A 55,582-nucleotide genomic window follows, 5' to 3' on the forward strand; every position below is an offset into this window, starting at 1 on the left:
AGCCCATGTAGATGCGTTCGATCGCGGTGCCTTCCACACGGGCGCGCGCGACCGCCGCGGCGACTGCCGCAGTGCCAAGTTGCGTCGCGCTCAGCCCGGAAAGCGCGCCCTGAAACCCGCCCATGGGCGTGCGTGCATAGCTGGCGATGACAACAGGATCGGTCATGAAGGTTCCTCTCGTATTATTCTCAGTGCGTTCAGCGCATCGCTTCGGCGGCGGCGCTGGCCAGCCGGTCTGCGCGCTCATTATCGGGATGCCCGGCATGGCCCTTCACCCAGCGCCAATCTATCTGGTGCCGCTGCGTCGCTTCCACCAGAGCCTGCCACAGTTCGGCGTTCTTCACCGGCTTGCGGTCGGCCGTCTTCCAGCCGTTCTTTTGCCAGCCGAACACCCATTTGGTGATGCCGTCTTTCACATAATTGCTGTCGGTGGTCAGCACGACATGACAGGGCCGTTTCAGGGCGTTGAGCGCGGCGATCGCCGCCATCAGTTCCATGCGGTTGTTGGTGGTCTGCGCTTCTCCGCCGGACAGTTCCTTTTCATGGGCGCCGGAGCGAATGACCGCGCCCCAGCCGCCGGGACCGGGGTTGCCCTTGCATGCGCCGTCGGTGAAAATCTCGACGCTGGTCGCCGCATCGCTCATCGGCCCAGCAGCTCCGGCAGGGTGGCCTGCGCATAGAAATCGAGACGGCGCAGAAAGGCCAGCGGGTCCTTGCGAGTCACCAGCGCGTCGGGCGGCGTGTTGATCCAGTCATAGGCGCGCGTCAGGAGGAAGCGGAGCGCCGCCCCGCGACACAGCGCTGGAAAGGCAATATGTTCCGCCTCTGACAGGCCGAAGGCAACATCATAGCCCGCCACGAGCGCCGCGCCGCGGTCTGCATGATAGGCGCTCCCGTCATGCGCAAAGCACCACGCGCCATGCGTGACGGCAAGGTCATAGGCGCGGATGTCGGTACAACTGAAATAGAAATCGATCAGGCCGGTCACGCGGTCGCCCAGCATCAGCACATTGTCCGGGAACAGATCGGCATGGATTACCGCGCTGGGCAGGTCGGCGGGCCAGTGCGCATCGAGCCAGAGCAGTTCCTGCCGGACACGTTCACCCAGACCCGGCGCAATCGCATCGAAATCCGCCCCGCATCGGGTGGCAAGATCATGCCAGCCGGCAGGGTCGAGCGCGTTGCGACGTCGCCCCGCGAAGTCAGCCGCCGCCCGGTGCATCTCTCCCAGCGCGATGCCCGCGGCACGGCTTTGCGCAGCGGTCGGCTCGGTTACCGACACGCCGGTGAGAAACTCGATCAGGCAGGCAGGGCGACCGCCGAGTTGCTGGAGCTTGCGGCCCTGCCGGTCGCCGATGAAGCGCGGCACCCGGCATCCGCGCTCGGCCAGATGATCAAGCAGGTCCATGAAGAACGGCAGGTCCGCTTCATCGACGCGCTTTTCATACAGTGTCAGAATGAACCGGTCTTGCGTTGTCTCAAGCAGATAGTTGCTGTTTTCCACGCCTTCGGCAATGCCCTTGGCCGAAACCAGACTGCCGACATCATAGCGCGCGAGAAAACGGTCCATGTCCTCCGCGGGGACATGCGTGTAGACGGCCATGCGGCTTCAGACCGTTTCGAGGCCGCGAGGCAGCTTGAAAGCGATGTTTTCGCGCACGGTTTCGACCTGGCGTTCCTCGATCGCGAAACGCTCGGCCAGCGTGGCGACCACTTCGCGCACCAGCACCTCGGGGGCCGATGCCCCGGCGGTGATGCCCAAAGTGTCCACATTCTCCAGCCAAGCGAAATCGATCTCGCTTGCCCGCTGGATGAGGCGCGCGGGCGTGCCCTGGCGCTCCGCCACTTCGACCAGGCGCAGCGAATTGGAGCTGTTGGGCGCGCCGATTACATAGATGGCGTCGCAGGATGGCGCGATTGCCTTGACCGAATCCTGGCGGTTCGATGTCGCGTAACAGATGTCCTCGCCTTTCGGCCCGACGATCCCGGGGAAGCGCCGCTGGAGGACATCGACGATCGCCGACGTGTCGTCGACCGACAGGGTGGTCTGGGTCAGGAACGCCAGATTGTCAGGATCGGCGGGCGCGAAAGCCTCCGCATCGTCCATCGTCTCGATCAGCGTCATCGTCCCGTCGGGAACCTGGCCGAACGTGCCGATGACTTCGGGATGGCCGCGATGGCCGATGAAAATGATGTGACGCCCGGCCTCCACCTGCTTTTCGGCCTGGCGGTGCACCTTGGACACCAGCGGGCAAGTGGCGTCCAGATAGGACAGGCCGCGAGCCTCGGCATTGGCGGGCACGGCCTTTGGTACGCCATGCGCGGAAAAGACGACCGGCGCGGCATCAGGTACTTCGTCCAGTTCCTCGACGAAAATCGCGCCCTTCGCCTTCAGGCCTTCGACGACGAAACGGTTATGCACGATCTCATGCCGGACATAGACCGGCGCGCCATATTTTTCGAGCGCGCGCTCCACGATCACGATGGCGCGATCCACGCCCGCGCAAAATCCCCGTGGCGCTGCGATCAGGAGCAGCAGGGGGCGCTTGCCGGTGCCCGCGCTGCTGTGGGACGAGACATTGGTCATGACGACAGCCTTTAGGCGAAGCGCGGGCCGGAGGAAAGGCCGTTCGGCGTATCTGTGTTGCGTCCGGGGGGGTGGATGGATAAGAAGCCCGTCAGCCCCTGCGACAGGGGCCTATGCCTTAAGTGATATGGGAATGCCCGTGACCCCCCCGAAAACCGCTTGCCTGAAAACCGCCTGCACCCGAATTGCCCTGGCTGGTCTTGCGCTCGCCGCGCTGGCAGGCTGCTCGCGCAGTGGCGAGATTGATCCGACCGGGGGCATTGTGTCGGTGCGGTCGGCCTGTCCGACGGCGGCGGTCCCCGTTTACACGGGTGACGTCACGCTCTTCAACCCGGCAACCAGCCGGGACGCGTCCGCCATCGATGTGGTGGCGAACATCACCAACCTGCGCGCCACATGCAGCGATGGGACGCAGCTTTACACCGAGGCAACGTTCGACGTGCAGGCCCGGCGCAACGACGCCAGCGCCGCGCGGGATGTGACGCTGCCCTATTTCGCGACCGTGGTGCGCGGCGGCAACGCCGTGATCGCCAAGCGGGTGGGGCAGGTGACCCTGCGCTTTGCCGCGGGCGACTATCGCGCCAGCGCCAGCGCAAAGGCGGCGTCCTATGTCGACAAGGATGTCGCCACGTTGCCGCCCGAAATACAGCAGCGCATAACCCAGAAGCGCAAGGCCGGCGATGCAGACGCCGCGCTCGACCCCTTTTCAGCCCCCGAAGTGAAGGCCGCCTTGCAGCGAACCAGCTTCGAACTGCTTGTCGGGTTCAACCTGACGCAGGCGCAGTTGCAGTATAACGCCACGCGCTGACGCGCGCTGGATGCCCCATTAGTCCCCGTTCGCAGAGCTGCCTGATCCTGCTCGACCCGGACGGGTTGAAAGCCGATCAAGGACCACGCCCGTGACACTTTTCGCTCGCTTCGCGACCTATCTCAACACCGTGCTCGACCAGCTGGAGCAGACAGGTGACCTGCCGCCCGGCCTCGATCGCAAGGGGGTGACGGTGGAGCCGCCGCGCGACCCGGCCCATGGGGATCTGGCTACCAACGCCGCCATGGTGCTCGCCAAACCCGCGGGCACCAATCCGCGCGCGCTGTCGGAAAAGATCGCCGAACGGCTGCGCGCCATTGACGAGGTGGCGGACGTATCGGTCGCCGGTCCCGGTTTCCTCAACATGCGGCTGACCGACGCCACCTGGCGCGCGGAACTGGCGGCGATCCACGCCGAGGGGGCCGATTATGGCCGCTCGGATCAGGGTCAGGGCATTCACGTCAATGTCGAATATGTGTCCGCCAATCCCACAGGGCCGATGCATATGGGGCATTGCCGGGGTGCGGTCGTGGGCGATGCGCTGGCGACCTTGCTGGAATATGCCGGGCATCAGGTGACGCGCGAATATTATATCAACGATGCGGGCGGGCAGGTCGACGTGCTCGCCCGGTCGGCGCATCTGCGTTACCGCGAGGCGCTGGGCGAGGATGTCGGCGCGATCCCCGAAGGCCTCTATCCGGGCGATTATCTCGTGCCCGTCGGGCAGGCGCTGGCGGCCGAATATGGCGACGCGATGATCGCCGCCCCGGAAAGCGCGTGGCTGGCGCCCTTCCGCCAGCGTGCCGTCGCGGCGATGATGGACATGATCCGCGCCGATCTGGCATTGCTCGGCATCCACCACGATCTGTTTTCCTCCGAGGCGGCATTGCAGGCCGCGGGCAAGCCCGAAGCGGCGGAAGCATGGCTGCGCGAACAGGGACTCGTCTACGACGGGGTGCTCGAAGCGCCAAAGGGGGAGACGCCCGACGACTGGGAACCGGTCGAGCTGCCGCTGTTCCGCTCCACGCAATTTGGCGACGACCAGGATCGGCCGATCAAAAAGTCGGATGGAAGCTGGACCTATTTCGGTGCCGATCTCGCCTATCATTACCAGAAAGCGCAGGCGGCCGATCAGTTGATCGATATCTGGGGTGCCGATCACGCGGGCACGGTCAAGCGCATCCAGGCGGCGGTCGCCGCGCTGACCGGCGGCAAGACGCGCTTCGATGTCAAGCTCGTCCAGATGGTTCGCCTGCTGCGTGATGGCGAGCCGGTGAAGATGTCGAAGCGGGCCGGCAATTTCGTGACTCTGGCCGATGTGGTCGAGGAAGTGGGCAAGGATGTCGTCCGGTTCACGATGCTGACGCGCAAGGCCGACGCGCAAATGGATTTCGATTTTGCGAAGGTCGTGGAAGCGTCGAAGGACAATCCCGTATTCTACGTGCAATATGCCCATGCCCGCATCGCGTCGCTCGGGCGGAAGGCGCAGGAAGCCGGGCTGGATCTGCCGATGCCCGACCTGTCCCGGCTTGGGACGGTGGAACTCGACCTTGTGAAGCGCGCGGCGCAGTTCCCCCGCATCGTCGAGGCGGCGGCCCATAACCGTGAACCACATAGAATCGCTTTTTACCTCAATGACTTGGCGGCAGCGTTCCATGGTTGGTGGAATATGGGGAACGATCAGCCGGACCTGCGCGTCATCCTGCCGAACGATCTGGTAACCACATCTGCAAGGCTTTTCTTAAGCCAGGGAATCGGGCAGATTATCCGCAACGGGCTGGCTCTGATGGGGGTCGAGGCGCTTTCGGAGATGCAATGATGGGCGATTATGCGCGTGGCGGCCTTGATCTTGACGACGAAGACCGGCTGCCCTGGCTGGAACCCGCCGATCAGGACAATGGTGACCCGTCGCTGCTCTCGCTCAAACTGATCGGGCTGGCGGTCGCCGCACTTGTTCTGCTGGGTGTCGTTGTCGGTGGTGTGTTCCTGCTCAAGAAGGACGATGCCGCCGGAACGTCCGGCGCGGACGCGCAGCTCATAAAGGCGCCCCCGGGCGAGTATAAGGTGCCCGCCAACGAAGCCGATGCCAAGAAGTTCGCAGGCGAGGGCGACGCCGCCTTTGCCGCGAGCGAAGGTGTGGAGCGCGCGGGGAGGATTGATCCGGGCCGGGTCTCCGAAGTGCCGGTTACCGGCGGGTCGGCACGATCGGCGGCCGATACGCCGAAGCTGGCGGCAGTCAAGCCTGCCGGGAAACTGACCGCGCCGGTCAAGGACGGGACACGCGCGGCGACCGAGGGCAATTTTTCAGGCGGCGGCAGGACGGGCAACGCGCCGATGATCCAGTTGGGTGCCTATGGCAGCCAGTCGAGTGCGCGCGAGGCATGGGCGCGACTGTCGAAGCGGTTCGATTATCTCGCGCCGCTGGGCACATCGGTCGAATCGGTGAAAGTCGGCGAAACGACGCTCTACCGGCTGCGGGCGAGCGCCGGTTCGGCGCGGCAGGCGGGAACCTTGTGCGGCAAGCTGCGCGTGGCGGGCGAAAGCTGCCTGGTCGTAAACTGATCGACGAGTAAACTGATCGGCGTATCGGCGTTCAGCATCGCAAACGACACTTCGACACCGGCCATGCGAGACGCTAGACTGCCCGGCATGCAGTATGAGCATCAGCGATGAAACCGGTCATTTTCGGCCTGTCGGGTCCGGCGATGACAGCCGACGAAGCGGCATTTTTCCGCCAGAGCGATCCGGCGGGCTATATTCTTTTCGGCCGCAATATCGAAGACGCGGTTCAACTGCGCGCGCTGACCGATGCGTTGCGGAGCCTGCACGGGCGGGACGACCTGCTCATCATGATCGATCAGGAAGGCGGACGGGTCGCGCGGATGAAGCCGCCCACATGGCCCGCCTTTCCGCCCGGTGCGGCGTTTGATGCGCTTTACGAGATCGCGCCTGCCACGGCGATCGAGGCGGCACGCGCCAATGCGCAGGCGATCGCCGTCACCTTGCGCGCGTGCGGGATCAGCGTCGATGCCCTGCCGCTGCTGGACGTGCGCCAGCCTGGTGCCAGCGACATCATGGGCGACCGAACGCTTGGCGGAGAGCCGATGCGCGTGGCGGCGCTGGGCCGCGCGGTGATCGAGGGTCTGCGCATGGGCGGCGTCGTCGGCATCGTGAAGCATATGCCTGGCCATGGCCGCGCGCTGGTCGACAGCCACCTCGATCTGCCGCGCGTGGACGCCGATGCGGCGGCGCTGGAAACCGACTTGGAACCGTTCCGAACCCTCAACTGGGCACCGATCGGGATGACGGCGCATATCGTTTACACGGCATGGGACGCCGAACGCCCGGCCAGTCTTTCGCCGACCGTTATCGGTACAGTCATTCGCGAGCATATCGGCTTTGACGGTCTGCTGATGTCCGACGACATCGACATGAAGGCGCTTTCGGGCGATGTACCTTCGCGCGCCGCAGGCGTGGTGGCGGCGGGATGCGATCTCGCGCTGAACTGCTGGGGGCGGATGGACGAGATGATCGGCATTGCCGATGCCCTGCCCGACATGACGACGCGAGGCAGGGAACGGCTGGATGCGGCCATGGCCTATGCGCAGGGGCAGGCGGACGACGCGCCTCTGGACGCATTGCTTGCGAAGCGCGACGCGCTTCTGGCGCTTGCCTGAACGCGGCGGGCGGCGATGGAAGATCTGTTTCTTGCCGCCGAACGGCCAGCCGATCCCGACAGGCTGACCGTCAGTTTCGATGCGTGGGAGGGGCCGCTGGACCTGCTGCTGGCGCTGGCCCGCACCCAGAAAGTCGATCTGCGGGAGATTTCGATCCTGGCGCTGGTCGAGCAATATCTGGACTTCATCGACGGCGCGCGGCAGCTCAAGCTCGAACTGGCGGCGGACTATCTGGTGATGGCGGCGTGGCTCGCCTATCTCAAGTCCGGCCTGCTGCTGCCGCGCGACGAGCAGATCGACCCGTCTCCCGAGGAACTGGCGCTGCGTCTGCAATTGCGGCTCCAGCGGTTGCAGGCAATGCGCGAGGCAGGGGCGCGGCTGATGGCGCGCGATCGGCTGGGGCGCGACGTCTTTCCGCGCGGTGCGCCCGAGGGCCTGCGTATCGGGCGCAAGGCGGCCTGGGATGCGAGCCTCTATGATCTTATCCAGGCCTATGGGCAGGTGCGGGCGCGCACGCAGCCCGCGGTGCATGTGGTGTCGCGCCGCGCGGTGATGACGCTGGACGAGGCCATACAGCGGGTAGAGGCGCTGGTCGGCAGTCGCGTGGAATGGACGCTGCTGGCGCGTTTCCTGCCCGAGGGGATCGACGCGGCGCTTGGGCGGTCGGCGCTGGCGAGCAGCTTTGTCGCGGCGCTCGAACTGGCGCGGCAGGGGAAAGTGGACATTCGCCAGGACGGCATCTTCGCGCCGCTCTATCTGAGGGCGGCGAACGGGCGCGCGGAGGCGCAGACATGAACGCTGAACCCGACGACCTTATGCGTGCGATCGAGGCAACGCTCTTTGCCAGCGATGTGCCGATGAGCGCCGCCGATCTGCGCCTCCATGTGGGGGATGGCGGCGACGTGCCCGCCCTGCTGGCGCGGCTTGCGGCGGACTATGCCGGACGCGGCATCAATCTGGTCGAGCGTGGCGGGCGCTGGCATTTCCAGACGGCCGCCGATCTGGCGCACATATTGCGGCGGGAGAAGGAGGAAAGCCGACGCCTGTCGCGCGCGGCGATGGAAACGCTGGCGATCATCAGCTATCATGAACCGGTGAGCCGCGCGGAGATCGAGGCGATCCGCGGCGTTCAGGTCGGCAAGGGTACGCTCGACGTGCTGATGGAAGCAGGCTGGGTACGCCCCGCCGGACGGCGCGAGGTGCCCGGTCGCCCGCTGACCTATGCGACGACGCCCGCTTTCCTGACGCATTTCGGCCTCGCCAGCCGTCGGGATTTACCGGGGATCGACGATTTGCGCGCGGCCGGACTGCTCGATCCGGTCGATCTGGCGCTGGAAAGTGCGATGGCGGGAAGCCGGAGCGACGCCGACCCCGAAGCGGACGGGGACAATCCTGTCCAATCCGTGGTGGAAATGGACGATGAAGACGCCTAGATAAGCGCACAGGTTAGTGGAGAATTGCCATGGGTTCCTTCTCGTTGATGCATTGGGTCATCGTTCTGCTGGTCGTGATGCTGCTGTTCGGCGGCGGCCGGATTTCCAGCCTGATGGGTGACGTGGCCAAGGGTATCAAAAGTTTCAAGAAAGGCATGGAGGACGATTCGGACGACATGCCTGCCGCGCGCCCGGCATCCAAGATCGAAGGGCAGCGCGCACCCGATCCGGTGGTGACCAAGACCGAAGAGCAGAAGCAGGTTTGATCGCCCCCTACGCGATTGCAACCCGCCAGCTGATGCACGCGCCCGGATAGCGCCATGTTCGACATCGGATCGACCGAACTGCTGCTGATCGTGATCGTGGCCATCCTGGTGATTGGCCCGAAGGATTTGCCGCGCGCCCTGTATAAAGTGGGGCAGATCGTGGGCAAGGCGCGCGGCATGGCCCGCCATTTCCGCACGGGCATCGATGCGATGGTCCGCGAAGTGGAGTTGCAGGAACTGGAAAAGAAATGGGCTGAGCAGAACCGCCGCATCATGCAGGAGCATCCGCCTGAAACGGTGCCGACGATGACCGGCGAAGAGACCATGGCAGTGGGCGATGCCGATGGGGGTGGATGGCACGACAGGAACCAAGGCGACGCATCCGTTTCCCAATCGCCGCCGGACCTGTCCGACATGCCGATGACGCCGTTGTCACAGGCGTCGGCGGACGGTCCGCCCGTGGCGTCCAATAGCCCTGAGGCGCCCGAGACCGAGACTCTTGCGCCAAACACCTCCACGCCCAAGACCGGCGAGGCGGCATGACCGACGATATCGACGACAGCAAGGCACCGCTTCTCGACCATCTGATCGAGTTGCGCGGAAGGCTGCTCAAATGCGTCTATGCGCTCGCGCTGTGCGGCGTCATCTGTTTCTATTTTTCGGACCGGTTGTTTGCCTTCCTCATCCAGCCGCTGCGCGAGGCGTTTGGCGACGGCAACGGGCAACTTGTCTATACCAAGCTGTACGAGGCGTTTTTCGTGCAGGTGAAGATTGCGATCTTCGGCGCGTTTTGCATGTCCTTTCCGATCATCGCCAATCAATTGTGGGCGTTCGTTGCGCCGGGTCTGTACGCGAAGGAAAAGAAGGCGCTGCTGCCGTTCCTCATCGCCACCCCGGTGCTGTTCACCATGGGTGCGTCGCTCGCTTATTACATCGTAATGCCGATGGCATTTCACTTTTTCCTGCAATTCCAGGGCCCCAGCGGTGGCATGAATGTCGAGGCGCTGCCGAGCGTCGATGCCTATCTGTCGCTGGTGATGCAGTTCATCCTGGCGTTCGGCATCAGCTTCCTGATGCCCGTGCTCATCATGCTGCTCAATCGGGCGGGGTTCGTCACCCGCGCGCAGCTTATTGCGGTGCGCCGCTACATGATCGTTGCGGCGGTTGTCGTCGCCGCGATCCTTACGCCCCCCGATGTCGTGTCGCAGCTCATGCTCGCGATTCCGCTCATCCTGCTCTATGAAATCACCATCATCGCAATCTGGTTCACCGATCGTCGGCAGGCGCAGCAGGATTCTGGTGACGAAAAAAAGGCCGGGGCGGACCCGGCCTGATTTTTTCTGTTTGAGGAACAGGCGCGCCGGTGTGCCGCGCCTGTTGCCATCGGCTTAGTCTGCGGCGCGTTCCACGGCCTTGCCGGCGCTCTGCACGTCGCGGCCAGCGCCTTCGACCGTGTTGCAGGCACCGAGCGCAAGCGCGCTGGTCAACAGCATGGCGGCGATGATTTTCTTGCTCATGAGAATCTCCTTTTGCGTGAACGGGCACCATCGGGGGACCGTGCGCCCGAGGGCTGCACAGCGTCAAACCCGTTTGTTGGCAAAGCGTTCCGACAGTCTGCGAGATTTCGGCAGGGATGCCCTGGCGACCGCGCATATGGGCCAGAAACAATGTGGACCCGGAACGCAATCGGGGGGGGAGATGCGTCCGGGTCCATCTGTATGGATAGCAAGAGCGGGGGGGCAAAAGATTTGCTATCCGAAGTACATAACCATCATCGGCAAGAGTGGTTCCCGCGCGAATGATGCCTTGCGCAATTTTTATTTTACAAGAAAATCATACTCCTACCGGAGTGCGGTTGGCGAGGCCGGTCTTGCTTGCGGGATGGGGCGGCCGCTGTTGCGATATTCCTGGCGGACGGTCGATTGTGGCAGGCTCGCGGACGCGCTGATCCCGGCTTGGGAGGCGAGCGGGTCCGTGCCCGGCGCTGGAGTGGCGATCGGCTGAAGGCTGAGGATGGGCGCAATCTGCGGCTGCGCATCCGGCGCTGGGCCAGTGCGCCGCACGGCCGGGCCGGATTGCGATTCAAAGCCGCTGTATCGCGCCGCGAATGCCCGCGGCGTGCCGTTCATCCCCCGCCAGCGATAGAATATATGCGCGCCGATGACGGCAACGGGCGACAGGCTGTCCGCCCATGCGGGGTGGACCGCGAGCGTATGATAATGGGTGGCAAGGCCGACGGACGTGTAGACGGCACCCGCCAGCGCGGCTTCGGCAACGCGCCGCGCACGCAGCCAGCTTGCGCTGTTGGGCATGCGTGCCATGGCCCCGTCGCAACTGAAGGTGAACTGGCAGCGGGCGTCGATGCGTTCCGACCCCTGATAGACGACGCCGCATATGCTGTTGGGCCAGGCGGGATGACGCACCCGGTTCAGCACCACCTGCGCGACGGCGCGCTGGCCGTCGATTGGCTCGTTCCCCGCTTCGTAATAGATGGCGGATGTCAGGCAGTGGAGTGCGCGATAGCGGTCCAGTGCGGTCAGGCCGCGAAAGGGAGTGGCAGGCGCGGCCGGACTGCGCCCCAAAGCGAGGACAGGGCCGGTGGATGCGGCGGTATCCAGATCAGGTGCGGGATCGAACGCGCCTTCGGCATAGAAAAAGGCGGAACCGGGAAAATTGTCGGCGGATAGCTCGGTCGAATCGGGTTCCAGGGCCGACCCGGCCAGAAGATCGAGCGCACCCACTGTGGCGGCGGGCAGCAGATGCGGCAGCACGACGGCCAGCAACGCCAGCGTCAGCCAGAAGGCGCGGGCTTTCACCACGCCGCCGACGGGAATCGAAGATGCGCCCTTGTGCTGCATGCCCCGGCAATAGCGGCAAATCCCTAAAGCTTCTGCCCTTCAATTCGCGATGTTCCGTCATGGGACAATGGCGGCGCAACGGGTTAAATGCGGTTGACCGCTATCCCATTCCAGCAATCCACTGCCCGTTTCCCCGCGGAAGCGGGGGTCCAGGGTCGCGAGGGACCGGGTTTTGCGACCCTGGCCCCCTGCTTTCGCAGGGGAACAAAACCCATCTGCGCGAAAGAGACAATCACGAATGCTATCAGGCTGCGGCCTGCGAAGTTTGCTTTGCAGCACCGATAGCCGCGCTGACTGGCGCGGGCGGCGCGGCTCGGCTATCGGAAGGGCATGACGACATATGACACGACCCTGGCGCTGATCGGCAACACGCCGCTGGTACGCCTGACCGGCCCGTCCGAGGCGAGCGGCTGCGACATTTTCGGCAAATGCGAGTTTGCCAATCCGGGGGCTTCGGTGAAGGACCGCGCGGCGCTGTTCATCGTTCAGGATGCCGAGGAGAGAGGCCTGCTGCAACCCGGCGGCACGATCGTGGAGGGAACCGCAGGCAACACCGGGATCGGTCTCGCCCTCGTCGCCAATGCCAAAGGGTATAAGACCATCATCGTCATGCCCGAGACGCAGAGCCGGGAGAAAATGGACACGCTGCGCGCCTTGGGGGCGGAGCTGGTGACGGTGCCCGCGGCGCCTTATGCCAATCCGGGGCATTTCGTGCACACGTCCCGCCGGATCGCGGAAGAGACGCAAGGCGCGATCTGGGCGAACCAGTTCGACAATATCGCCAACCGCAAGGCGCATATCGTCGGCACGGCCGAGGAAATCTGGGCGCAGATGGACGGGCGCATCGACGGCTTCACCTGCGCGGCGGGCACGGGCGGCACGATTGCGGGCGTCGGCCTTGGCCTGAAAGCGAAGGATGAGGGGGTAACGATCGCGCTCAGTGATCCCCATGGCGCGGCGCTGTTCAATTATTACGCGCATGGCGAATTGAAAGCCGAAGGCACGTCCGTCGCCGAAGGGATCGGCCAGGGGCGCATCACCGCCAATCTTGAAGGCGCGCCGATCGACACCCAGTTCCGTATATCGGACGCGGAAGGCATGGAGTGGGTCCGCCGCCTGCTGAGCGAAGAGGGGCTGTGCCTGGGCCTGTCGTCGGGCATCAATGTCGCGGGTGCGGTGGCGCTCGGCAAGCATCTGGGGCCGGGCCATCGCATCGCCACCATCCTGTGTGACACCGGCTTTCGCTATCTCTCGACGCTGTACAACCGGCAGTGGCTGGAATCGAAGGGGTTGACGGTGTTCCCCTGGTTGGCGCAGAGTTGACGCTCCAGGGCAGATAAAGGGATCGCACCGCCGCCTATGGCTTATTTTCCCATCGTGACAACCGGGGCTTGCGCATGACGGCGTCGCCCCTCCCGCCGGGCGGCAACAAGGTCGCCACCCCCGCCAAGGCGCCGGTGACCGCGAGCCTGGCCCGCAGAAACGATCATCGGCGGATGGACGGCCTGCATCGTGTGCAGATCGGCCTGACCGGTCTGGCCGGTGTCATCCTGATGGTGGGCCTTGCCAATATCGTGATCGACAAGGCCCGGCTGGACGAACAGACGATGCCACCGCCGGTCGTACCGACGGTGAGCGCCGACACCGCCAATGCCGCCGCGACGCCGCGCGAGCCGCTGGCGGAACTGGGTGTGACGCCATCTGCCGAACAGACGGGCCAGGTCGTGCCCGATCTGCAACCCGATCCCGCGCTCGACAAGCCGATGGATCGCGACCCGCAATAGCCCCGGCGTGACGCCCGCGCGCACCAAGGTGCTGGTCGATGCCGTGGTGATGGCGACGGCGATCACCGGCGCAACGATCGGCGGGATGGCCTTCGGCCCGCTGCTGCCGGCCGGAGACGCCGACCCGCGCGCGTTCATCCTGCCTGCACTGGCGGCGGCGATCCTCGTCGGCGGGCTGGCGATGGTGCGGCGAACAGGCATGCGCCGGTGGTTCCTGCCCCTGTGGACGCTGGCGGGCGCAACATTTTCGGTCCTGCTGCTGACGGGTGTTGCTGCCGGACGATGGCCGGTCATGGGTGCGCATGCCCTGCCCGATGCGCCGCGGGTTTCGCTTGCGGTGTTCTCCGCGCTCGATCTGGAGGAGGCGGGGCAGGGGGCCTTGCCCGTACTGCAACAACGCTTCGCCATCCGCAGGCTCGATGTCGTGACCGCAGCGGCGCTGGCCGACCAGCCCCGAGTGCTGCTCGCGCAGCCGCGCCTGATGACGCCGCAGGAACTGGTAGACCTTGATGCGTGGACAAGGCGCGGTGGTGCAATGCTGATTCTCGCCGATCCACTGCTGCTCTGGCCGCCGGACGGCACCGCTGCCGCTCCCATGCCGGGCGATCGAACCGGCCCGCCGCTTACCAGCCTGCTCGATCCGCTGCTGACGCATTGGGGCCTGCGTCTCGAGCCGGCATCGGACGAAGCGATGACCCGGCGGTTCGTTGGGGACTGGCTGCTGCGGCTCGCGGGCGCGTCCCGTTTTGTCATTCAAGCGAGCCCATTTGCGGATTGCGACACCGAAGCCGACGGCCTGATGGCAGTCTGCGCAGTCGGGCGCGGGCATGTGCGCCTGATCGCCGATGCCGATCTGCTCGATGCGCGTTTGTGGCAGGCTGACGACGGCCGCCTGGCGAGCGACGCGATAAGGCTGGTCGATCACTGGCTGCGCGCGCCATCGGCCCCGCCGCCGCCGGGCAACATGCGGATGTGGGTCCGCGGCGAGGCGGATGTGCGCAACGGATTGCGGATGGCGCTGCTCTTCGGGATAGTCTGGGCCATTCTGGGAGCGGCCATGTTATGGCGCCGGGATTATCCGGGAAAGGCCGGGACAGACAATGACGCCAAACAAAGGACATGATTCCTAAAGAACATAAAAGGAACAAATGAAGGATTTTCGCGCGCTTTTGCGAACAAATATGGAATTGATATAGTTTTCCCAGCTTTTCCCGGTTTTTCCCCTTTATTCCCAATCGATCCCTTGGTAATCACTTTGCCATAGGGGCTGTTCAGGCACGGTGATTCCCGTCGCAGCGAAAGGCATTGCGCGCCTGCCTTTCGCGACGGGTGGCGTTTGCCTGTCTGGATCGCCCGTCGGCAGGAAAGGGATTGGGCGGTTTTCTCGTGACGAGCAGCATACTCTTCTCGGGTAACGCCTTCAGCCTAGCCGACGGCAAGGGCCGCTTTGTCCTGCCTCTCGACATGCGCAAACAGGTGAAGCTCGGCAGCGGCGGCGAGAACCGCCTGGTGACCTCGTTCCATGGCAAACACCCCTGTGCCACGGGCTTCGGCACCATCTTTCGCCAGCAGCAGGAAGACGCCATCGCTGCGCGCGCACTCGCGGCCATGACGCGCGGCGAGGATTACGACGAGGATGGCGCGCGCGAAAAGCTGTTCCCGCTGATGGACGAAATCAATTTCGACGATGGCGGCCGCTTTTTCCTGCCCGAAGACCTGAAAGAGGTGAGCGGCATCAGCGACGCGATCTTTTTCGTCGGCGTCAGCCGGTACATCCAGTTGTGGGACCCGGCAGCCTATGAGGCCAGCCCCGATGGCCATGCCCTGCTGAAGGCGAAATGCCGCCGCTTTCTGGCGGAACGGGCCGAGGCGCGGCCATGATAGCGCCTGACCCGTCCGGCCCGCAGTCGGGCGACGCGCCGCACGTTCCCGTGCTGCTGGCCGAAGTGCTGGATGCGCTCGCCATAAGCCCCGGCGAAACGCATGTCGATGGCACCTTCGGCGCGGGCGGATACAGCCGGGCCATGGCGGCGCAGGGTGCGCGCGTCATCGCGTTCGACCGTGATCCCGACGCCATTCGCGAAGGCGCCGATCTTGCGGACGCGGCAGGGATCACGCTGATCGAAGGCACCTTCTCCCGGATGGAGGCGTTGCTGGCGGATGCCGCCGTTGCCCGCGTGTCCGGCGTCACGCTCGACATCGGGGTGTCCTCCATGCAGCTCGACCGCGCCGATCGCGGCTTTTCCTTTCAGGCGGACGGGCCACTCGACATGCGGATGAGCAAGGCGGGCACCAGCGCAGCCGATTTCCTGAACGATGCACCCGAAGATACGATAGCCGATGTGATCTATCGCTATGGCGAGGAACCCAAATCGCGCCGTATCGCGCGCTTCATCGTTGCCGCGCGGCCACTGACGCGCACCGGCGAGCTGGCCGCGGTCGTGCGCCGCGCGCTGGGCCACAAGCCGCATGACAAGAAGGATCCCGCGACCCGCGTGTTCCAGGCAATCCGCATTCACCTCAACCAGGAGCTTGAGGAGCTGGAACGGGGCCTGGAAGCCGCCGAAGCGGTGCTGGAGCCGGGTGGACGCCTCGCCATCGTGACTTTTCACAGTCTTGAAGACCGTATCGTCAAGCAATTCCTGCGGCGCAAGAGCGGCGGCGAGGCGGCGGGATCGCGCCATCTGCCGATGCAAATGGCAACGGCCGCGCCGACCTTTGCCAAGCCCGCCCGCGCCGTGCGCGCCGGTCCGGCCGAGCTGGCCCGCAATCCGCGTGCCCGGTCCGCCACCTTGCGCAGCGCAGTACGGACCGACGCGCCGGTTGCGTGCGCTTTGGTATCGGGAGTGCGCGTATGATCGCCGTCAAACGCCTGCAAAGCCTGTTCTGGGTGCTGCTTGTCACGCTCGGCGCGCTCGCCGCCTATATGGTGTCCCTGCGCGCCGCGACCGAGCGCAACGAGCTGAACCGGGTGCGCAGCCAGATCGCCCAGACGCGCGGCGAAATCCGCTATCTGGAGACCGAGTTCAGCGCCCGCGCGAGCCTGCGTCAGCTCGAACGCTGGAATGCCGAGGATTTCCGCTATTCGACGCCTGCGGCCGGGCAGTATCTGGACGGGGAGCGGGCACTGGCGCGCCTCGATGGCGTGCAGCCCAACGGCCCTGCCTATGTCGCGCCGCCGGTGATGACGGCCATGGTGCAGTCCCCCGCCGACCTTCCGGCCCCGGTGCAGGCAGCGCAGACCAGCCCGGCGGCGACCCAGATCCGTAGCGACATTGCCATCATCCGCACCGCGCAGGCCGCCGACAAGGTGCCGAATCTGCCACGCGCCGCAACGCCGACTGCCGAGCGGGCAAAGGCGGAGGCTGCGCGGCCCGGACCAGTCGCCCGCACCGCAGAGCGGATGGCGATGCTCGATTCCAAACTGCTGGACGAGCGGACATTGGGTGATCTTTCGGCACGGGCGGACAGCGAAAAACGCAAGGTGGCGCGTTAATGGCCACATTGGTCGTCCGCCCCGACAGGCCGCGTACCGGCACCGATCGCGTTTCCCTGACTGCACTCGCGCATCAGCGCCTGATGCTGCTGCTGCTGCTGTTCGTGGCGATAACGGGGCTGATCGCGGTGCGGCTGGTGTGGATGGGCGCGTTTTCCGGCTATGGGCCGCGGACTGCCGCCACGGCGGGTCTGTTGCCGCGCGCCGACATCGTGGATCGCAATGGCGTGCCGCTGGCGCGCACCATGGACGGCTATTCCATTTCGGTGCGGCCCGACCGGCTGATCGGCGATCCGGCCGAACTCGCGCGCAAGCTCAACGAGATTTTCCCCGACGAAAGCGCCGCCGATTTCTATCGGAAGCTGACCGGCAAGGGCTGGGCCTATCTGCGCAAGCGGGCGCTGCCGGAGCAGGTCGCCGCCGTCAACCGGCTGGGCGAAGTGGGGATAGAGTTTCCGCGCGAGAAAGAGCGCGTCTATCCGCAGCGCACGCTGGCCGCGCATGTGCTGGGCTTCGTGCCGGGTGACGCAGGCGGCGGCATGGGCGTGGAAATGGCGTTCAACGATCGGCTGATCGATGCGGGCCTGCGCGGCAAGCCGTTCGCCCTGTCGATCGATACGCGCGTGCAGGCGGCGCTAGAAAGCGAACTCTATCAGCAGATGGTGGCGCAGCAGGCGCGCGGTGCAGGCGGCATCATTCTGGACGCGAACACCGGCGAAGTCATCGCCATGGCATCGCTGCCGGTGTTCGACCCCAACAAGCTGGTCAAGGATACCGCCCGCAACTGCAACGATTCGGCGCGCTGCAACGACATGGTGCAATCACGCTATGAGCTCGGTTCGACGTTCAAGCCGCTGGCGATCGCGGCGGCGATGGACCATGGAACCGTGACGTCGATGGCGAAACGCTATGACGCGACCGCGCCGCTGCCGATCGGCGGGTTCAGGATCAAGGACGATCACCCGCTGGGCCGTTGGCTCAACGTGCCCGAAACGCTGGTCCACAGCTCCAACATCGCGACCGCCCGGATCGCCGACGAAATGGGTGCCGCGCCGCTTCAGGCCCTGTTCCGATCGCTGGAGTTCGACCGCCGGTCCAGCATCGAGCTGCGCGAGCGCGCGGGGACGCTGTGGCCCTCGACCTGGGGCCGGATCACGACGATGACGGTATCCTACGGCCACGGCATCGCGGTGACGCCGATGCATCTCGCGAGCGCCTATGCCGCGCTGGTCAACGGCGGCATCTGGCGGCCGGCGACATTGCGGCGGCTTTCCGAAGCCGAAGTGCCCAAGGGGCGCCGGGTGTTCACTGCCGCCACCAGCGCACGGATGCGGCAACTCTTGCGCATGATCGTCGCCGCCGGTACGGGCCGCAGTGCCGACGCGAAGGGTTTCCGGGTCGGCGGCAAGACCGGCTCTGCCGAAAAGCCGTTCGAGGGAGGCTATGCCCATCATTCGCTCGTCACCACATTTGCGGCGGCCTTTCCGATGGACAACCCCAAATATGTGGTGCTGACGATGATGGACGAGCCGAAAGGCAATGCCGAGACGTTCGGCCTGCGCACCGCCGCATGGACAGCTTCGCCTGTGGTGAAGCGCGTGGTCGAGCGGGTCGGGCCGATGCTGGGCGTCTATCCCGACGAGCGCCGCGACGTGGACATTTCGGAATTGATGCCGCTGCTGTGGAAGGCCAAGGGTGAAGAATGATGCGGCTCGATGCGCTGATTGACGGGCTGGACGCGACGCAGGGTGAAACCGGCGTCACCGGCTTTGCCATCGACCATCGCAAGGTTGCGCCGGGAACGGTGTTCGGCGCTTTCCCTGGCGCGCGCTTCAATGGCGAGGATTTCATCGCCGATGCAATCGCTGCCGGAGCCGTCGCCATCGTCGCGCGGCCGCAGGCGCAGGTCGCAGGGGCCGTGCATCTGGCGGACGGCGAACCGCGCCGTCTGTTCGCGCAGCTTGCCGCGCGGTTCTTCGCGCCCTTCCCGGACACGACGGTTGCGGTCACCGGCACCAACGGCAAGACATCGACGGTGGAGTTGACGCGCCAGCTCTGGCGGCTGATGGGCCAGAAGTCCGCCTCGATCGGAACGCTGGGCGTCACGACCGCAGTCGATCAGGTGTCGACGGGTCTGACCACGCCGGATATCGTAACGTTCCTGTCCAACATGTCGGGCCTGCGCCGCGAAGGCATTACCCATGCCGCGTTCGAGGCGTCGAGCCACGGTCTCGATCAGTTCCGCACCGAGGGCCTGCCGGTGCAGGCAGGGGCGTTCACCAACCTCAGCCGCGATCATCTCGACTATCATGGCGACATGGACCGCTATTTCGATGCCAAGATGCGGCTGTTCGATGAAGTCGTGGCCGACGGCGGGGCAGCGGTGATCTGGGCCGATGATGCCCGATCGGCCGATGTCGCGGCGCGGGCGTCGCAGCGGGGCTTGCGCATCCTGACGGTCGGGACGCTGGGCACGGCGCTCAAGCTGGTCGAGCGGACGCCGACGCATCTTGGGCAGACGATGATCGTCGAGGCCGATGGCCAGCGACACAGGATCGACCTGCCGCTGATCGGTGCCTATCAGGCGGCCAATGCGCTGGTGTCGGCGGGTCTTGTCATCGCGACGGGCGGCGACACGGCAAAGGTGCTGGCGTTTCTGAGCCGCGTACAGCCGGTGCGCGGGCGGCTGGAGCGCGCCGTGCTGACGAAGGCGGGCGCGCCGGTCTATGTCGATTATGCGCATACGCCCGATGGTTTGCGCGCCGCTATCGAAGCGTTGCGGCCGCACACGCGGGGCAAGCTGATCGTGCTGTTCGGTGCGGGCGGCGATCGCGACGCGGGAAAGCGCCCGCAAATGGGGAAAGTCGCGACCGATCTGGCCGATGCCGTCATCGTGACCGACGACAATCCGCGCTCTGAGGAACCTTCCGCCATCCGGGCCGCGATCATGGCCGGTGCGCCCGGTGCCATCGAAATCGGCGGGCGGCGCGCGGCGATCGCCGCGGCGGTCGCGCAGGCCGGGACGGACGATATCGTGCTGCTGGCGGGCAAGGGGCATGAACAGGGCCAGATAATCGGTGATCGTGTGCTGCCCTTCGACGATGTGACGGTCGCGCGGGAGTGTGCGGAGTGATGGTTGCCCATGCCCTTATCCGTTCGGGTGCAGGAACGCCGTGACGCCCCTCTGGACCTCCGATGAAATCGCGGCGGCGGTGGGCGGAAAAGCGTCTGCCGCTTTTGCTGTTTCGGGTGTCGCCTTCGACAGCCGCGAAGTCGGCCCCGGCGATCTGTTCGTCGCAATGAAGGGCGAAGCGGCCGATGGCCATGCCTATGTCGATACCGCTTTTGCCGCCGGTGCCGCAGGTGCGATCGTCAGCACGCCCGTTGCCGGACCGCATGTTCTTGTCGAGGACAGCTTTGCCGCCCTGCGGGCATTGGGCAAGGCGGCCCGCGCGCGCGGCTCGGCGCAGATCGTCGGCGTGACCGGATCGGTCGGTAAGACAGGTACGAAGGAGGCGCTGTTCCATGCCCTCGACCGGGCCGGACCCGGCGGCGCCCATCGTTCGGTCAAAAGTTACAACAATCATGTCGGCGTGCCGCTCAGCCTGGCGCGTATGCCGCGCGACAGCGCCTTCGGCGTGTTCGAAATGGGGATGAACCATGCCGGCGAACTGGCCGATCTGACCCGGCTGGTCCGACCGAACGTCGCCATCATCACGGCCATCGCACCTGCCCATATCGAGTTTTTCGACTCTGAAGAGGGCATTGCCGACGCAAAGGCCGAAATCTTCGAGGGTCTGGAGCCGGGCGGCACCGCGATCATTCCCTATGACAGCCCGCACGCGACGCGCCTTTACAACAAGGCGGAGCGCCATGCCGCGCGCATCTGGACCTTCGGCACGGGCAAGGGCGCCGATGTTCGCGCGATCGAAGCCGTGCCGTCCGAAAGCGGCGGCACGCTGGTCACCGCGACGCTGCCGGGGGCCGATATCTGCTTTACCATCGGCGCGCCGGGCGATCACTGGGTCGGCAATGCACTGGCCGTGCTGGCCGCTGTCGAGGCGGTCGGCGGCGATCTCGCGGCGGCGGGACTGGCGCTGGCCGAACTGCCGGGCCTGCCGGGGCGTGGCGCGCGGACCATCCTGCATGTCGACGGGCGGCAGGCGCTGCTGATCGACGAAAGCTATAACGCCAATCCGCTGTCGATGGCGGCGACGCTGCGATCGCTGTCCCGCGAAAAGGCGGTGCGCCGGGTGGCGGTGCTGGGCGCGATGAAGGAACTGGGCACACGCAGCGCCGATCTGCACGCCGGGCTTGGCGATCCGATCGAAGCGGCGCGTGTCGATTATGCCATTCTGGTCGGGCCGGACATGGCGCCGCTGGCAGAGCGGCTTGCCGGAAGCGTGTCTGTCGCGCATGTGGCCGATGCGGATGGCGCGCGGGCGCTACTGCGCGATGCGGTGCAACCGGGCGATGCGATATTGGTGAAGGGGTCCAACAGCATCGGCCTGTCTCGCGTCGTCGCTGCGGTCACGGCCGCTTATGCCGCCAAAGCCGATGGAGAGCAGGCGTAATGTTATACTGGCTTGCCGAAATGCTGGATTTTCAGGGCATCCTGAACCTCGTCCGCTATTTCAGCTTCCGCACCGGCGCGGCGATCGTGACGGCGCTGGCGATCGGCCTCATCATCGGCCCGCGTTTCATCGGCTGGTTGCGCGTCCGTCAGGGCAAGGGGCAGCCGATCCGCGAGGACGGGCCGCAGACGCATCTGGCCAAGCGCGGCACACCGACCATGGGCGGCCTGATGATCCTGACATCGATGATCGTGTCGGTTCTGCTGTGGATGAACCTGTCATCCGTCTATGTCTGGGCCTGCATCTCGGTCACGCTGGGTTTCGGGGCTATCGGGTTCATGGACGATTATGACAAGGTGACCAAGGCGAGCCACAAGGGCCTGTCGGGCCGCCTGCGGCTGCTGTGCGAGTTTGCCATTGCCGGCTTTGCCGCCTGGCTGATCGTGGGGCATAACGGCACGGCGCTCTACGTGCCGTTCTGGAATGGCCCGGCGATCGACCTGGGGCCGTTCTATTTCCTCTTCGCGGCCTTCGTGATCGTGGCGTTCGGCAATGCCGTCAATCTGACGGACGGGCTGGATGGCCTCGCCACCATGCCGGTCATCATCGCCAGCCTGGCCTTCATGCTGATCGTCTATCTCGTTGGCCGCGCCGATTTTGCGGCCTATCTCGGCATTCCGCATGTGCCGGGCGCAGGCGATCTCACCATATTGTGCGGGGCGATCGTGGGTGCGGGCCTCGCTTTCCTGTGGTTCAACGCGCCGCCCGCCGCCGTGTTCATGGGCGACACCGGCAGTCTTGCGCTGGGCGGCACGATCGGCGTGATCGCGGTCAGCGCGCATCACGAGATCGTGCTGGGCATCATCGGCGGTCTGTTCGTGGTCGAGGCGATGAGCGTTATCATCCAGGTGTTCTTTTACAAGCGCACCGGCCGCCGGGTATTCCGCATGGCGCCGATCCATCATCATTTCGAACAGCTCGGCTGGGCGGAATCGACCGTCGTCATCCGCTTCTGGATCATCGCCTTCGTCCTCGCACTCGCGGGCCTCGCGACGTTGAAGCTGCGGTGATCGTCTCGCGCGTCTTTGCGGGGAAGACCTATGCGGTGCTGGGCCTGGCGCGCAGTGGCCTCGCGACCGTGGACACGCTGGTCGCCAGCGGCGCGCGTGTGGTGGCATGGGACACGCGCGAGGAAGCGCAGGCGCTTGTCGTGGACAAGGCGGAGATCGCCGATCCGCTGACGATCGACCTTGCCGGGTTCGACGGAATCGTGGTGTCGCCGGGCGTCCCGCTCAATCGTCATCCGATCGCGCAGAAGGCGCGTGATGCGGGTGTGCCGGTGATCGGCGATATCGAACTGTTCGCGCTGGCCCGGCCGACCCTGCCGCCCCATCGCGTGGTCGGCATCACCGGGACGAACGGCAAGTCCACCACCACGGCGCTGATCCACCATATCATCGCAAGCGCGGGCATCCCGACGGCGATGGGCGGCAATATCGGCCTGCCGGTGCTGGGCGAAGAACCGCTGCCCGAAGGCGGCATCTATGTGCTGGAACTGTCGAGTTACCAGATCGACCTGACCTACAGCCTCGATTGCGATGTTGCGGTGCTGCTCAACATCACGCCGGATCATCTGGATCGCTATGAGGGGTTCGAGGGATATGTCGCGTCGAAGTTGCGGCTTTTTGAGATGATGAAGCCCCCACATATTGGGGTTCTGAATTGGCATACCGATTTTGGGAAAAAGTTATACCGCCAGCTTTCGGAAATCCATGAGTTCCGGATTTGGACAAATTACGACGATAATGCCGACGATCCTTACGAACTCTGGGGGGCGTTCGACGAAAACGGGCAAACTGCGTCGCGTGATCACCTGAGCACCCAAAAAGATTGGCCAGCTTTGCAAGGCCCACATAGTGCGCAGAATGCCATATCAGCGATATTGGCTTGTTCGGCGCTGGGGATAGCTGAAACCGTAATCAGTGACGCCCTGAAAACTTTCTCCAGCCTTCCGCACCGGATGCAGCGGGTCGCGCAAGTGAACGGTGTCCTCTACGTCAACGACAGCAAGGCGACCAACGCCGCGTCCACTGCCCCCGCGCTCGCCGCCTATCCGCCGGTCGATGGCCGTCCGCGCATCCACTGGATTTTGGGCGGCATCGCCAAGACGGACAATCTGGACGAGTGCGAACCCTATTTCCCCAACATCGCCCATGCCTATACCATCGGCGAGTCCGGCCATATGTTTGCTGATCTGCTGCGGCCGCATATGGTTGTGGACGACAGCGAAATGCTGCTGACCGCCGTGCGCCGCGCCGCGCGGATCGCCCAGCCTGGCGATGTCGTGCTGCTGTCGCCCGCCTGCGCCAGTTTCGACCAGTTCCGCGATTTCGAAGCGCGGGGTGACGCGTTCGTCGCGGCAGTCTCCGCGCTACAGGAGGGGCATGATGGCTAGCGGATCGTTCAAGCCCGGCCGCATCGTGCAGGGGCTGCGCGCCAAGACGGTGCCGCGTGAGCGCACCGCGCTCGCCATATGGTTCTGGGAAATCGACCGGGTGCTGTTGTCGCTGATCGCCGTCCTCATCGCCATCGGGCTGGTCGCGGTCGCCGCCGCATCTCCGGTCGCGGCGATCGACCGGTCGACCAGCACCGTCAGCGTCAACCCGCTCATCTATTTCTATCGCCAGCTCATGTGGGTGGGCATCGGCCTGCCGGTGATGCTCGTGATCTCCATGCTGCCCCGCACGCAGGCGCGGCGGCTGGCGCTGGCCATGTCGGCGATCTTCTTCGTCTGCCTGATGTTCGTGCCGCTGCTCGGCAGCACCATCAACGGCGCGCGGCGCTGGATCGACTTGCCGATCGGGCGGTTTCAGCCGTCGGAGTTTCTCAAGCCCACCTTCATCGTCACGCTGGCCTGGCTGCTGTCGCTCAAGGGGCGAGACGCGGCCTTGCCCGTGGTGCCGCTGACCGGCGTCATGACGCTGCTGATCGCCGCGCTGCTGATGCAGCAGCCCGATTTCGGCCAGACGGTCATTTTCTGCGGATGCTGGGCGGCGCTGCTGCTGCTCGCGGGCCAGTCGATGCGCTTCATGATCGGCATGGGCGGCGCAGGGCTGGCGGGTATTGTGGCCGTCTATCTGTTTTACGAGAACGGCCGCAACCGCATCAACGACTTTCTGGGGCTGGGCGTCGCGGCAGATACCGGTCCCGATCAGGCCGATCTGGCGCACAAGACGATTACCAACGGCGGCTTTACCGGCGTGGGGCCGGGCGGGGGGCAGGCGAAGTTCAACCTGCCCGAAGCGCATACCGACTATATCTTCTCGGTGATCGGCGAGGAGTTCGGCCTGCTCGCCTGTATCGGCATTGCGGTCGTCTATCTGGCCATCGTCGTGCGGGTGCTGCTGCGCTTGCTCGACGAGGAAGACAATTTCATCATCCTTGCCGCCGCAGGCCTGACGACCGAGCTGGGGTTGCAGGCGATCATCAACATGGGGGTCAACGCCCATATATTTCCGTCGAAGGGGATGACGCTGCCCTTTATCAGCTATGGCGGCTCCTCTATGATCGCGCTTTGCATCGGGGTCGGCCTGTTGCTGGCGTTTACGCGCCGCAATCCCTTCATGGACCGCAGCCCCTATGTCGTGAAATGGAGCGGTCGATGAGCATTTCCCGTCACTTCGTTCTCGCAGCCGGCGGGACCGGGGGGCATATGATCCCTGCCTATGCCGTCGCGAAGGAGCTGACGGCGCGGGGCCATCATGTCGCGCTGGTCACCGATGCGCGCGGCGCGAAAATCCCCGGCATCTTCGCTGACATGCAGGTGCATGTGCTGCCCGCCGGGCGGTTGCAGGGCGGGCCGGTCGGCTGGCTGCGCGGGGGCAAGGCGATCCTCGCCGGTCGCGCGATGGCGATGCGCCTGTATGAGACGTTTCAGCCAACGGCGGTCGTCGGTTTCGGCGGCTATCCCGCCCTGCCCGCGCTGCTCGGCGCGATCAGCATGAAAATCCCGACGGCGCTGCATGAACAAAATGCCGTGCTGGGCCGCGTCAACCGGCTGTTGGCGGGCAAAGTCGATGCGATCGCCACGGCCTATCCCATCGTCGGGAAGCTGGCGGACAAGCATGCGGGCAAGGTCCATCTGATCGGCAATCCCGTGCGGGCCGAAGTGATGGCGTTGCGCGACGAGGAGTTTCCCCCGCTGACCGACGAAAGCGTGTTCCGCCTGCTCGTCACCGGCGGCAGTCAGGGGGCGACGGTGCTGTCCTCGGTCGTGCCGGATGGCCTCGCGCTGCTGCCCGTGGCGCTGCGTCGCCGCCTGCAAGTGACGCAGCAGTGCCGCCCGGACGACATCGAAAAGGTACGGGCGACCTATGCCGACCTTGAAATCCCGGCGGACCTTTCGACCTATATCGAAGACATGGCCGAAAAGCTGAACTGGGCGCATCTCGTCATCGCGCGTGCGGGGGCTTCGACGATCGCTGAACTCACGACGGCAGGTCGCCCGGCTATCCTCATTCCGCTGCCTTCGGCGATGGACGATCACCAGACCGCCAACGTCCGTGAGATGGTGGAGGCGGGCGGCGCGCGGTCGATCCCGCAGGCGCGTTTCACGCCGGTCGAACTGGCCAAGCAGCTGCAGAAAATGGCGATGGAACCCGGCGCCCTCGCCAATGCCGCCAAACGCGCGCGGGCCTGCGGCCGGCCCTATGCCGCGCGCGACATGGCAGACCTTCTCGAAAGCATTGGACAGGCCCCGATCATGAACGACCCCCTGCGGACGACGCCGCCCGCGCCCTCAACCCTGACGCTTCAGGGTGTCCCCGCATGAAGGGTGTCGCGACCGATATCGGCACGATTCACTTCATCGGCATCGGCGGCATCGGCATGTCCGGCATCGCCGAAGTGATGCACAACCTTGGCTACAAGGTGCAGGGCAGCGACGTCGCCGAAGGCTATGTGATCGAGGGGCTGCGGAAGAAGGGCATATCCGTCGCCATCGGGCACAAGGCGGAAAATCTGGGCGATGCGGCGGTGGTCGTTACCTCCACGGCGATCAAGCGCGGCAATCCCGAAGTCGAACTGGCGCTGGAAAGCCGCATTCCGGTGGTGCGCCGGGCGGAAATGCTGGCCGAACTCATGCGCCTCAAATCCACGGTCGCGATTGCGGGCACGCATGGCAAGACGACAACGACATCGATGGTGGCCGCGCTGCTCGATGCCGGTGGCGTCGATCCCACGGTTATCAACGGCGGCATCATCAACAGCTATGGTTCCAACGCGCGGCTTGGCGCGTCCGACTGGATGGTGGTGGAGGCCGACGAAAGCGATGGCAGCTTCCTGCGTCTCGACGGCACCATCGCAGTGGTGACGAATATCGACCCGGAACATCTCGACCATTATGGCAGCTTCGATGCGGTGAAGGACGCCTTCGTCGACTTCATCGAGAATGTGCCGTTCTACGGCGCGGCGATCGTCTGTCTCGATCATCCCGAAGTGCAGGCAATTCTGCCCCGCGTGCAGGACCGGCGCGTCGTGACCTATGGTTTTTCCGCGCAGGCGGATATTCGCGGGGACAATGTCGTTTCTTTCCCCGGCGGCAACCGGTTCGACGTGCAGGTGCGGGAACGGGACGGTTCGACGCGCAAGATCGAAGGCATCGAAATGCCGATGCCCGGTCGGCACAATGTGCTGAACGCCATGGCGGCCATCGGCGTCGCGCTGCAAATGGGTATCGACGACGCGACTATTCAGACTGGCTTTGCCAAGTTCGGCGGCGTCAAGCGGCGCTTTACGAAGGTCGGCGATATCGCCTTGCCCGGCGGCTCCGCGACCGTGATCGACGATTACGGCCATCATCCCGTCGAGATAAAGGCGGTGCTCGCGGCGGCACGCGAAGGGGCGCGGGGCCGGGTGATTGCGGTGGTCCAGCCGCATCGCTTCACGCGCCTGCGCGACCTGATGGATGACTTTCAGCAGGCGTTCAACGATGCCGATGTCGTTTATGCCGCGCCCGTCTATCCGGCGGGCGAGCAGCCGATCGAAGGGACCGACAGTGCCGCGATGGTCGCCGGTCTCAAGCGGCGCGGGCATCGCGCCGCCAGCGTGATCGACGGGCCGGAGGCGCTCGCCGCTGCGCTGGCCGCCGATCTGCAACCCGACGACATGGTGATCTGCCTTGGCGCGGGCGATATCACGAAATGGGCGGCGGGCCTTGCCGCTGCCGTCACCGCGCAACTGCCGGAAACGGCGGCATGATCCCGTCGCGGACGGCCCGGACATGAGTGCGCTGGCCGACGCCCTTCCCGACGTGCGGGGGAAGCTGACGCCGGATGCGCCATTGGCGCCGCTTGTCTGGTTCAAGGCGGGCGGTGCGGCGCAATGGCTGTTCGAGCCAAAGGATGTTGACGATCTGGCGCATTTTCTCGGTACGCTCGATCCGGCGATCCCGGTGATGGCGCTGGGCCTCGGGTCCAACATGATCGTGCGCGACGGCGGCGTGCCGGGCGTGGTCATCCGGCTGGGCAAGGCTTTTTCCTATGCCAATCCCGACGGCCTGACACTGACCTGCGGCGGCGGCACGTCGGGCATTTTGGTGGCGTCCACGGCGCGCGACGCGGGGATCGCGGGCGTCGAGTTTTTGCGCAGTATTCCCGGCACCGTCGGCGGTTTCGTGCGGATGAACGGCGGCGCTTACGGGCGCGAAACGTGCGACATATTGGTCGCATGCGATGTCGTCCTGCGGTCGGGGGAGCGGGTGACTCTCTCCAACGCGGAGCTTGGTTACACCTATCGTCACTCGACCCTGCCCGAGGGGGCGATCGTGGTGTCGGCGATCTTTCGCGGCCATGCGGGCGATCCGCAAGTGATCCAGGCGGAAATGGACCGCATCGCCGCCGCGCGCGAGGAAAGCCAGCCGCTGCGCAGCCGCACCGGCGGATCGACGTTCAAGAATCCCGACGGGCACAAGGCCTGGGCGCTGATCGACCAGGCAGGGTGTCGCGGTCTGCGCCGCGGCGATGCGCAGGTCAGCGAGAAGCATTGCAACTTCCTGCTCAATCTCGGTGCGGCGACCAGCGCCGACATCGAGGCGCTGGGCGAGGAGGTGCGCGACAAGGTGAAGGCGGACAGCGGCGTCACCCTCGAATGGGAAATCCAGCGGATCGGGGTTTCGCTCCCTCTCCCCTTCAGAGGAGAGGGTCGGGGAGAGGGGGCTGTCAGCGCGTCTGATTACGGCGATGTCCCCCTCTCCCAACCCTCTCCCCTGAAGGGCAGAGGGCTATGAGCCGTGGCCCCTGGCATGTCGCTGTCCTTATGGGCGGCTGGTCGGCGGAGCGGCCCGTGTCGCTGTCCTCGGGCGAAGGGATCGCCAAGGCGCTGGAGTCGCGCGGCCATCGCGTCACGCGCATCGACATGGACCGCGATGTGGCGATCCGCCTGCACGAGGCAAAGCCCGATGTCGTGTTCAACGCGCTGCACGGCGTCCCCGGCGAGGACGGCACGGTGCAGGGCATGATGGACCTGATGGGGCTGCCCTACACGCACAGCGGCCTTGCCACGTCGGTGATCGCGATCGACAAGCAATTGACCAAGCAGGTGCTGGTGCCGCATGGCATTCCCATGCCCGGCGGGCATATGGTGGAGAGCACAAGCCTGTTCGAGCGCGATCCGATCTCGCGTCCCTATGTCGTGAAGCCCGTGAACGAAGGCTCCTCGGTCGGCGTCGCGATCGTCACCGAAGACAGCAATTTCGGCAACCCCATCCGCCGGGATGTCGAGGGGCCGTGGCAGCATTTCGCCGAACTGCTGGCCGAACCCTATATAAGGGGGCGCGAGCTGACGACCGCCGTGCTGGGCGACCGGGCGCTGCTTGTGACGGAGCTGCGGCCCAAAAGCGGCTTCTACGATTTCGACGCCAAATATACCGATGGGATGACGGACCATATCTGTCCGGCCGACATTCCCGATGACGTGACCGAGCAGTGCAAGGCGATCGCGCTGCGGGCGCATCAGCTGTTGGGGTGTAAAGGCGCGTCGCGATCGGACTTTCGCTGGGACGACACGCAGGGGATCGACGGGCTGTTTCTGCTGGAGGTCAACACCCAGCCGGGCATGACGCCACTCAGCCTCGTGCCCGAACAGGCGCTGAAACTGGGTATCGACTATGCCGAACTGGTCGAGCGGATTGTCGAGGATGCTTTGGCCGGGGGGCAGGGACTATGAGCGACGCACGTATCCGGCGCGGGAACACCAGCCGCCTGTCGCCGCGCGGCAGCAGCAGCACGGGCAATCGTGCGCCCAGCCGCAGCCGCGCGCTCAAGAAGCGCAGCCGCCTGGACCGGATCGTCGCAATGCTGCCGTTCAGCCACGCCACCTTGCAGCGGCTGATCAGCGGGTCGATCGTCGCCACGGTCGGCGGCGCCGCGGTGCTGGCGGCCAATTTCCTGGGCCTGCCCGCGATGGCACGGATGGAGTTTGCCAGCGCCATGGCAAAGGCCGGGTTCGAAGTCGCCAAGGTGGAAGTGCATGGCGTCGAGCGGATGGATGAGCTGGCCGTCTACACCATTGCGCTGGGGCAGGTGGACCGGTCCATGGTCAAAGTCGACCTGCCGAAACTGCGGCAGGATCTGATGACGCTCGGCTGGGTGAAGGACGCCCGCGTGTCCCGCCGCCTGCCCGATACGCTGGTCGTCGACATCGTGGAGCGACAGCCGGTTGCGGTATGGCAGCATGCCGGACGGCTCGATCTGATCGACGTCACGGGCACGGTGCTGCAATCGGTTTCGCTGTCCGACATGCCGGACCTGCCGCTGGTCGTCGGTCCGAACGCCAATCGCCAGACCGCGCGGCTCGGCATATTGCTTGATGCGGCACCGGCGCTCAAGCCGCTGCTGGCGGGCGCGACCTGGATTGGCGATCGCCGCTGGGATTTGCGCTTCCAGTCGGGTGAAACGCTGCTGTTGCCCGAAGGTGAGGCGGAAGCGGCGGCCGCGCTGGTCAATTTCGCGCGCATGGACGGATCGAACCGGCTGCTCGGGCGCGGTATCGTGCGCTTCGACATGCGTGATCCCGACAAGTTCGTGCTGCGCCTGCCGCAGGATCGGGCAACGAAGGACGAGAAGGCCGACGATCGAAAGATCGCGATCGCCAGCCGGGATGGGGAGGTCTGACAGAATGCCGCCGCCGAAAGTCGAAAAGCTCGTTACCGCCGTCGATATCGGATCGTGGAAAGTGTCGGCGCTGATCGCGGGACGCACCGAAGCGGGCGAACTGACCATATTGGGCACCGGTCAGCGCGAAAGCCGGGGTGTGCGGCGCGGCTATATTGCCGATATGGAACGCACCGAAATGGCGGTGCGCGAGACCGTGGAACAGGCCGAACGTGTTGCGGGCCTGAACATCGAGGATGTCTGGGTTTCCTTCTCCGGCGGCAGCCTGGTGAGCGATGTCGTCACCGTGGAACGCAATCTGGGCGGCTATCGCGTGGAACAGGCGGACATCGACGATCTGCTGACGACCGGGCGGCAGAGCATCGACCCGGACGGCCGCATCGTCCTGCATGCGCAGCCGACCTGCTTCACGCTCAACGGTACGCAGGGCGTGAAGCGTCCACTGGGCATGCATGCCGACAAGCTGGGCGTCGACATCCACGTTGTGCTCGCCGACGGTGCCCCGCTTGCGAATATGGAGATGTGCGTGCGCGGCGCCTATCTTGACGTCAACGCAATCGTCGCATCGCCGATCGCCACCGGCTTTGCCTGCCTGTCCGAGGAAGAGCGCGATCTGGGCGTCGCGTTGGTGGAGCTGGGCGCGGGCGTCACCAACGTCTCCCTCTACGTCGGCGGCATGCTGGTCGGGCTGCATTCGATCCCGATCGGCGCGGCGGACATCACGGACGATATCGCCTCCGCCTTCGGCATCCGCCGCAGCCAGGCGGAACGCATGAAATGCTTTTACGGATCGGCGATGCAGTCGCGCCGCGACTTCCGCGAGATGATCGAAGTCGCGCCGATTGCGGGGGATGCTGCGGCGGGCGAAGGCGGCAAGATCACCCGCGCCGCGCTCGTCAGCGTCATCACCGAACGGCTCAACCAGATCATGGCGGAAGTGAACGCGGCGCTGAAGGGCATGGGGTTCAACACGCCGGTCGGGCGTCAGGTGGTGCTGACCGGCGGCGGCGCGGAGATGAAGGGCATTGCCGATTATGCGCAAAGCGCACTGGGCCGGGCGGTGCGCATCGGTCGCCCGCGGGGCCTGGCCGCCCTGCCGGAGGCACACAGCGGTCCCGCTTTTGCCACGCTTGCCGGATTGGCGCTTTACGGCGCGGCCAATCCCGCCGACCTGCGCAGCATGACGCCGGCCGCGCAGACGGTGCACCGCATGGGCGCTTCGGGCTGGTGGCAGCGGATGATGGGTGTGTTGAAGGCCAACTATTGATGGCCAATTATAGTGCCGATGAAGCAAAGGTTGAAAAAGGTGATGAATTGCCTTTTCAACTGGTGCATGAAGTAAATGTTACGTTTCGTCCTCTGCCCGACGAAACTGAGGGAGCGTCAAGACTATGAGCATTGAAATCGGCCCGCCGCAGGTGGATGAGCTGAAGCCGCGGATTGCCGTCATCGGGGTCGGCGGGGCAGGGGGCAATGCCATCGCCAACATGATCGCGGCCTCGGTTGAGGGCGTTGACTTCATCGTCGCCAATACGGACGCGCAGGCGCTGAACGCCTCGCCTGCCGAACGCCGCATTCAGCTTGGCCCGCGCATCACCGAAGGGCTGGGTGCCGGGTCGCGCCCCGAAATCGGCCGCGCCGCGGCGGAAGAAACCATCGCGGCGGTCGAGGCTGCGCTGGAAGGCGCGCATATGTGCTTCATCGCAGCCGGCATGGGTGGCGGCACCGGCACCGGCGCTGCGCCAGTGATTGCGAAAGCGGCGCGGGACAAGGGCATATTGACTGTCGGTGTCGTGACCAAGCCGTTCACGTTCGAAGGCGCGCGCCGCGCTCGTTCCGCGGAATCCGGCATCGACGAATTGCAGAAGCATGTCGATACGCTGATCGTCATCCCCAACCAGAATCTGTTCCTCGTCGCCAACCCGAACACGACCTTCAAGGAAGCGTTCCAGATGGCTGACGAAGTGCTGCAACAGGGTGTGCGCGGCATTACCGACCTGATGGTCATGCCCGGTCTCATCAACCTCGACTTTGCCGACGTGCGCTCTGTCATGGGGGAAATGGGCAAGGCGATGATGGGCACCGGCGAAGCCGAAGGCGATGGCCGCGCGCTCCAGGCCGCCGAAAAGGCGATTGCCAACCCGCTGCTCGATGGCGTGTCGATGAAGGGCGCCAAGGGCGTGATCGTCTCCATCGTCGGGGGCGAGGACATGCGCCTGATGGAAGTCGATGAGGCGGCAAACCATATTCGCGAACTGGTCGATCCCGATGCGAACATCATCTGGGGCTCGGCGTTCAACGACAGCCTCAACGGCCGCATTCGCGTGTCGGTGGTGGCAACCGGCATCGACAGCGATGCCAGCCAGCCGGCCGCCGCGCCGACGCAGCCGTTCAGCTTCGCCTCTCGTCCGTCGGTCACGGTAACGCACAATGCGCCGCCGATGGATTTGCCGCTGGCCGCGCCCGAACCGGCGGACGTCGCCCCCGCGCCTGCCGCGCAGGAGGAGCCGCTCGATCTGGCTACGGCCGCCGAAACCATCGAGCCTGCGCCGCTCGCCGCGCCACTAGCAGCCCCGTCGCCGCCGGTCGTCATTTCCGACTTTCCAGAGGACAATAGCGAGCTTCTGCTGGGGGAAGATACGCAGGCTTCGACGCCCGCGCCTGCCGAACCGGCCCGCGCCGCACCGCGCGTCGCGACGGGTGGTGGCACCCTGTTCGAACGGATGTCGGGCCTGTCGCGCGGGATCGACAAGCCTGCCGAACCGGGTGAGGATGGCAAGCCCGGCGGTATCGATATTCCGCGCTTCCTCAATCGCCAGAATAACCAGTAACGCGCATAGCCACGCCGGACGGTCGCTTTCCTGCCGACCGTCCGGCATAGCGCGCGGATGATCGCACCATCGGCGGTGATACAGTATCCGTTCAGCCATCGGCGGGGTAAGGCCTTTTTCGTGACTGCGCGTTCCCTCACCTTTCTGTTGATGGCATCCGCTCTGACGGTGCCCGTGCATGCGCAATCGCGTGACCAGGCCGCGCCGGAATCCGGCCCTGCGAGTTCGCCCGGCTTTTCCCAGCTCGACGTGCGGCCGCCCGATGCGGCAAGCAGCCTGAATGCCAGCCTGACCCGGCTGGGACAGAATCCACGCGATGTGTCTGCGCTGATCGGCGCAGGCGAAGCGGCACTGGCGCTCGACGATCCGCGCGCGGCAACCGGCTTTTTCGCGCGCGCCGACGAAATCCAGAGCGGCAACGGCCGGATCAAGGCCGGACTGGGCCGTGCCATGTTGCAGTTGCAGAACCCGGCCGAAGCCCTCCGCCTGTTCGATCAGGCTTCACGGCTGCGTTATCCCGCCGACAGCTATATCGCCGATCGTGCGCTCGCTTATGATCTGACGGGGGATCAGACCCGCGCGCAGCAGGATTACCAGACGGCCTTGCGAGCCACGCCGGACGATCCCGAGCTGTTGCGCCGCTATGCCGTATCGCTGGGCATATCCGGCCAGGTCGAATCGTCCGAGAGGCTGATCGCGCCGCTGCTGTACAAGAATGATCGTGCGGCTTGGCGCAACCGGGCGTTCGTGCTTGCGATGAATGGCCGGGAAGCCGATGCGCGCGACATCACGCAGAAAGTGATGCCAAAGCCGCTGGCCGACGCGATCGAACCTTATATGATGCGGATGGCGGCGCTGACTCCGGCACAGCGCGCCGCCGCCGTCCATTTCGGCAATTTCCCGTCCAATGCAGGGGTGCGCATGGCTGCCAATGCCGCAACGCAGCCGTCGGCGCGCGCGCCAACGGTGCCACCTGCGGCGGTCACGCCCCAGCGTAGCGTGCCGCAGCCACGCACGGACCGTACGACAGGCGGCAGACGGGCAGAGCTGCCGTCGCAGCGTGCAACGGCAGCCGTGCCAGCGGCGTCGGTCGCCTCGTCGCAGTCTGGGCCAACCAATCCTGGGCCGACCTATCCTGCGCCAGTCAGTCCTGCGCCAGTCAATCCCGCTCCGGTCAATCCCGCGCCGGTCCGCGTTGTTGCTGCTACGGCATCGCCGACCCCGGCGCCGATAGCCCCGTCGGCGACCCCGCAACCGACAATCCCGCAGGTGCAAGGCCCGGTCGATCCCGCGCGAAGCGGGTCAGTCGTGCTGGCGCAGGCGACAACAGTCCGCCCTGCCGATCCCGCCCCGCCCACCGCGGCGCAGCCTGACCCCGTCGCGACGCGCACCTTGGCCGACATCATGCGTGAACTCGACGTGCCCGATGCGGAGAAGGCAGGATCGGCTGAGGCTGTCGATCTTGCCGAGATACTGGCGATCCAGGAGGAAAAGCGTGCTGCCGCCCGCACCGCAGCCGACAAGGCCAAGCGCGACGCCGCGGCGAAGGCCAAGGCGGAGGCCGATGCCAAGGCCAAGGCACTAGCCGCGGAAAAGGCGAAACTGGCGCGCAACCCTTCGCGCAACTGGGTGCAGATCGGCACCGGGCAAAGCATTTCGGCACTGGGCTTCACTCTGCGCGGCCTGCGCAAGAAGCATGACAGCATCGCCGCGAAGGACGCCTACACGGCCGCCTGGGGGCGGACCAATCGTCTGGTCGTCGGCCCGTTCCCCTCCTTCGACAAGGCAAAGGCCTTTGAGGCGAGCCTGAAAAAGGCAGGCGCCGACGCGTTCGCCTGGCGCAGCGATGCAGGCGAGGAAGTGTCGGCGATCGCGGCGAAATAAAGGGCGGCCGTCAGCCCCAGAGGCTGCCAGGCTGGAGCATGCCCTGTTCGACCGCCAGCCCGCCTTCGCGATCCCGCGCGAGCAGCAGCGCACCGTCCAGATCGACCCAGTCCGCCTGCTGCGCCAGCAGGAACGCCGGGGCGATGCCAAGCGACGTACCCAGCATGCAGCCGATCATGATGCGCAGGCCCCGTGCCCGTGCCGCCTCGGCCAGCGCCAGCGCCTCCGTGAGGCCGCCGGCCTTGTCGAGCTTTATGTTGATCGCGGCAAAGCCGGGCAGGCGGTCCAGATCGGCGCGGCTGTGGACGCTTTCGTCGGCGCAGAATGGCATGGCACTGGCGATATCGGCCAGCATATCCTCACGGCCGTGCGGGATCGGCTGTTCGACCAGTTCGACGCCCAATGCGCGCAGGGCTTTTGCTTCCGCAGCGATATCCAGGGTCGCCCAGCTTTCATTGGCATCGACGATCAGGCGTGCGTCGGGCGCGCCGCGCCGGACGGCGGCGATGCGGTCGCCATCCGCCTGCCCCGTGAGCTTGCATTTGAGCAGGCCGAAACCGCGGGCGGCGGCGGCGCGGGCATCGCGTTCCATCTGCGCGGGATCATTCAGGCTGATGGTGAAGGCGGTCGGCACCGGCGCGGGCGGCGCGGTCAGCCCGACCCGCTGCCAGACGGGAACACCGGTGCGTTTCGCCTCATAATCCCACAGTGCGCAATCGAGCGCATTGCGCGCAGCACCGCGGTCCATCCGGGCATTGACGCTGGCACGGTCAAGCGGCCCGCGATAGCGGCCGATCAGCGCGGCGCAATCCTCCGCCGTTTCGCCTTCATAATATATGGCAGTCGCTTCGCCTCGCCCGACATGGGTGCCATCGCCTACGGTACATAGCACGACATCGACATGCGTCTTGGCGCCTCGACTGATGATGAACGCGCCGTCGACCGGCCATCGCTCGACCTTGGCTGAGAGGATTTCGACCATGCGACGGCTTTAGGCGTCTTGACGCGTCAGGCAAATCCCATGTGGGCTGTTCGTGCGCTGTCCGGCGCGTTACAGGGGCATTTGGCCCCCAGGTTGCAGGACAATGACACCGTGACATCACGCGAGCTTACCGGCTTTCTTCCGCTCGCCGAAAGCGACCCGACCCAGCCTTTCCGTCGCAAGGCCAGCGACTGGGCGTGGCGATTGATATTCGGGGCGATCGGCTGGCCTTGGCTGCTGCGCAGCCTGCACGGTGGCAGCAAGGCCGACAAGCGGGCACTGATGCATGCGCTGGGCCTCGCACCCGATTCGCTGCCGCATCTGGGAAGCTGGAAGGCCGATACCGGTTTCCTGCGCCATATCGTGATGCAGATCGCGCAGCGCCGTCCTGCGGTCGCCGTGGAACTGGGCGCGGGCGCGTCCACGCTGGTCGCGGCCAAGGCGATGGCGCTGCACGGCGGCGGCCATCTCATCAGTTTCGACCAGCATGGTGGCTTCGTGGACGCCACGCGCCAATGGGTGGCGGACAACGGGCTGCATGTCGACATCCGCCATGCACCGCTCGACGCGCAGGTCGAGGGGTGGCCGGGGCGATGGTATAATGTCAGCGATTTGCCAGAACGGATCGACCTCATCATCATCGATGGTCCCCCGTGGAGCGTACATCCGCTCGTGCGCGGGGCGGCGGACAGCCTGTTCCGGCGTCTGTCGCCCGGCGGCGTCATTCTGCTCGACGATGCGGCGCGTCCCGGTGAGCGTCTCGTCGCGCGCCGCTGGCGCAAACGCTGGCCCGATATCGACTTTCGCCTGATGCATGACGGCACCAAGGGCACGCTGTTGGGCGTGAAGCGCGCCATCGGCGTGCCGCCCGCGCCATCGAACGACAACCGCGCGGCGGGCCGCCATGCGTTGCGGGCGGCGGGGCTGGCGGCGCTGATCGCCGTCGGGTGGATCGCGCGCGGTGCGCTGGGCGAGTTTCCGGTTGCCGCGCAGGCCGCCGATACGCGCTTCATCGACGCGGCGGTGGCATCGCACCGCACCACCTTGCTGCGCCAGACGATGCGATCACAGGGCGAAAACACGGTGCTGGACAGCGCGGAGATCAGCCGCTCGACCGGCCTGCGCCTGCCTGTTCTGCCGCTCGGCTGGGAGGTCCGTGATGTGCAGCTCTATCCGACCGGCGGCACCAGCGCGGTTGCGGTTTCGCTGCGCACTTCCCGGGGGGAACCCGTAACCCTGCTGACCAGCCGTGCCGAAACCCCGGCCGAGGGGACACCGCTCGTGACGAAACGGGAGAATGAGAATATCGCCTACTGGGAAGAAGGCGATCAGGCGTTGGCGCTGACGGGGCGCGTCTCCGCCGCGCGTGCGCTTGAACTGGCGGCGCTGCTGGCGAAGGGGTAGGGCGGCCTTAGCTTTCCGGTACGCAGGGGGCCGTTCCCCGCTTTCGCCGGGAACATGACATATTTGCGCGAAGGGGATATGCGCCAGGGACCAGGGGTGGCGAGCAGCAAGCGGTCGCCCGTTGGTGCCCCCTCGTCCGCTCCCGCCGGTTCAGATCACGTCTAGCACCAGCCCCATGTCCCGCGCATCGACCGCATCGATGTACCAGTTTTCAGGTGCTTTCTCGTGCACCTCGTCGAAACTGATGGAACTGCCTTCGATCAGCGCGCGGAAGCCCTCTTCCTCGATGTTGATGCTGTGTTCGATTTCGTTGAGCGTCGCCTTGAGCGTCGCGACGCACATCCGCAGCGGGCCGGAAAGGGCGATGGTCTTGGTGATCTGCCGCTCGTGAATCATCAGGCGAGTGCCGCGCGTCAGGAAACGCTTGTCGCGCGCAAAATAGCTCATGAAGGTCGCGCCTGCGGAATAGACCGCGGCCTGGCCGAGAAACAGCAGCTCGCGCCCTTCATGCTCCTGCATGATCCGCACATCGTCCCCCATCGCGCGGGCGACTTCGGGATCGCCGCCCATGGTGGTCAATGAAATGACCAGCGGGCCGGATTTGGGGGCATTGATGAGCGCCTGCCGGAAAAAGCCGTACATGGTGTAGTCAACGGGACCAGCAAGGCCGATATTCGGGCGCGCCAGCAGCGGGTAAAGTTTGGGATTTGCCATGCGCCCACAACGGGGCGGCACACCGTCCGTTCCACGCCTGCAATAAACGCAAGCGCGATGCCGCTATTTGCGCCCTGGCAGGGTGCTGAGCCGCGTCATCAATATCGCCGCGCGTTTTGCCTGCCGCCGGATACTGTCGAGATCGGCGGTTTCGCCTGGGGTATGGTCGCCTTCGCTGCTGACGCCCAGCCCAACCAGCCCATCGGTATCCGCTGCGACAAAGGATATGTCGCCCGCACCGCGCTTCAGCGGGTCGAGCGCAGGCATCGGCGGCAAGGCAAGGTCGGCGTTTACGGCATTGAGCCTAGCGAGCAGCGCGCGGTTTCCTTCGGTCGGCGCCATCGGCGGATAGCCCTGATCGAACAGGATAGTCGCATCGGTGCCCGGCCGATGTTCCCGTGCCACGATCGCCGTCATCTTCGCGATCACCCGGTCAGTCTGCTCCTGGCTCAGCGTGCGGAAATCGCCGCGGGCAATGGCGACCGGCGGGATGATGTTGGTCTTGCCGGTGACGGCGATGCGCACGCCGCCTGCATCCACGTCGGCACTTTGCCCGCCGCCGATCAGCCCGACGTTGAAGGTCAGATTGGGTTCGGGCAGTTCCGCGCGAAAGGCCGCGATGATCCGGGCCAGTTCGTAGATCGCGCCGTCGCCCGCTGATGCCGAGAATATGCCGGAGCTGTGCCCGGACTTGCCGGTCGTTGTCAGGGTCCAGCTGTTCGACGACCGGCGCGCGATCGACCCCATGTCGACGCCGTCGACCACGGACAGCCCCTCGAAATCAAGCGCGACGTCCGCCCGCTTGCCCGCCGCGATCAGGTCCGCGCGCGCCACGCTGATCGGCTCGCCGGTATCTTCCTCGTCGCCGGTCAGCACGATTTCGATATTGGCGTTCTTCAGCGTGCCGGCCGTCTGCATCGCGCGCAGGGCGGACAGCATGACGACCATCCCGCCCTTGTCGTCTGCGACGCCCGGACCCTTGGCCTTGTCGCCCATCCGCTCGAACGTCTGGAAGGGGGAGTCCGGTTCGAACACCGTATCGAGATGACCGATCAGCAGCATCTTCGTGGTGCCGGGCCTGCCCTTGCGCGTCGCGATGATGTGCCCCGCGCGCTTGGTTTCGCGCAGCGGCTTCCATATGACGGTGAAGCCCAGTGCTTCCAACTCGGGTCGCATCATCTGCCCGACCTTTTCCACGCCGTCCATGTTCAGCGATCCGCTGTTCTGATTGACGAGCCGCTCCAGCAAGGCGATCGATTTTTCGTAATCGGCATCGACCTGCGCCGCCATTTTCTTCTCCGCAGGGGAGAGGGCGGCGGTGGCGGGCAGGGCGGTAACGAGCGCGAGAAGCGCGACGGTGGAGCGCAGGAACATCGGCAAAAGTCTCACTTGCTGGCGTAGGCGGTGACGAGATCGTACAGAAAATCCCGCCCGACGAAGAGCGAGCGGATTTCGCGGCGTTCGTTCAGGCCATGCGCGCCATTGCCATCCGGGTCGCCCCAGCCGCCCGGTACCCCATATGTCGGGATGCCGATATAGGTCGCATCGGTCGCGCCGGTGGACATGGCGGGCACCAGCGGCACGCCGGGGAAATAGCGCGCCACCAGCTTTTCCGCAGGCTCCATGATCGCAGGGTCGAGCGGCGGCGGGACGGCGACCGGGCGCAGGCGACCCACTAGGGTAACGCTGACGGCCGGATTGCCGATCGCCTTTTCCAGCGCGGCCTTCGTCGTGTCGGCATCCTCGCCGGGAATGATCCGGCAGTTGACGTTGGTTGCGGCCCGCTGCGGCAAGGCATTCTGGGCGTGGCCCCCCTCCAGCATCGTCGCGACGCAGGTGGTGCGCAACATGCTGTTATAGCCCCGATCGCTCGTAACGATCTTCAGGGCATCGGCATCCTGCGGATTGTTCGACAGCGCCACCATGGCCTTGCCCATGGCATCGCCCCGCGACGCACCGGCCTTTGCGAAGAAGGCGCGCGTGGTGTCGTTCATGCGAATCGGAAAGCCATAGTCGCGTATCCGGGTCATCGCATCGGCAAGATCATAGATCGCGTTCTCGCGCACCGGGATAGAGCTGTGGCCGCCGGGGTTGGTGGTTTCGATGCGGAAATTGCGGTTGGATTTCTCGCCGATCTGCATCGTCTGGACGACAACCTTGCCCTTGCCGTCGGTGCGCCCACCGCCACCTTCGTTCAGCACGAAGGCGGCCGCGATCAGCTCTGGCCGGTTCTTTGCCAGCCATTCCGCGCCGTTGAAGCGTGCGCCGCTTTCCTCGCCGCAGGTCAGCGCCATCTTGACGGTCCGTTTGGGCGCCGTGCCGTTCTTTTTCAGCCGCACCATGATATCCACCCAGGCGGCGACCATCGCCTTCATGTCCGACGCGCCCCGTGCGTAATAATAGCCGTTCTCCTCCACCATGGTGAAGGGATCGCGGGTCCAGTCTTCCCGTTTGGCTTCCACGACGTCGAGATGACCGAGCAGCAGCATCGGCTTCAGCGTCTTGCTCGATCCCGGCAGCACGGCAACCAGGCCCCCGTCCTTCGGAAACTCCGGCAGTGCAAACAGCGTGAGCTGTTCATCGGCATAGCCCGCGGCCTTCAGCCGGGCCGCCATCTTTTCGGCAAGGAGCGTGCAGTTTCCGTTGGAAACGGTGGTGTCGGTCTCGACCAGTTCCTTGAACAGATCGCGGAAGGCGACTTGATCGGCGGTCAGCACCAGGGGTGCGGGGGCCGTCTGCGCGCTGGCCGCACTCGTCGCCAGGCTGGCGGCCGTGACCAGCATCGTCCCAATTGCGCGCATTCTGCCCCCTATCCCGCTCATGCTGCAAAAAATATTGATTTCACGATGAAAAACGAAGTGCCGCACTGATGCCGCTACTTCGCCAGCTCCGTTTCGATCGCGGCGACCAGTGCCGGATCGTCCGGCGCGGTCGTCGGTGCGAAGCGGCCCGCCACGGTGCCGTCCCGCGCGACAAGAAACTTTTCGAAGTTCCAGAGCAGTTCGGGCTCGGGATTGGGCGTCATGCCGTAGCCGCGCAGTTTTTCGCGAAAGGCATCCGGGTCGCCCGAGGCTTTGGGTGCCTCCGCAGTGAGCGCGGCGTAAAGCGGGTGCTTGTCCGGCCCGGTCGCGGTCAGCTTGGCAAACATCGGGAAGGCGACCGAAAAATTGGTGGTGCAGAAGGTTGCGATTTCCTCGTTGGTGCCCGGCTCCTGCGCACCGAAATCATTGGCGGGAAAGCCTGCCACGACCAGCCCCTCCTCGCGATAGCGTTCGTACAGCGCCTCCAGCCCCTCATATTGCGGCGTAAGCCCGCATTTGGAGGCGACATTGACGATCAGTACGACATGCCCGGCATAGTCGGCGAGGCTGGCATCGTCGTCGCGGATGGTCTTGAGCGGAATGCGCTGAAGCGGCGTCGTCATCGCGGGACTCTCCTGATGGGCTTTCCAAGGGAAAGCTGGGCTGGGGGCAGGCTAGTCCGGGGGGATGCGTGGCGCAAGCATGCCGTCAGCCCAGACAGAAAACGGCCCGGTCCCGACCACAGTCATCGAAAATCCCGCGTCGCTCGCCGCTTGCCCAAAGCGTGGCCCGCCAGTAAAGCCCGGCGATCATGAGCCAGCCACTGATCCTCGCCATTCCCAAGGGCCGCATCCTCGACGAGGCGCTGCCGTTGCTGGCGCGCGTCGGCATCGAACCGGAGGCGGACTTTCATGACGGGAAGAGCCGCGCGCTACGGTTCGCGACCAATCAGCCGGACGTCTCGATCATCCGGGTACGCGCGTTCGATGTGGCGACCTTCGTCGCACATGGCGCAGCGCAGATCGGCATCGTCGGCTCGGATGTCGTCGAGGAGTTCGATTATTCGGAGCTTTATGCCCCGGTGGACCTCAACATCGGCCATTGTCGCCTGTCCGTGGCGGAGCCGGACGGGCTGGCGACCGGGAATGATGCGGCGTCGAACGCCATGCTCAGCCACGTGCGCGTCGCGACCAAATATCCGCATCTGACGCGCAAACATTATGAGGCGCAGGGCATTCAGGCCGAATGCGTGAAACTGAACGGTGCGATGGAACTGGCGCCGTCGCTTGGTCTGTCGCTGCGGATCGTCGATCTGGTCTCGTCCGGTGCGACGCTTCGGGCCAACGGCCTGGTCGAAACCAGCGTTATCATGCAGATTTCCGCGCGCCTTATCGTCAACCGGGCCGCGTTCAAGATGCGATCGGCTGAACTGGCACCGCTGGTCGAGGCGTTCCGCAGGGCCGTGGGAGTGCGCGATGCCGCTTAGGCTCGACAGCCGCGACCCCGGCTTCCCTGCCGCCTTCGACGCGCTGGTTAATGCCCGGCGCGAAGCGGACGCGGATGTGTCGCGGGACGTGTCCGCCATCCTCAAGCGCGTCCGCGCAGAGGGTGACGGTGCACTGGCGGACTATACGCAGCGGTTCGACCGGCACGATCTGGACGCGAGCGGCTGGGCGATACCGGCGGCAGAACGCAAGGCGGCGCTGGCCGGGATTCCGAACAGCCTGCGCGATGCGCTGGAACTCGCGGCGAACCGCATTGCGACCTATCACGAAAAGCAGAAGCCGCAGGACAGCGACGCTGTGGACAGTGCTGGCGTGCGGCTCGGCGCGCGCTGGCGGCCGGTCGATGCGGCGGGCCTGTATGTGCCGGGCGGCCGTGCGGCCTATCCCAGCTCGCTGCTGATGAACGCGATCCCCGCGCGCGTCGCGGGTGTGGAGCGGCTGGCGATGGTGACGCCGACGCCCGATGGCGTCATCAACCCGCTGGTGCTCGCGGCGGCGGACATCGCCGGTGTCGGCGAAATCTGGCGCGTCGGTGGGGCGCAGGCGATTGCCGCGCTCGCCTATGGCACCGGCAGGATTGCGCCGGTCGATGTGATCGTCGGACCCGGCAACGCCTGGGTGGCGGAAGCGAAGCGCCAGCTTTACGGCGTGGTCGGCATCGACATGGTGGCCGGACCGTCCGAAATACTGGTGGTGGCGGACGGGCAGAACGATCCCGAGTGGATTGCCGCCGACCTTCTGAGCCAGTCCGAGCATGATCCGACCAGCCAGTCGATCCTGCTGACCGACGATGCCGCCTTTGCCGATGCCGTCGCGGCGGCGGTCGCGCGGCAGATACCACAGCTTTCGACGGCGGCGGTCGCGCGGGCAAGCTGGGATGCGAACGGCGCAATCATTCTGGTGCCGACACTGGTCGAGGCGATGCCGCTGGCCAATGCGCTTGCCCCCGAGCATCTTGAACTGGCGGTGGACGATCCCGATGCGCTGTTCGCGCTGGTGCGCCATGCCGGTTCGGTGTTCTTGGGCCGCATGACGCCGGAGGCTGTGGGCGATTATGTCGCCGGGCCCAATCATGTGCTGCCCACCGGGCGGCGCGCGCGCTTTTCCTCTGGCCTGTCGGTGCTGGATTTCATGAAGCGCACCAGCTTCCTCAGCCTCGACCGCGCGGCGATCGGCGCGATCGGCCCGGCGGCGGTATCGCTGGCGGAAGCGGAGGGGCTGCCCGCGCATGCGTCTTCGGTGGCGCGGCGTTTGGTGTCCTAAACTGAATCCGTTCGCACGGAGCTTGTCGAAGTGCCAGCCTGAGCGTAGGCGAAGGCCCGTCACTGCTTTCAGGCTAAGGCTTCGACAGGCTCAGCCCGAACGGCTATTGGAATTGATGATGAACGACCGTGCCCAATCCCGCTCCGCCGCCCGGCTTGCCGCCGTGCAGGCCCTCTATCAGCTCGAAATGGAACCCAAGCCGCTGCCTTCGCTGCTGCACGAGTTTCACGAACATCGCCTCGGTGCGACGATCGAGGATGTCGAATATGCGCAGGCCGAGGCCAGCTTCTTTGACGATATCGTGCAGGGTGTGGATGCGCGCCGTGCGGAGATCGACGGCCTTATCGCCGCGAAGCTCTCCTCCGGCTGGAGCCTCGATCGCCTCGACAAGCCCATGCGACAGATATTGCGCGCGGGTACTTATGAGCTGATCGCGCGGGCCGATGTCGGCACCGGCACCGTCATCAGCGAATATGTCGATGTCGCCCACGCCTTTTATGACAAGCGTGAGGCGGGGTTCGTCAACGGCCTGCTCGACGCGGTGGCGAAGGACGCGCGCCCCTAACGTTGCTTCGCAGGCCCCAGCAGGAAAACGAGCGGGATATCGACTCGCTCGCTCCACGCCTGCTCGTTGTGCGCCGTTCCGGTAAACACCCGGCTTTCCCACCGCGGCCCGGCCTGCCAGCCCAGCGTCGGCAGCATTGCCTCCATCGCGGCGGCGAACGGGGGATAATGCTGGTCCAGGGTCGCCGTGCCATGGTCCATGTACAGGCGATTGCGTTTGGGATCGATCTGAGTGTTTTTCAGCCAGGCGGCGAAGGCGGCGGCGACCTGTCCGGGTGCGTCGGCACCGACCTTGGCGGCGGCATCGGCGGCGACGAGCGGCCAGTGGACCGAGAGCGCGGCGGCTGAACCAAAGACCTGCGGATATTCGCCCAGCGCATAGATCGAGATCAGGCCGCCCATCGACGATCCCATGATCGCGGTGTCCGCCGGTCCCGCCAATGTGCGGAAGTGGCGGTCGACATAGGGTTTCACCTCCGCAACGATGAACCGCAGATAGGCGTCCGATACGGGTTCTCCCTTCTGCGTGTCGCGGACCGCCTGCGCATAGGCGGGGGGCAGGCGATCGTAGATCTTGCGCGGCATATATTCCTGATAGCGCGCCGGGGTGCTGGCCATGCCGACGATGATCGCGGGCCGCGCGGCGCTGCGCGCGGCCAGGCGGCTGACGGCTTCGTCCATGCCCCATTCGACGCCGAAATTGGCGGCTTTCGCATCGAACAGATTCTGCCCGTCATGCATGTAGACGACAGGATAGCGCCGCCTGCCCGCATCATAGCCGGGCGGCAGCCAGATGGTGACGGTGCGCGGCGCGACATGGGCGGAAGGAAAATCCGCCAGGGTGACAAGCCTGCCCTGCGCCGGGGGTTGCGCCAGCGCCTTGCCGGTCAGCAAGCCCAGTGTTGCCAGCATCAGGATGATCCACCGCATAGTCCGTCCTATCCTTCACATCTTATGCAAAAGGGTCGCCCCCGGCATGCTTATGCCCTAATCAGCGAGCGATGGCGGATGAATACGAATACATAGCGGCATTGCGGACCCTTGCGACCGATCCGGCGGCGCGCGGCCTGATGGACGATGCCGCTGTGCTGCCGGTCGGCGACATACGGCTGGTGTTGACCAGCGATACGCTGGTCGAGGGCGTGCATTTTTTGGCCAGCGATCCGGCGGACAGCATCGGGTGGAAGCTGGCGGCGGTCAATCTGTCCGACCTGGCGGCGAAAGGCGCGACGCCGCGCGCCTGCCTGATGAACTATGCGTTGTCGGGCAATGATGACTGGGATGCGGATTTTCTGCGCGGGCTGCGTGCCGCGCTCGACATCTATGGCATGCCGCTGATCGGCGGCGACACCGTGGCGATGCCCAAAGGCGCGCCGCGCAGCTTCACCCTGACGGCGATCGGGGAGGCGGGGTCCGGTCCGGTCCCGGCGCGCAGCGGGGCACGGGCGGGCGATATCCTCTATGTCACCGGGCCGGTGGGGGACAGCGGCGCGGGGTTGGCGCTCCTCACGGCTGGACAAAAGCCGAACGATAACCCGACGACCAATTGTCTTATCGATGCCTACCGCCGCCCGCAGCCGCGCCTTGCCCAGGGGCAGGCGCTCGTGCCTTATGTCACGGCGATGATGGACATTTCCGACGGGCTGCTGATCGATGCGCGGCGGATGGGCGAGGCGAGCGGCGTCGGCATCGTGATCGATCATGTACCGCTGTCCGACGCGTTCATTGCGCTGCACGGCCCCGATGCGCGGATAGCGGCGGCCACCAGCGGCGACGATTATGAACTGCTGTTCGCCGCCGCGCCGGATGTGGCATTGCCGGTGCCTGCCATCGCCGTTGGCCGGTGCGAGGCAGGCGTCGGGTTACGCCTCATCCTCGACGGAAAGCCGATACCGCTGCCGGAACGGCTGGGCTATCAGCATACCGCATATTCAGAACGCTTGACCTGACGCGGCGCGGCATTAGTCTCCGCCTACGAACTTTGCCTGCCGATCAGGATCAGCGCCCATGCCGTACGTCATGTCCACGCGCCACCGATTGCCAGCACCGATGCCAGCGACCGGATGCCTGATCCCCGGCCTGCTCCCCTCATCATGTCGCTTATGTCCCTGCGGAGCGCGCATGATCTGATATAACAGGGGAGAGGAACCAGAATGACAACCGTCACTATCGCGATAGGATGCGGCCTGCTGGCCGTGCTCTATGGCATTATCACAGCGCGGCAGGTGCTCGGCGCATCGCCCGGCAACGTTCGGATGCAGGAAATCGCCGCCGCGATCCAGGAAGGGGCGCAGGCCTATCTGGCGCGGCAATATACCACCATCGCCATCGTCGGCGTGGTCGTGGCCGCGCTCGTCCTTAGGTTTCTGGGGATCACGTCGGCCGTCGGCTTCGTGATCGGGGCGGTGCTGTCGGGTGTCGCAGGCTATATCGGCATGAACATTTCGGTGCGCGCCAATGTCCGCACGGCGGAGGCAGCGCGGACCTCGCTGCAAAGCGGCCTGACGGTTGCCTTCCGCGCGGGCGCGATCACCGGCATGCTTGTCGCTGGCCTCGCCCTGCTCGCGATATCGGTGTTCTTCTGGTATCTGACAGGCCCGTCCGGTTACGCGCCGGACGATCGGCTCGTCATCGACAGCCTCGTCGCTTTGGCGTTCGGGGCAAGCCTCATTTCCATCTTCGCGCGGCTGGGCGGTGGCATCTTCACCAAGGCCGCCGATGTCGGCGCCGATCTGGTGGGCAAGGTCGAGGCGGGCATACCGGAGGACGACCCGCGCAACCCCGCCGTGATCGCCGACAATGTGGGCGACAATGTGGGCGATTGCGCGGGCATGGCGGCCGACCTGTTCGAAACCTATGTGGTCACGGTCGGCGCGACGATGGTGCTGATCGCGCTGCTCATCACCGGCGTCGACAATGCCCAGCTCATGAAGCTGATGGCCCTGCCGCTCGCGGTTGGCGGCATCTGTATCATCACGTCGATCATCGGCACCTATTTCGTGCGGCTGGGCGCCAGCCAGTCGATCATGGGCGCGCTGTACAAAGGGTTCTGGGCAACGGCCATCCTGTCGATCGGCGCGATCTATTATGTCTGCGCGCAGGTGCTGGGCGACATGAACGCCGTGTTCGGCGCGGACCTTGACGGGGCGGGCGGCTACACCGGCATGGCCCTGTTCTGGTCGATGATGGTCGGCCTGGGCGTCACCGGGTTGCTGGTCGTCATCACCGAATATTATACGGGCACCAATTACCGCCCGGTCCGCTCCATCGCCAAGGCGTCCGAAACCGGCCATGGCACCAACGTCATTCAGGGGCTGGCGATCAGCCTGGAATCGACCGCCATGCCGACGATCGTGATCGTGGTCGGCATCATCATCGCGCATCAGCTTGCGGGCCTCATCGGCATCGCCTTCGCCGCCACGTCGATGCTGGCGCTCGCGGGCATGGTCGTGGCGCTCGACGCTTATGGTCCGGTGACGGACAATGCGGGTGGCATCGCGGAAATGGCGGGGATGGAACAGGACGTCCGCACCCGCACCGACGCGCTGGACGCCGTGGGCAACACGACGAAGGCGGTGACGAAGGGCTATGCGATCGGCTCGGCAGGGCTGGCCGCGCTGGTGCTGTTCGGCGCCTATACGGAGGATCTGAAGTTCTACAACTCGGCGCTCGGCCTGACCGATGCCGTCGATTTCAGCCTCTCCAATCCCTATGTGATCGTCGGCCTGCTACTCGGCGCGCTGCTCCCCTATCTCTTCGGGGCGATGGGCATGACGGCGGTGGGCCGCGCGGCGGGCGACGTGGTGAAGGACGTGCGCGCGCAGTTTGCGGAGAACAAGGGCATCATGGACGGCACCTCGCGGCCCGATTATGCCCGCACCGTCGATCTGGTGACGAAAGCGGCGATCAAGGAGATGATCGTCCCCAGCCTGCTCCCCGTCCTCGCCCCGATCCTGGTCTATTTCGTGATCGCAGCAGTGGCGGGCGTGTCGCAGGGGTTCGCCGCGCTGGGTGCGCTGCTGCTCGGCGTCATCGTCTCCGGGCTGTTCGTCGCGATCTCCATGACCAGCGGCGGCGGCGCATGGGACAATGCGAAGAAATATATCGAGGACGGCCATCACGGCGGCAAAGGCAGCGAAGCGCATAAGGCCGCCGTGACGGGCGACACGGTGGGCGATCCGTACAAGGATACGGCGGGGCCAGCGGTGAACCCTATGATAAAGATCACCAATATCGTCGCGCTGCTGCTGCTGGCCGCACTGGCGCATGGCGGGGTGTAGCATTGCATGACTTGCGCAGGGTAAGGGATTTCCTTACCCTGCGCCCATGATCCACTCGCGTGTTTCCAGCAAGGCGCAAACCACCATTCCACGCGCGGTGCGCACCGCGCTGGGTCTGCGGGAAGGCGATACGGTCGCTTATCAGATCGAAGATGGCAGGGTGATCCTGACCCGCGCAGAACAGCCCGACCCCTTCGTCGGTAATTTCTCGGCCTTCACCGAATGGGCTGACGAAGCCGACAGCGCCTATGACATCCTTGGCCGCACATGATCTGAAGGCCGGTGATGTCGTGTGGGTGCCTTTCCCGCATGCGGAGAACGCCAGCCTGCATCCCCGCCCCGCATTGATCGTCGCCGCCGGACTTGGGGCCCAAGGCGCTTTGTGCTCGGCACTGATGATTACCAATGCGAAACGCCAGGAGTGGCCGGGCGATGTGTCGATCAGCGACCATGAAGCGATAGGATTGCCCATTCCTTCGAAAGTACGCACCGCCAAGATTGCGACGCTGGAAGGTCGGAATGCGCACCGGCTGGGCAGGCTGCAAGATAAGGACTGGCAGGCCGTCCGCGCCCTCATGCACAGCTTATGGCATAAGTAGGGCACAGATTACGGCCGCATCTGCATGCCGCCTTTCCTGATTCAGCGAGTCAAAATAACCCCGGCACCTCGCGCTGTGCCGTGCTCGGGCGGCCGGGTGTTACCAGATTGCGTACACCTTCGCCCAGCGACTGGCTGGTGATCCCGCCGATCGGCGTGCAACTGCGCCCGGCCAGAAAATCCAGCGCCTGGCGTGTCAAACCTTCGGCAGGATCGCCCATCGGGCGGCTTATATCGTCATTGCCACGGCAGCTTGCCTTCACAATCGTTGCAAGGCCGTCATAATAATCGGGCGATCGCACGCTGTTCTGCGTCACGAAGGCGACGGGGCGCAGGCGATCGTCACATTCCGGGCGATCGATCGCGATCTGGCCCACAGGCTTGCCGAAGGTGTTGCTGCCGATCAGCGCGGCACGGTCATCAAGATAAGGGACAAAGCCGTTGATCAGCAATTCGCTTGCCGATGCGGTGCCGCCGCCGCCGATGAAGGCAATGCGTGTCGGCGCGATCGATTCGGGCTGAGGAATGAACGAATAGGTGCTGTTCTCCCCGCTCTTCGATGCGCGGTATGTAACGAAAGCGAATATATCCGAGCTGAAGCGATTGCGTCCCATCAGGTTCGCCATCAGCGCAGCGGTGGATAGCAGCCCGCCGCCATTGTAGCGCAGGTCGATAATCAGGTCGGTTACGCCCTGCACGCGAAAGTTCGCGAACGCGCTGCGCAGGGTCGGGTCTGCGGTCGAGATGAAAGTCCGCAAGTTGATATAGCCGGCACGGCGCGCGCCATTTTCAAGAATCTCAACACCGTAACGGGACGATATGGGCAGGAGAGCGAAGTCCGCCTTGGTTACGTCCAGCTCGCGCGAGCCCGCCCGGTTGACGAAGCGCAGCCGCCGCGTAACATCTGGATTATCCGGGCCAAGGGCTGTCGTGATTCCGTCTAGGCCGTTGGCGGCAACGATGCTGCTGATGGTGCGCATATCGCCGGGGTTGGTGCCGATCGCCGTTATCTCCGTGCCGCGATCGATGCCGAAAGCTAACGCCGGTGCGCCTTCGAACGATTCAGTGACGAAAAGGCGTTGCTGTGTCGCGTCCGTCGCAAGGCGTATGCCGAATCCGGCGCTGGACCCGGAATCGAAAAAGGCGTTCTCCTCGGCGATCGAGGTGACATAGGTGAAGAACCGGTCGCGCCGCTGGCTACGCGCGGTCGCCGTCAGCGCGTCCACATAGTCGCCGACTGACGTATACGGCGTCGGGTCCAGGCTGGACGGCAGGGTTTCGGGAAACAGATACCATTCGCGCAACTGCGCAGCGGCCCAATCCTGCCGGGCGCGCAGGGAGCAACTGGTCGCAGGTGTCGGTGTGGGGACGGGTGTCGGGGCGGGGGTAGCTGTCGGCGCACCGGTGCCTGCACTGTTGCCACCACCACCACCGCCGCAGGCAGACAGCAAGGCGATCACCGTGGCCATCGCCGTCAATCGTTGCAAACGCATAGGCCCCCATTGTGTCGTCGCGGCGCAGGTGTTGCCTCGTACCATTCGAAATATGGATTTTTTGTGACTTCCCGTCATTCGTGACAATGCTAAACCGACGAAATATCCTCAGAAATCCGCCATAGCTTTGTCAATGCCGCCAGCGATCTCTGCATGCAGGCTTGAACGGCCGCCGTCGCCATTTATAGCGGCCGCGTGATGGAAAACGCCGACATCTTCGCTGCGCCTCTGTCGGCTCTAAAGGCCCGCGGGCGGTTGCGGACTTTGATGCCGCGGGCCGGGCATGATTTCGCTTCCAACGACTATCTTGGCCTATCGCGCGATCCCGGCATATCCCAGGCGGTAGCCGATGCCGTCGCGCGCGGGGTACCGGTCGGGTCGGGCGGGTCGCGGCTGCTGCGGGGCAATGCGCCGGAACATGCGGCGCTGGAGGTTCAGGCGGCGGCGCATTTTGGGAGCGAGGCGGCCCTGTTCTTCGCCAACGGCTTTGCCGCCAACATGGCGCTGCTGGCGACATTGCCGCAGCGGGGCGACCTGATCGTCGCCGATGCGCTGGTGCATGCCAGCGCGCATGACGGCATCCGGCAAAGCAAGGCCGCCCATGTCTTTGCCGCGCATAATGATCCGCAGGCCTTTGCCGACGCCATCGTCGCCTGGCGCGCGCAGGGCGGCACCGGGCGGCCGTGGATCGCGGTCGAGACCGTCTACAGCATGGACGGCGACATCGCGCCGGTCGCCGCGCTGGCCGAGGTGGCGGCGCGGCATGACGCGATGCTGCTGCTGGACGAAGCGCATGCCACCGGCGTTTTCGGCTCCGGCGGGCGCGGCGTCGGCGCGGGGCTGGAGGGGCAGGACAATGTCGTCACGCTCCACACCTGCGGCAAGGCGCTGGGGGTGGAAGGGGCGATCGTGTGCGGGCCGCGCGGCGTGATCGACTGGCTGGTGAACCGGGCGCGGCCCTTCATCTTTTCCACCGCGCCATCGCCGCTGATGGCGGTGGCGGTGGGTGCGGCGCTGGATCGCGTGGCGGTGGCGGATGACCGGCGGGCGGCGCTGATGGCGCTGCGCGATCATGCGGGCCGGGTGATCTGCGAACCGCTGGGCCTGCCACGTTCGCCCAGCCAGATCCTGCCGGTCATCATCGGGGAGGACAAGCGCACGATGAATGTGGCGGCGGCGGTGCAGGCGGCGGGGTTCGATGTGCGCGGCATCCGCCCGCCCACGGTCGCGCCGGGTACGTCGCGGCTGCGCATTTCGCTGACGCTGAATGTCGATGCGGCGGTGGTGGATGCGCTGGCGGTGGTGCTGAAGGCGGCATTGCGATGACGCGCGCGGTGATCGTGACCGGCACCGATACGGGCATCGGCAAGACGGTGTTTGCCGCCGGGCTGACCGCCGCGTTGGGCGCGCACTACTGGAAGCCGGTGCAGGCGGGCACCGATCCTGAAGGCGATGGGGAAACGGTGGCGGCACTGGGCGGCCTGCTGCCGGATCGCGTGCTGCCCGAAGCCTATCGGCTGGCGACGCCTGCCTCGCCGCATCTGGCCGCGCGGATCGACGGCGTGACGATTGACCCCGCGCGGCTTGTGCTGCGCCAGGTGGATGGCCCCCTGGTGGTGGAGGGGGCAGGCGGGGTGCTGGTGCCGCTGTCGGAGGAGATGCTCTACGCCGACATGTTCGCGCAGTGGCAGGCCCCGGTGATCCTGTGCGCGCGGACCGCACTGGGCACGATCAACCACAGCCTGCTGAGCATCGAGGCGTTGCGGGCGCGTGGCGTGCCGCTGCTGGGCATCGCCTTCATCGGTGAGCCGCACGAAGAGAACGAGCGGATCATTCCGATCCTGGGCAAGCTGCGGTCGCTGGGGCGATTGCCGCTGTTGCCGACGCTTAACCCGACGACTTTGGCGCAGGCCATGCGCGACCATATCGATCTGGCCGCGATCGAGGCAGCACTATGACCTCCCCCGTCTGGCATCCTTTCACCCAGCACGGCCTGAACGAGGCCATTCCGCAGGTTGACCGCGCGGAAGGGGCGGTGATCCATTGCGCGGACGGGCGCAGCCTGATCGACGGCATATCGAGCTGGTGGGTGACGACGCATGGCCATTGCCATCCGCGCATCGCGGCCGCCATCGCGGATCAGGCGGCAAAGCTCGATCAGGTGATCTTCGCGGGATACACCCATGCCCCGGCGGAAGACGTCGCGCGCGGCCTGATCGACATTGCCCCGCCCGGCCTTGCGCATGTGTTCTATTCCGACAGCGGATCGACGGCGGTAGAAGTGGCGCTGAAAATGGCGCTGGGATATTGGCACAATGTCGCGGAAGGTCGTCGGGTTTCCATTCTGGTAATGGAGCACAGCTATCATGGCGACACCATCGGCGCGATGTCCGTGGGGGAGCGCGGCGCATTCAACCGCGCCTATGCACCGCTGCTGTTCGATGTGGTGACGATACCCTTTCCGGCGGCAGGACGGGAACAGGCGACGCTCGACGCGCTGGAGGCCGCCTGCGCCGCTCAACCCGCCGCCTTCATCGTGGAACCGCTGGTGCTGGGCGCGGGCGGCATGCTGATGTATCCGCCGCCCCTGCTGCGGGCCATGGCGGATATCTGCGCGCGGCATGACGTGCTGTTCATCGCCGATGAGGTGATGACCGGATGGGGTCGCACCGGCACGCTGTTCGCCTGCGAGCAGGCAGGGGTGCAGCCGGACATATTGTGTGTCGCGAAAGGGCTGACGGGCGGCGCCATCCCGCTGGCCGCGACCTTGGCGACGCCGCGCATCTTCGCGGCGCACCGGTCGGAGGACCGCGCGCGCATGTTTTTCCATTCGAGCAGCTTTACCGCCAATCCGATCGCCTGCGCTGCCGCCGCCGCCAATCTGGCGATCTGGCGCGAGGAGGATGTGCCGGGCCGGATCGCGGCACTGGCGGGGCGGCTGACGGCGGGGCTGGCGCGGCTTTCGCCCGATCATTTCACCGGCCATCGCCAGACCGGCGCAATCGCCGCCGTCGACCTGAAGGCGGGGGAGGATGGCTATCTGTCGTCGGTGGCGCCGGTGCTGCGCGCCTTCTTCCTTGACCGGGGCATCTTGCTGCGGCCGCTGGGCAACACCATCTATCTGATGCCGCCGTATTGCACCGACGCGCAGCAGATCGACAGGATGTTCGACGCCATCGCCGAGGCAGGCGCGCGCTTCGCGGTTTAGAGCGTGATGACGCGTGTTGGAAGTGCCACCAAACCCGTTCGTGTCGAGCCCTTCGACTGCCTGCTTGCAGCAGGCGCTCAGGATAAACTTCAGCCTATGGCTGAAGTCGAGACACGCTGGTGCAGCACTTGCGGCCTGTCCCTCGACTTCGCTCGGGACGAACGGTTCTGTTTGATGTCATCCATTTCCAATGCCACGGACGTCCGCCAACCGCACAGCTTTTCATTTGCACTCTTTGGCGCTATGGCGGCGCGACTTTTTGGGTTTATCGGGATATTATGGCGAAAGAAGAACTGCTTGAAATGCGCGGATCGGTTGTGGAGTTGCTCCCCAACGCGATGTTCCGCGTGAAGCTGGAAAATGACCACGAGATATTGGGCCATACCGCGGGCAAGATGCGCAAGAACCGCATCCGCGTGCTGGTCGGCGACGAAGTGCTGGTCGAACTGACACCTTATGATCTGACCAAGGGTCGGATTACCTACCGCTTCAAATGACCGGAGCCGCTGCGGCGGACGCTGTGCCGGGCGATCGTGCGCAACGGCTGGTGCTGGCCTCCGCATCTCCGCGTCGGCTGGATCTGCTGCGGCAAATCCTGGTCGTGCCCGACACTATCGACCCTGCGGATATCGACGAGACGCCCGGTCGTACCGAGATTCCTGAACCTTATGCGGCGCGCATGGCGCTGGAAAAGGCGCAGGCGGTTGCCCCGCGCCATCCCGGCAGCCTGATCCTTTCGGGCGATACCGTCGTGGCGGCGGGGCGGCGCATATTGCCCAAAGCCGAAAGCGCGGCGCAGGCCCGCCACTGCCTGACTCTGCTGTCCGGGCGGCGGCATCGCGTGCTGAGCGCCGTCGCGCTGATCGGGGCGGATGGTGTGGCGCGCCATCGGCTGTCGATCAGCATCGTGACGTTCAAGCGGCTGCATGAGGATGAGATCGCCGCCTATCTGGCGTCGGGCGAATGGCACGGGAAGGCCGGCGGCTATGCGATCCAGGGGCGTGCCGCGGGCCTGATACGGGCGTTGTCCGGCAGCCATTCGGGCGTGGTCGGCCTGCCGCTGTATGAAACACGGGCGTTGCTGGTCGCAGCGGGCTATCCCTGTGCATAATGGCCCTGTGCATAATGGCCCTGTGCATAATGGCCCTGTGCATAGGGTGTGCCATGGCTGAGTGGCTGTACGAGGAGGGCATCGGCGAATGCCGCGCCGCGCTGATCGAGAAAGGCGTTATCGTCGAGGCGCAGATCGAGCGTGAGGGCAGTGCTGTGCTCGCCGGGGCATGCGCGCCTGGCAAGCTGGTCCGCACCGTGATCCCGAAGAAACGCGGTATCGTGCGGCTGGACAGTGGCGAGGAGGTTCTGATCGAGCCGATTCCGCCCAAGGTTGCCGAAGGCAGTCAGC

Annotated in this window: 57 protein-coding genes (2 of these 57 only partly in view); 44 read left to right on the forward strand and 13 right to left on the reverse strand. The window is 65.4% G+C overall.

Annotated elements, in window-relative coordinates:
* The 4 genes in view from ENE74_RS07210 to ispH are tightly spaced (at most 31 nt apart) and all read right to left on the reverse strand, a layout consistent with a single transcriptional unit that may run on beyond the window.
* Window positions 1-166, reverse strand: partial view of an acetyl-CoA C-acyltransferase gene (locus ENE74_RS07210; RefSeq protein WP_127690207.1) — the start only. Its footprint begins 1,016 nt before the window's first position; the window shows 166 of its 1,182 coding nt (coding positions 1-166); its start codon is at window positions 164-166; its stop codon lies beyond the left edge, outside the window.
* 31 nt (window positions 167-197) lie between these two features.
* On the reverse strand, window positions 198-644 hold the full coding sequence (gene rnhA / locus ENE74_RS07215) for a ribonuclease HI (protein WP_127690208.1): 447 nt from the start codon (window positions 642-644) through the stop codon (window positions 198-200).
* The gene (thrB, locus tag ENE74_RS07220; RefSeq protein ID WP_127690209.1) at window positions 641-1,603 is read right to left on the reverse strand and encodes a homoserine kinase; all 963 of its coding nucleotides are present in this window, start codon (window positions 1,601-1,603) and stop codon (window positions 641-643) included. Before thrB ends, rnhA begins: the two co-directional genes overlap by 4 nt.
* Before the next feature lie 6 nt (window positions 1,604-1,609).
* Window positions 1,610-2,587, reverse strand: coding sequence for a 4-hydroxy-3-methylbut-2-enyl diphosphate reductase (gene ispH, locus ENE74_RS07225; protein WP_127690210.1), 978 nt, complete (start codon window positions 2,585-2,587; stop codon window positions 1,610-1,612).
* 133 nt (window positions 2,588-2,720) lie between these two features.
* Here ispH and ENE74_RS07230 point away from each other — a divergent pair, with 133 nt between their 5' ends.
* From ENE74_RS07230 to tatC, 9 genes are all read left to right on the forward strand, one after another.
* Complete coding sequence (locus ENE74_RS07230) at window positions 2,721-3,395, forward strand: hypothetical protein (RefSeq protein WP_127690211.1); 675 nt, start codon at window positions 2,721-2,723, stop codon at window positions 3,393-3,395.
* Window positions 3,396-3,486: 91 nt separating this feature from the next.
* A complete protein-coding gene (argS, locus tag ENE74_RS07235; protein WP_127690212.1) occupies window positions 3,487-5,214 on the forward strand; it encodes an arginine--tRNA ligase in 1,728 nt (575 codons plus the stop codon).
* Window positions 5,214-5,957, forward strand: coding sequence for an SPOR domain-containing protein (locus tag ENE74_RS07240; protein WP_127690596.1), 744 nt, complete (start codon window positions 5,214-5,216; stop codon window positions 5,955-5,957). Before argS ends, ENE74_RS07240 begins: the two co-directional genes overlap by 1 nt.
* A 107-nt stretch (window positions 5,958-6,064) precedes the next feature.
* Complete coding sequence (gene nagZ, locus ENE74_RS07245; protein WP_127690213.1) at window positions 6,065-7,072, forward strand: beta-N-acetylhexosaminidase; 1,008 nt, start codon at window positions 6,065-6,067, stop codon at window positions 7,070-7,072.
* Window positions 7,073-7,087: 15 nt separating this feature from the next.
* Window positions 7,088-7,867 (forward strand): segregation and condensation protein A, encoded by a 780-nt coding sequence (locus ENE74_RS07250; protein WP_127690214.1) that lies wholly within the window; start codon window positions 7,088-7,090, stop codon window positions 7,865-7,867.
* Window positions 7,864-8,505 (forward strand): SMC-Scp complex subunit ScpB, encoded by a 642-nt coding sequence (gene scpB, locus ENE74_RS07255; protein ID WP_127690215.1) that lies wholly within the window; start codon window positions 7,864-7,866, stop codon window positions 8,503-8,505. The genes ENE74_RS07250 and scpB overlap by 4 nt, the downstream gene beginning before the upstream one ends.
* A gap of 29 nt (window positions 8,506-8,534) precedes the next feature.
* Complete coding sequence (locus tag ENE74_RS07260) at window positions 8,535-8,771, forward strand: twin-arginine translocase TatA/TatE family subunit (RefSeq protein WP_127690216.1); 237 nt, start codon at window positions 8,535-8,537, stop codon at window positions 8,769-8,771.
* Between the two features lie 54 nt (window positions 8,772-8,825).
* Window positions 8,826-9,314, forward strand: a complete 489-nt coding sequence (gene tatB, locus ENE74_RS07265; protein WP_127690217.1) for a Sec-independent protein translocase protein TatB — start codon at window positions 8,826-8,828, stop codon at window positions 9,312-9,314.
* Complete coding sequence (gene tatC, locus ENE74_RS07270) at window positions 9,311-10,105, forward strand: twin-arginine translocase subunit TatC (protein ID WP_127690218.1); 795 nt, start codon at window positions 9,311-9,313, stop codon at window positions 10,103-10,105. The genes tatB and tatC overlap by 4 nt, the downstream gene beginning before the upstream one ends.
* Before the next feature lie 54 nt (window positions 10,106-10,159).
* Here the strand turns inward: tatC and ENE74_RS07275 are convergent, their stop codons facing one another.
* Complete coding sequence (locus ENE74_RS07275; protein ID WP_127690219.1) at window positions 10,160-10,288, reverse strand: entericidin A/B family lipoprotein; 129 nt, start codon at window positions 10,286-10,288, stop codon at window positions 10,160-10,162.
* Between the two features lie 324 nt (window positions 10,289-10,612).
* Window positions 10,613-11,629 (reverse strand): cell wall hydrolase, encoded by a 1,017-nt coding sequence (locus tag ENE74_RS07280; RefSeq protein WP_127690220.1) that lies wholly within the window; start codon window positions 11,627-11,629, stop codon window positions 10,613-10,615.
* A 330-nt stretch (window positions 11,630-11,959) separates the two neighbouring features.
* On the opposite strand from ENE74_RS07280, the gene ENE74_RS07285 reads away from it, so the two are divergent.
* The 21 genes from ENE74_RS07285 to ENE74_RS07380 all read left to right on the forward strand — a co-directional run bounded on the left by ENE74_RS07285 (window position 11,960) and on the right by ENE74_RS07380 (window position 35,368).
* On the forward strand, window positions 11,960-12,952 hold the full coding sequence (locus ENE74_RS07285) for a cysteine synthase A (protein WP_127690221.1): 993 nt from the start codon (window positions 11,960-11,962) through the stop codon (window positions 12,950-12,952).
* A gap of 74 nt (window positions 12,953-13,026) precedes the next feature.
* Complete coding sequence (locus tag ENE74_RS07290; RefSeq protein WP_241241874.1) at window positions 13,027-13,413, forward strand: hypothetical protein; 387 nt, start codon at window positions 13,027-13,029, stop codon at window positions 13,411-13,413.
* 7 nt (window positions 13,414-13,420) lie between these two features.
* Window positions 13,421-14,536 (forward strand): Gldg family protein, encoded by a 1,116-nt coding sequence (locus tag ENE74_RS07295; RefSeq protein WP_127690222.1) that lies wholly within the window; start codon window positions 13,421-13,423, stop codon window positions 14,534-14,536.
* A gap of 248 nt (window positions 14,537-14,784) precedes the next feature.
* Window positions 14,785-15,294 carry a division/cell wall cluster transcriptional repressor MraZ gene (locus ENE74_RS07300; protein WP_241241875.1) on the forward strand — a complete coding sequence of 170 codons (510 nt, stop codon included), beginning with the start codon at window positions 14,785-14,787 and terminating at the stop codon, window positions 15,292-15,294.
* Complete coding sequence (gene rsmH / locus ENE74_RS07305) at window positions 15,291-16,271, forward strand: 16S rRNA (cytosine(1402)-N(4))-methyltransferase RsmH (RefSeq protein ID WP_127690223.1); 981 nt, start codon at window positions 15,291-15,293, stop codon at window positions 16,269-16,271. The genes ENE74_RS07300 and rsmH overlap by 4 nt, the downstream gene beginning before the upstream one ends.
* On the forward strand, window positions 16,268-16,909 hold the full coding sequence (locus tag ENE74_RS07310) for a colicin transporter (protein WP_127690224.1): 642 nt from the start codon (window positions 16,268-16,270) through the stop codon (window positions 16,907-16,909). The genes rsmH and ENE74_RS07310 overlap by 4 nt, the downstream gene beginning before the upstream one ends.
* Window positions 16,909-18,615, forward strand: coding sequence for a peptidoglycan D,D-transpeptidase FtsI family protein (locus ENE74_RS07315; RefSeq protein ID WP_127690225.1), 1,707 nt, complete (start codon window positions 16,909-16,911; stop codon window positions 18,613-18,615). The genes ENE74_RS07310 and ENE74_RS07315 overlap by 1 nt, the downstream gene beginning before the upstream one ends.
* Window positions 18,615-20,042, forward strand: coding sequence for a UDP-N-acetylmuramoyl-L-alanyl-D-glutamate--2,6-diaminopimelate ligase (locus tag ENE74_RS07320; RefSeq protein ID WP_127690599.1), 1,428 nt, complete (start codon window positions 18,615-18,617; stop codon window positions 20,040-20,042). Before ENE74_RS07315 ends, ENE74_RS07320 begins: the two co-directional genes overlap by 1 nt.
* Window positions 20,043-20,082: 40 nt before the next feature.
* A complete protein-coding gene (locus tag ENE74_RS07325; protein WP_127690226.1) occupies window positions 20,083-21,483 on the forward strand; it encodes a UDP-N-acetylmuramoyl-tripeptide--D-alanyl-D-alanine ligase in 1,401 nt (466 codons plus the stop codon).
* Entirely contained in the window at window positions 21,483-22,553 is a 1,071-nt protein-coding gene (gene mraY / locus ENE74_RS07330; protein WP_127690227.1) for a phospho-N-acetylmuramoyl-pentapeptide-transferase, read from the forward strand. Before ENE74_RS07325 ends, mraY begins: the two co-directional genes overlap by 1 nt.
* Window positions 22,550-23,938 (forward strand): UDP-N-acetylmuramoyl-L-alanine--D-glutamate ligase, encoded by a 1,389-nt coding sequence (gene murD / locus ENE74_RS07335; protein ID WP_127690228.1) that lies wholly within the window; start codon window positions 22,550-22,552, stop codon window positions 23,936-23,938. The genes mraY and murD overlap by 4 nt, the downstream gene beginning before the upstream one ends.
* Complete coding sequence (locus ENE74_RS07340; RefSeq protein WP_127690229.1) at window positions 23,931-25,148, forward strand: FtsW/RodA/SpoVE family cell cycle protein; 1,218 nt, start codon at window positions 23,931-23,933, stop codon at window positions 25,146-25,148. Before murD ends, ENE74_RS07340 begins: the two co-directional genes overlap by 8 nt.
* Window positions 25,145-26,314 (forward strand): undecaprenyldiphospho-muramoylpentapeptide beta-N-acetylglucosaminyltransferase, encoded by a 1,170-nt coding sequence (gene murG / locus ENE74_RS07345; RefSeq protein ID WP_127690230.1) that lies wholly within the window; start codon window positions 25,145-25,147, stop codon window positions 26,312-26,314. Before ENE74_RS07340 ends, murG begins: the two co-directional genes overlap by 4 nt.
* On the forward strand, window positions 26,311-27,741 hold the full coding sequence (gene murC / locus ENE74_RS07350; protein ID WP_127690231.1) for a UDP-N-acetylmuramate--L-alanine ligase: 1,431 nt from the start codon (window positions 26,311-26,313) through the stop codon (window positions 27,739-27,741). Before murG ends, murC begins: the two co-directional genes overlap by 4 nt.
* Window positions 27,742-27,763: 22 nt before the next feature.
* The gene (gene murB / locus ENE74_RS07355; protein ID WP_127690232.1) at window positions 27,764-28,768 is read left to right on the forward strand and encodes a UDP-N-acetylmuramate dehydrogenase; all 1,005 of its coding nucleotides are present in this window, start codon (window positions 27,764-27,766) and stop codon (window positions 28,766-28,768) included.
* Complete coding sequence (locus ENE74_RS07360) at window positions 28,765-29,706, forward strand: D-alanine--D-alanine ligase (RefSeq protein ID WP_127690233.1); 942 nt, start codon at window positions 28,765-28,767, stop codon at window positions 29,704-29,706. The genes murB and ENE74_RS07360 overlap by 4 nt, the downstream gene beginning before the upstream one ends.
* Window positions 29,703-30,653, forward strand: a complete 951-nt coding sequence (locus ENE74_RS07365; RefSeq protein WP_127690234.1) for a cell division protein FtsQ/DivIB — start codon at window positions 29,703-29,705, stop codon at window positions 30,651-30,653. Before ENE74_RS07360 ends, ENE74_RS07365 begins: the two co-directional genes overlap by 4 nt.
* Window positions 30,654-30,657: 4 nt before the next feature.
* Complete coding sequence (gene ftsA, locus ENE74_RS07370) at window positions 30,658-31,920, forward strand: cell division protein FtsA (RefSeq protein WP_127690235.1); 1,263 nt, start codon at window positions 30,658-30,660, stop codon at window positions 31,918-31,920.
* Window positions 31,920-32,048, forward strand: a complete 129-nt coding sequence (locus tag ENE74_RS18650; RefSeq protein ID WP_277601360.1) for a hypothetical protein — start codon at window positions 31,920-31,922, stop codon at window positions 32,046-32,048. Before ftsA ends, ENE74_RS18650 begins: the two co-directional genes overlap by 1 nt.
* Entirely contained in the window at window positions 32,045-33,484 is a 1,440-nt protein-coding gene (gene ftsZ, locus ENE74_RS07375) for a cell division protein FtsZ (protein WP_127690236.1), read from the forward strand. Before ENE74_RS18650 ends, ftsZ begins: the two co-directional genes overlap by 4 nt.
* Before the next feature lie 120 nt (window positions 33,485-33,604).
* Entirely contained in the window at window positions 33,605-35,368 is a 1,764-nt protein-coding gene (locus tag ENE74_RS07380) for an SPOR domain-containing protein (protein WP_241241876.1), read from the forward strand.
* Window positions 35,369-35,378: 10 nt separating this feature from the next.
* On the opposite strand, the gene ENE74_RS07385 is transcribed toward ENE74_RS07380, so the two are convergent.
* Window positions 35,379-36,350 carry a dipeptide epimerase gene (locus ENE74_RS07385; protein WP_127690237.1) on the reverse strand — a complete coding sequence of 324 codons (972 nt, stop codon included), beginning with the start codon at window positions 36,348-36,350 and terminating at the stop codon, window positions 35,379-35,381.
* 39 nt (window positions 36,351-36,389) lie between these two features.
* Here ENE74_RS07385 and ENE74_RS07390 point away from each other — a divergent pair, with 39 nt between their 5' ends.
* Window positions 36,390-37,754, forward strand: coding sequence for a class I SAM-dependent methyltransferase (locus tag ENE74_RS07390; RefSeq protein WP_241241877.1), 1,365 nt, complete (start codon window positions 36,390-36,392; stop codon window positions 37,752-37,754).
* A 150-nt stretch (window positions 37,755-37,904) separates the two neighbouring features.
* Here ENE74_RS07390 and ENE74_RS07395 read toward each other — a convergent pair whose 3' ends face one another.
* From ENE74_RS07395 to ENE74_RS07410, 4 genes are all read right to left on the reverse strand, one after another.
* Window positions 37,905-38,468 (reverse strand): ATP-dependent Clp protease proteolytic subunit, encoded by a 564-nt coding sequence (locus ENE74_RS07395; RefSeq protein WP_127690238.1) that lies wholly within the window; start codon window positions 38,466-38,468, stop codon window positions 37,905-37,907.
* A 63-nt stretch (window positions 38,469-38,531) separates the two neighbouring features.
* A complete protein-coding gene (locus ENE74_RS07400; protein WP_127690239.1) occupies window positions 38,532-39,842 on the reverse strand; it encodes a M20/M25/M40 family metallo-hydrolase in 1,311 nt (436 codons plus the stop codon).
* An 11-nt stretch (window positions 39,843-39,853) separates the two neighbouring features.
* A complete protein-coding gene (locus tag ENE74_RS07405; protein WP_127690240.1) occupies window positions 39,854-41,269 on the reverse strand; it encodes a M20/M25/M40 family metallo-hydrolase in 1,416 nt (471 codons plus the stop codon).
* Between the two features lie 74 nt (window positions 41,270-41,343).
* Window positions 41,344-41,892, reverse strand: coding sequence for a glutathione peroxidase (locus tag ENE74_RS07410; protein WP_127690241.1), 549 nt, complete (start codon window positions 41,890-41,892; stop codon window positions 41,344-41,346).
* Window positions 41,893-42,080: 188 nt separating this feature from the next.
* On the opposite strand from ENE74_RS07410, the gene hisG reads away from it, so the two are divergent.
* The 3 genes from hisG to nusB all read left to right on the forward strand — a co-directional run bounded on the left by hisG (window position 42,081) and on the right by nusB (window position 44,602).
* Complete coding sequence (gene hisG, locus ENE74_RS07415) at window positions 42,081-42,755, forward strand: ATP phosphoribosyltransferase (RefSeq protein ID WP_127690242.1); 675 nt, start codon at window positions 42,081-42,083, stop codon at window positions 42,753-42,755.
* A complete protein-coding gene (gene hisD, locus ENE74_RS07420; protein ID WP_127690243.1) occupies window positions 42,745-44,037 on the forward strand; it encodes a histidinol dehydrogenase in 1,293 nt (430 codons plus the stop codon). The genes hisG and hisD overlap by 11 nt, the downstream gene beginning before the upstream one ends.
* 118 nt (window positions 44,038-44,155) lie before the next feature.
* Window positions 44,156-44,602, forward strand: coding sequence for a transcription antitermination factor NusB (gene nusB, locus ENE74_RS07425; protein WP_127690244.1), 447 nt, complete (start codon window positions 44,156-44,158; stop codon window positions 44,600-44,602).
* Here the strand turns inward: nusB and ENE74_RS07430 are convergent.
* Window positions 44,599-45,531: an alpha/beta hydrolase gene (locus tag ENE74_RS07430; RefSeq protein ID WP_127690245.1), complete on the reverse strand. Its 933-nt coding sequence runs from the start codon at window positions 45,529-45,531 to the stop codon at window positions 44,599-44,601. The genes nusB and ENE74_RS07430 overlap by 4 nt on opposite strands.
* Window positions 45,532-45,602: 71 nt before the next feature.
* Between ENE74_RS07430 and thiL the strand changes: the two genes are divergently transcribed.
* The 4 genes from thiL to ENE74_RS07450 all read left to right on the forward strand — a co-directional run bounded on the left by thiL (window position 45,603) and on the right by ENE74_RS07450 (window position 49,480).
* Window positions 45,603-46,550, forward strand: coding sequence for a thiamine-phosphate kinase (gene thiL, locus ENE74_RS07435; protein WP_127690246.1), 948 nt, complete (start codon window positions 45,603-45,605; stop codon window positions 46,548-46,550).
* 204 nt (window positions 46,551-46,754) lie between these two features.
* Window positions 46,755-48,881 (forward strand): sodium-translocating pyrophosphatase, encoded by a 2,127-nt coding sequence (locus tag ENE74_RS07440; RefSeq protein ID WP_127690247.1) that lies wholly within the window; start codon window positions 46,755-46,757, stop codon window positions 48,879-48,881.
* A 46-nt stretch (window positions 48,882-48,927) separates the two neighbouring features.
* Window positions 48,928-49,152 carry a type II toxin-antitoxin system PrlF family antitoxin gene (locus tag ENE74_RS07445; RefSeq protein ID WP_127690248.1) on the forward strand — a complete coding sequence of 75 codons (225 nt, stop codon included), beginning with the start codon at window positions 48,928-48,930 and terminating at the stop codon, window positions 49,150-49,152.
* Window positions 49,130-49,480 (forward strand): type II toxin-antitoxin system PemK/MazF family toxin, encoded by a 351-nt coding sequence (locus ENE74_RS07450; protein WP_241241878.1) that lies wholly within the window; start codon window positions 49,130-49,132, stop codon window positions 49,478-49,480. Before ENE74_RS07445 ends, ENE74_RS07450 begins: the two co-directional genes overlap by 23 nt.
* 49 nt (window positions 49,481-49,529) lie before the next feature.
* Here the strand turns inward: ENE74_RS07450 and ENE74_RS07455 are convergent, their stop codons facing one another.
* Window positions 49,530-50,948 carry a S41 family peptidase gene (locus ENE74_RS07455; protein ID WP_241241879.1) on the reverse strand — a complete coding sequence of 473 codons (1,419 nt, stop codon included), beginning with the start codon at window positions 50,946-50,948 and terminating at the stop codon, window positions 49,530-49,532.
* Between the two features lie 222 nt (window positions 50,949-51,170).
* Between ENE74_RS07455 and ENE74_RS07460 the strand changes: the two genes are divergently transcribed.
* From ENE74_RS07460 to ENE74_RS07485, 6 genes are all read left to right on the forward strand, one after another.
* On the forward strand, window positions 51,171-52,298 hold the full coding sequence (locus tag ENE74_RS07460; protein ID WP_127690250.1) for an 8-amino-7-oxononanoate synthase: 1,128 nt from the start codon (window positions 51,171-51,173) through the stop codon (window positions 52,296-52,298).
* Entirely contained in the window at window positions 52,295-52,930 is a 636-nt protein-coding gene (bioD, locus tag ENE74_RS07465) for a dethiobiotin synthase (RefSeq protein ID WP_127690251.1), read from the forward strand. The genes ENE74_RS07460 and bioD overlap by 4 nt, the downstream gene beginning before the upstream one ends.
* Window positions 52,927-54,180: an adenosylmethionine--8-amino-7-oxononanoate transaminase gene (locus ENE74_RS07470; RefSeq protein ID WP_127690252.1), complete on the forward strand. Its 1,254-nt coding sequence runs from the start codon at window positions 52,927-52,929 to the stop codon at window positions 54,178-54,180. Before bioD ends, ENE74_RS07470 begins: the two co-directional genes overlap by 4 nt.
* A 278-nt stretch (window positions 54,181-54,458) precedes the next feature.
* Window positions 54,459-54,677: a translation initiation factor IF-1 gene (infA, locus tag ENE74_RS07475; protein WP_037524582.1), complete on the forward strand. Its 219-nt coding sequence runs from the start codon at window positions 54,459-54,461 to the stop codon at window positions 54,675-54,677.
* Entirely contained in the window at window positions 54,674-55,291 is a 618-nt protein-coding gene (locus ENE74_RS07480) for a Maf family protein (protein ID WP_127690253.1), read from the forward strand. Before infA ends, ENE74_RS07480 begins: the two co-directional genes overlap by 4 nt.
* Window positions 55,292-55,344: 53 nt before the next feature.
* Window positions 55,345-55,582: the 5' portion of a ribonuclease gene (locus tag ENE74_RS07485; protein WP_127690254.1), read on the forward strand. It continues 755 nt past the right edge of the window; the window shows 238 of its 993 coding nt (coding positions 1-238); it begins with the start codon at window positions 55,345-55,347; its stop codon lies off the right edge, out of view.

The organism is Sphingobium algorifonticola, from assembly GCF_004005485.1.
GTDB lineage: Bacteria > Pseudomonadota > Alphaproteobacteria > Sphingomonadales > Sphingomonadaceae > Sphingobium > Sphingobium algorifonticola.

Excerpts from the sequence above, each read along its gene's own strand:
- rnhA (WP_127690208.1), bottom strand. The coding sequence starts at position 644 with ATGAGCGATGCGGCGACCAGCGTCGAGATTTTCACCGACGGCGCATGC.
- thrB (WP_127690209.1), bottom strand. The coding sequence starts at position 1,603 with ATGGCCGTCTACACGCATGTCCCCGCGGAGGACATGGACCGTTTTCTC.
- ispH (WP_127690210.1), bottom strand. The coding sequence starts at position 2,587 with ATGACCAATGTCTCGTCCCACAGCAGCGCGGGCACCGGCAAGCGCCCC.
- ENE74_RS07230 (WP_127690211.1), top strand. The coding sequence starts at position 2,721 with ATGCCCGTGACCCCCCCGAAAACCGCTTGCCTGAAAACCGCCTGCACC.
- ENE74_RS07240 (WP_127690596.1), top strand. The coding sequence starts at position 5,214 with ATGGGCGATTATGCGCGTGGCGGCCTTGATCTTGACGACGAAGACCGG.
- nagZ (WP_127690213.1), top strand. The coding sequence starts at position 6,065 with ATGAAACCGGTCATTTTCGGCCTGTCGGGTCCGGCGATGACAGCCGAC.
- ENE74_RS07250 (WP_127690214.1), top strand. The coding sequence starts at position 7,088 with ATGGAAGATCTGTTTCTTGCCGCCGAACGGCCAGCCGATCCCGACAGG.
- scpB (WP_127690215.1), top strand. The coding sequence starts at position 7,864 with ATGAACGCTGAACCCGACGACCTTATGCGTGCGATCGAGGCAACGCTC.
- ENE74_RS07260 (WP_127690216.1), top strand. The coding sequence starts at position 8,535 with ATGGGTTCCTTCTCGTTGATGCATTGGGTCATCGTTCTGCTGGTCGTG.
- tatB (WP_127690217.1), top strand. The coding sequence starts at position 8,826 with ATGTTCGACATCGGATCGACCGAACTGCTGCTGATCGTGATCGTGGCC.
- tatC (WP_127690218.1), top strand. The coding sequence starts at position 9,311 with ATGACCGACGATATCGACGACAGCAAGGCACCGCTTCTCGACCATCTG.
- ENE74_RS07275 (WP_127690219.1), bottom strand. The coding sequence starts at position 10,288 with ATGAGCAAGAAAATCATCGCCGCCATGCTGTTGACCAGCGCGCTTGCG.
- ENE74_RS07280 (WP_127690220.1), bottom strand. The coding sequence starts at position 11,629 with ATGCAGCACAAGGGCGCATCTTCGATTCCCGTCGGCGGCGTGGTGAAA.
- ENE74_RS07285 (WP_127690221.1), top strand. The coding sequence starts at position 11,960 with ATGACGACATATGACACGACCCTGGCGCTGATCGGCAACACGCCGCTG.
- ENE74_RS07290 (WP_241241874.1), top strand. The coding sequence starts at position 13,027 with ATGACGGCGTCGCCCCTCCCGCCGGGCGGCAACAAGGTCGCCACCCCC.
- rsmH (WP_127690223.1), top strand. The coding sequence starts at position 15,291 with ATGATAGCGCCTGACCCGTCCGGCCCGCAGTCGGGCGACGCGCCGCAC.
- ENE74_RS07310 (WP_127690224.1), top strand. The coding sequence starts at position 16,268 with ATGATCGCCGTCAAACGCCTGCAAAGCCTGTTCTGGGTGCTGCTTGTC.
- ENE74_RS07315 (WP_127690225.1), top strand. The coding sequence starts at position 16,909 with ATGGCCACATTGGTCGTCCGCCCCGACAGGCCGCGTACCGGCACCGAT.
- ENE74_RS07320 (WP_127690599.1), top strand. The coding sequence starts at position 18,615 with ATGCGGCTCGATGCGCTGATTGACGGGCTGGACGCGACGCAGGGTGAA.
- mraY (WP_127690227.1), top strand. The coding sequence starts at position 21,483 with ATGTTATACTGGCTTGCCGAAATGCTGGATTTTCAGGGCATCCTGAAC.
- ENE74_RS07340 (WP_127690229.1), top strand. The coding sequence starts at position 23,931 with ATGGCTAGCGGATCGTTCAAGCCCGGCCGCATCGTGCAGGGGCTGCGC.
- murG (WP_127690230.1), top strand. The coding sequence starts at position 25,145 with ATGAGCATTTCCCGTCACTTCGTTCTCGCAGCCGGCGGGACCGGGGGG.
- murC (WP_127690231.1), top strand. The coding sequence starts at position 26,311 with ATGAAGGGTGTCGCGACCGATATCGGCACGATTCACTTCATCGGCATC.
- murB (WP_127690232.1), top strand. The coding sequence starts at position 27,764 with ATGAGTGCGCTGGCCGACGCCCTTCCCGACGTGCGGGGGAAGCTGACG.
- ENE74_RS07360 (WP_127690233.1), top strand. The coding sequence starts at position 28,765 with ATGAGCCGTGGCCCCTGGCATGTCGCTGTCCTTATGGGCGGCTGGTCG.
- ENE74_RS07365 (WP_127690234.1), top strand. The coding sequence starts at position 29,703 with ATGAGCGACGCACGTATCCGGCGCGGGAACACCAGCCGCCTGTCGCCG.
- ftsA (WP_127690235.1), top strand. The coding sequence starts at position 30,658 with ATGCCGCCGCCGAAAGTCGAAAAGCTCGTTACCGCCGTCGATATCGGA.
- ENE74_RS18650 (WP_277601360.1), top strand. The coding sequence starts at position 31,920 with ATGGCCAATTATAGTGCCGATGAAGCAAAGGTTGAAAAAGGTGATGAA.
- ftsZ (WP_127690236.1), top strand. The coding sequence starts at position 32,045 with ATGAGCATTGAAATCGGCCCGCCGCAGGTGGATGAGCTGAAGCCGCGG.
- ENE74_RS07385 (WP_127690237.1), bottom strand. The coding sequence starts at position 36,350 with ATGGTCGAAATCCTCTCAGCCAAGGTCGAGCGATGGCCGGTCGACGGC.
- ENE74_RS07390 (WP_241241877.1), top strand. The coding sequence starts at position 36,390 with ATGTGGGCTGTTCGTGCGCTGTCCGGCGCGTTACAGGGGCATTTGGCC.
- ENE74_RS07395 (WP_127690238.1), bottom strand. The coding sequence starts at position 38,468 with ATGGCAAATCCCAAACTTTACCCGCTGCTGGCGCGCCCGAATATCGGC.
- ENE74_RS07400 (WP_127690239.1), bottom strand. The coding sequence starts at position 39,842 with ATGTTCCTGCGCTCCACCGTCGCGCTTCTCGCGCTCGTTACCGCCCTG.
- ENE74_RS07405 (WP_127690240.1), bottom strand. The coding sequence starts at position 41,269 with ATGCGCGCAATTGGGACGATGCTGGTCACGGCCGCCAGCCTGGCGACG.
- ENE74_RS07410 (WP_127690241.1), bottom strand. The coding sequence starts at position 41,892 with ATGACGACGCCGCTTCAGCGCATTCCGCTCAAGACCATCCGCGACGAC.
- hisG (WP_127690242.1), top strand. The coding sequence starts at position 42,081 with ATGAGCCAGCCACTGATCCTCGCCATTCCCAAGGGCCGCATCCTCGAC.
- hisD (WP_127690243.1), top strand. The coding sequence starts at position 42,745 with ATGCCGCTTAGGCTCGACAGCCGCGACCCCGGCTTCCCTGCCGCCTTC.
- nusB (WP_127690244.1), top strand. The coding sequence starts at position 44,156 with ATGAACGACCGTGCCCAATCCCGCTCCGCCGCCCGGCTTGCCGCCGTG.
- ENE74_RS07430 (WP_127690245.1), bottom strand. The coding sequence starts at position 45,531 with ATGCGGTGGATCATCCTGATGCTGGCAACACTGGGCTTGCTGACCGGC.
- thiL (WP_127690246.1), top strand. The coding sequence starts at position 45,603 with ATGGCGGATGAATACGAATACATAGCGGCATTGCGGACCCTTGCGACC.
- ENE74_RS07440 (WP_127690247.1), top strand. The coding sequence starts at position 46,755 with ATGACAACCGTCACTATCGCGATAGGATGCGGCCTGCTGGCCGTGCTC.
- ENE74_RS07445 (WP_127690248.1), top strand. The coding sequence starts at position 48,928 with ATGATCCACTCGCGTGTTTCCAGCAAGGCGCAAACCACCATTCCACGC.
- ENE74_RS07450 (WP_241241878.1), top strand. The coding sequence starts at position 49,130 with ATGACATCCTTGGCCGCACATGATCTGAAGGCCGGTGATGTCGTGTGG.
- ENE74_RS07455 (WP_241241879.1), bottom strand. The coding sequence starts at position 50,948 with ATGGCCACGGTGATCGCCTTGCTGTCTGCCTGCGGCGGTGGTGGTGGT.
- ENE74_RS07460 (WP_127690250.1), top strand. The coding sequence starts at position 51,171 with ATGGAAAACGCCGACATCTTCGCTGCGCCTCTGTCGGCTCTAAAGGCC.
- bioD (WP_127690251.1), top strand. The coding sequence starts at position 52,295 with ATGACGCGCGCGGTGATCGTGACCGGCACCGATACGGGCATCGGCAAG.
- ENE74_RS07470 (WP_127690252.1), top strand. The coding sequence starts at position 52,927 with ATGACCTCCCCCGTCTGGCATCCTTTCACCCAGCACGGCCTGAACGAG.
- infA (WP_037524582.1), top strand. The coding sequence starts at position 54,459 with ATGGCGAAAGAAGAACTGCTTGAAATGCGCGGATCGGTTGTGGAGTTG.
- ENE74_RS07480 (WP_127690253.1), top strand. The coding sequence starts at position 54,674 with ATGACCGGAGCCGCTGCGGCGGACGCTGTGCCGGGCGATCGTGCGCAA.